The organism is Arthrobacter sp. M2012083, assembly GCF_000281065.1.
GTDB lineage: Bacteria > Actinomycetota > Actinomycetes > Actinomycetales > Micrococcaceae > Arthrobacter.
Genome location: NZ_AKKK01000029.1, coordinates 1 through 57,671, shown reverse-complemented (window position 1 = coordinate 57,671; position 57,671 = coordinate 1). Strand labels below are relative to the sequence as shown.

General features: G+C 62.2%; 46 protein-coding genes and 5 tRNA genes (1 of these 51 running past the window's edge). 19 read left to right on the top strand and 32 right to left on the bottom strand.

Annotated features, from left to right (window positions below):
- The 3 genes in view from A477_RS0114150 to thiL are tightly spaced (at most 22 nt apart) and all read right to left on the bottom strand, a layout consistent with a single transcriptional unit that may run on beyond the window.
- Positions 1-1,263, bottom strand: the 5' portion of a protein-coding gene (locus A477_RS0114150; protein ID WP_017199623.1) for an ATP-dependent DNA helicase RecG. It extends 993 nt beyond the left edge of the window; 1,263 of the gene's 2,256 nt are visible here — the first part of the coding sequence; it begins with the start codon at positions 1,261-1,263; the stop codon falls past the left edge of the window.
- A complete protein-coding gene (locus A477_RS0114145; RefSeq protein ID WP_017199622.1) occupies positions 1,253-2,332 on the bottom strand; it encodes a DAK2 domain-containing protein in 1,080 nt (359 codons plus the stop codon). The genes A477_RS0114150 and A477_RS0114145 overlap by 11 nt, the downstream gene beginning before the upstream one ends.
- Before the next feature lie 22 nt (positions 2,333-2,354).
- Complete coding sequence (gene thiL, locus A477_RS0114140) at positions 2,355-3,368, bottom strand: thiamine-phosphate kinase (RefSeq protein WP_026005624.1); 1,014 nt, start codon at positions 3,366-3,368, stop codon at positions 2,355-2,357.
- Between the two features lie 169 nt (positions 3,369-3,537).
- On the opposite strand from thiL, the gene A477_RS0114135 reads away from it, so the two are divergent.
- Positions 3,538-4,047: a DUF3515 domain-containing protein gene (locus tag A477_RS0114135; protein ID WP_017199620.1), complete on the top strand. Its 510-nt coding sequence runs from the start codon at positions 3,538-3,540 to the stop codon at positions 4,045-4,047.
- Between the two features lie 4 nt (positions 4,048-4,051).
- On the opposite strand, the gene A477_RS0114130 is transcribed toward A477_RS0114135, so the two are convergent.
- The 6 genes from A477_RS0114130 to leuC form a co-directional block, all read right to left on the bottom strand.
- The gene (locus A477_RS0114130) at positions 4,052-5,188 is read right to left on the bottom strand and encodes a D-alanine--D-alanine ligase family protein (RefSeq protein ID WP_017199619.1); all 1,137 of its coding nucleotides are present in this window, start codon (positions 5,186-5,188) and stop codon (positions 4,052-4,054) included.
- The gene (locus A477_RS0114125; RefSeq protein ID WP_017199618.1) at positions 5,188-6,240 is read right to left on the bottom strand and encodes an NAD(P)H-dependent glycerol-3-phosphate dehydrogenase; all 1,053 of its coding nucleotides are present in this window, start codon (positions 6,238-6,240) and stop codon (positions 5,188-5,190) included. Before A477_RS0114125 ends, A477_RS0114130 begins: the two co-directional genes overlap by 1 nt.
- Entirely contained in the window at positions 6,237-7,010 is a 774-nt protein-coding gene (locus A477_RS0114120) for a lysophospholipid acyltransferase family protein (RefSeq protein WP_017199617.1), read from the bottom strand. The genes A477_RS0114125 and A477_RS0114120 overlap by 4 nt, the downstream gene beginning before the upstream one ends.
- A gap of 11 nt (positions 7,011-7,021) precedes the next feature.
- Positions 7,022-8,347, bottom strand: coding sequence for a UDP-N-acetylglucosamine 1-carboxyvinyltransferase (gene murA, locus A477_RS0114115; RefSeq protein WP_017199616.1), 1,326 nt, complete (start codon positions 8,345-8,347; stop codon positions 7,022-7,024).
- 211 nt (positions 8,348-8,558) lie between these two features.
- Complete coding sequence (gene leuD / locus A477_RS0114110) at positions 8,559-9,164, bottom strand: 3-isopropylmalate dehydratase small subunit (RefSeq protein WP_017199615.1); 606 nt, start codon at positions 9,162-9,164, stop codon at positions 8,559-8,561.
- Positions 9,165-9,173: 9 nt separating this feature from the next.
- Positions 9,174-10,625 (bottom strand): 3-isopropylmalate dehydratase large subunit, encoded by a 1,452-nt coding sequence (gene leuC / locus A477_RS0114105; RefSeq protein ID WP_017199614.1) that lies wholly within the window; start codon positions 10,623-10,625, stop codon positions 9,174-9,176.
- A 123-nt stretch (positions 10,626-10,748) separates the two neighbouring features.
- Here leuC and A477_RS0114095 point away from each other — a divergent pair, with 123 nt between their 5' ends.
- Together A477_RS0114095 and A477_RS0114090 are read left to right on the top strand one after the other, a co-directional pair.
- Complete coding sequence (locus A477_RS0114095) at positions 10,749-11,468, top strand: IclR family transcriptional regulator (RefSeq protein ID WP_014922101.1); 720 nt, start codon at positions 10,749-10,751, stop codon at positions 11,466-11,468.
- Position 11,469: 1 nt separating this feature from the next.
- Positions 11,470-12,006 (top strand): DUF1697 domain-containing protein, encoded by a 537-nt coding sequence (locus A477_RS0114090; RefSeq protein WP_026005623.1) that lies wholly within the window; start codon positions 11,470-11,472, stop codon positions 12,004-12,006.
- A 27-nt stretch (positions 12,007-12,033) separates the two neighbouring features.
- Here A477_RS0114090 and A477_RS0114085 read toward each other — a convergent pair whose 3' ends face one another.
- The 10 genes from A477_RS0114085 to A477_RS0114040 form a co-directional block, all read right to left on the bottom strand.
- A complete protein-coding gene (locus A477_RS0114085) occupies positions 12,034-13,653 on the bottom strand; it encodes a GTPase (protein WP_017199612.1) in 1,620 nt (539 codons plus the stop codon).
- Complete coding sequence (locus tag A477_RS0114080; RefSeq protein WP_017199611.1) at positions 13,650-15,431, bottom strand: dynamin family protein; 1,782 nt, start codon at positions 15,429-15,431, stop codon at positions 13,650-13,652. Before A477_RS0114080 ends, A477_RS0114085 begins: the two co-directional genes overlap by 4 nt.
- A gap of 108 nt (positions 15,432-15,539) precedes the next feature.
- A tRNA-Glu gene (locus A477_RS0114075) sits at positions 15,540-15,612 on the bottom strand.
- Positions 15,613-15,739: 127 nt separating this feature from the next.
- Positions 15,740-15,811, bottom strand: a tRNA-Gln gene (locus A477_RS0114070).
- 137 nt (positions 15,812-15,948) lie between these two features.
- Positions 15,949-16,677, bottom strand: a complete 729-nt coding sequence (locus A477_RS0114065; protein WP_017199610.1) for an HAD family hydrolase — start codon at positions 16,675-16,677, stop codon at positions 15,949-15,951.
- Positions 16,678-16,691: 14 nt separating this feature from the next.
- Positions 16,692-18,212 (bottom strand): glutamate--tRNA ligase, encoded by a 1,521-nt coding sequence (gene gltX, locus A477_RS0114060; protein ID WP_017199609.1) that lies wholly within the window; start codon positions 18,210-18,212, stop codon positions 16,692-16,694.
- Between the two features lie 122 nt (positions 18,213-18,334).
- Positions 18,335-19,111: a fumarylacetoacetate hydrolase family protein gene (locus A477_RS0114055; RefSeq protein ID WP_017199608.1), complete on the bottom strand. Its 777-nt coding sequence runs from the start codon at positions 19,109-19,111 to the stop codon at positions 18,335-18,337.
- Between the two features lie 23 nt (positions 19,112-19,134).
- Positions 19,135-19,917 (bottom strand): MBL fold metallo-hydrolase, encoded by a 783-nt coding sequence (locus A477_RS0114050; RefSeq protein ID WP_017199607.1) that lies wholly within the window; start codon positions 19,915-19,917, stop codon positions 19,135-19,137.
- Positions 19,918-20,141: 224 nt separating this feature from the next.
- A complete protein-coding gene (locus A477_RS0114045) occupies positions 20,142-21,254 on the bottom strand; it encodes a branched-chain amino acid aminotransferase (RefSeq protein ID WP_017199606.1) in 1,113 nt (370 codons plus the stop codon).
- Positions 21,255-21,374: 120 nt separating this feature from the next.
- Positions 21,375-22,427 carry a 3-isopropylmalate dehydrogenase gene (locus A477_RS0114040; protein ID WP_026005622.1) on the bottom strand — a complete coding sequence of 351 codons (1,053 nt, stop codon included), beginning with the start codon at positions 22,425-22,427 and terminating at the stop codon, positions 21,375-21,377.
- A gap of 134 nt (positions 22,428-22,561) precedes the next feature.
- On the opposite strand from A477_RS0114040, the gene A477_RS0114035 reads away from it, so the two are divergent.
- The 4 genes from A477_RS0114035 (at position 22,562) to A477_RS0114020 (ending at position 27,815) form a co-directional block, all read left to right on the top strand.
- Positions 22,562-23,746 (top strand): sensor histidine kinase, encoded by a 1,185-nt coding sequence (locus A477_RS0114035; RefSeq protein WP_026005621.1) that lies wholly within the window; start codon positions 22,562-22,564, stop codon positions 23,744-23,746.
- Positions 23,747-23,749: 3 nt separating this feature from the next.
- On the top strand, positions 23,750-24,463 hold the full coding sequence (locus A477_RS0114030; RefSeq protein ID WP_017199603.1) for a response regulator: 714 nt from the start codon (positions 23,750-23,752) through the stop codon (positions 24,461-24,463).
- An 88-nt stretch (positions 24,464-24,551) separates the two neighbouring features.
- Positions 24,552-25,346 (top strand): ABC transporter ATP-binding protein, encoded by a 795-nt coding sequence (locus A477_RS0114025; RefSeq protein WP_017199602.1) that lies wholly within the window; start codon positions 24,552-24,554, stop codon positions 25,344-25,346.
- 27 nt (positions 25,347-25,373) lie between these two features.
- On the top strand, positions 25,374-27,815 hold the full coding sequence (locus A477_RS0114020; protein ID WP_237715802.1) for an ABC transporter permease: 2,442 nt from the start codon (positions 25,374-25,376) through the stop codon (positions 27,813-27,815).
- A 112-nt stretch (positions 27,816-27,927) separates the two neighbouring features.
- On the opposite strand, the gene metG is transcribed toward A477_RS0114020, so the two are convergent.
- From metG to A477_RS0113975, 9 genes are all read right to left on the bottom strand, one after another.
- Positions 27,928-29,487: a methionine--tRNA ligase gene (gene metG / locus A477_RS0114015; protein WP_017199600.1), complete on the bottom strand. Its 1,560-nt coding sequence runs from the start codon at positions 29,485-29,487 to the stop codon at positions 27,928-27,930.
- A gap of 34 nt (positions 29,488-29,521) precedes the next feature.
- Positions 29,522-30,277, bottom strand: coding sequence for an ABC transporter ATP-binding protein (locus A477_RS0114010; protein WP_017199599.1), 756 nt, complete (start codon positions 30,275-30,277; stop codon positions 29,522-29,524).
- Positions 30,274-33,084, bottom strand: coding sequence for an FtsX-like permease family protein (locus A477_RS0114005; protein WP_017199598.1), 2,811 nt, complete (start codon positions 33,082-33,084; stop codon positions 30,274-30,276). Before A477_RS0114005 ends, A477_RS0114010 begins: the two co-directional genes overlap by 4 nt.
- 209 nt (positions 33,085-33,293) lie before the next feature.
- Positions 33,294-34,889 carry a phosphoglycerate dehydrogenase gene (gene serA / locus A477_RS0114000; RefSeq protein ID WP_017199597.1) on the bottom strand — a complete coding sequence of 532 codons (1,596 nt, stop codon included), beginning with the start codon at positions 34,887-34,889 and terminating at the stop codon, positions 33,294-33,296.
- Positions 34,890-35,179: 290 nt separating this feature from the next.
- Positions 35,180-36,205: a ketol-acid reductoisomerase gene (ilvC, locus tag A477_RS0113995; RefSeq protein ID WP_017199596.1), complete on the bottom strand. Its 1,026-nt coding sequence runs from the start codon at positions 36,203-36,205 to the stop codon at positions 35,180-35,182.
- Between the two features lie 67 nt (positions 36,206-36,272).
- Positions 36,273-36,785 carry an acetolactate synthase small subunit gene (gene ilvN / locus A477_RS0113990; protein ID WP_011775174.1) on the bottom strand — a complete coding sequence of 171 codons (513 nt, stop codon included), beginning with the start codon at positions 36,783-36,785 and terminating at the stop codon, positions 36,273-36,275.
- 2 nt (positions 36,786-36,787) lie between these two features.
- Positions 36,788-38,692 (bottom strand): acetolactate synthase large subunit, encoded by a 1,905-nt coding sequence (locus A477_RS0113985; protein WP_017199595.1) that lies wholly within the window; start codon positions 38,690-38,692, stop codon positions 36,788-36,790.
- Positions 38,693-38,985: 293 nt separating this feature from the next.
- Positions 38,986-40,707, bottom strand: a complete 1,722-nt coding sequence (ilvD, locus tag A477_RS0113980; protein WP_017199594.1) for a dihydroxy-acid dehydratase — start codon at positions 40,705-40,707, stop codon at positions 38,986-38,988.
- Between the two features lie 131 nt (positions 40,708-40,838).
- Positions 40,839-41,771: a LysR family transcriptional regulator gene (locus tag A477_RS0113975; protein WP_017199593.1), complete on the bottom strand. Its 933-nt coding sequence runs from the start codon at positions 41,769-41,771 to the stop codon at positions 40,839-40,841.
- Between the two features lie 177 nt (positions 41,772-41,948).
- On the opposite strand from A477_RS0113975, the gene A477_RS0113965 reads away from it, so the two are divergent.
- From A477_RS0113965 to A477_RS0113950, 4 genes are all read left to right on the top strand, one after another.
- Complete coding sequence (locus A477_RS0113965) at positions 41,949-42,905, top strand: sunset domain-containing protein (protein WP_157367097.1); 957 nt, start codon at positions 41,949-41,951, stop codon at positions 42,903-42,905.
- Between the two features lie 38 nt (positions 42,906-42,943).
- Positions 42,944-44,107 carry a PQQ-dependent sugar dehydrogenase gene (locus A477_RS0113960; RefSeq protein ID WP_017199590.1) on the top strand — a complete coding sequence of 388 codons (1,164 nt, stop codon included), beginning with the start codon at positions 42,944-42,946 and terminating at the stop codon, positions 44,105-44,107.
- A 117-nt stretch (positions 44,108-44,224) separates the two neighbouring features.
- Positions 44,225-44,300, top strand: a tRNA-Lys gene (locus A477_RS0113955).
- 193 nt (positions 44,301-44,493) lie between these two features.
- Positions 44,494-44,569: transfer RNA gene (locus A477_RS0113950), tRNA-Lys, on the top strand.
- Positions 44,570-44,660: 91 nt separating this feature from the next.
- On the opposite strand, the gene A477_RS0113945 is transcribed toward A477_RS0113950, so the two are convergent.
- Positions 44,661-45,128, bottom strand: coding sequence for a MarR family winged helix-turn-helix transcriptional regulator (locus A477_RS0113945; protein WP_026005620.1), 468 nt, complete (start codon positions 45,126-45,128; stop codon positions 44,661-44,663).
- Positions 45,129-45,225: 97 nt separating this feature from the next.
- Between A477_RS0113945 and bcp the strand changes: the two genes are divergently transcribed.
- The 7 genes from bcp to A477_RS0113910 all read left to right on the top strand — a co-directional run bounded on the left by bcp (position 45,226) and on the right by A477_RS0113910 (position 54,308).
- On the top strand, positions 45,226-45,696 hold the full coding sequence (bcp, locus tag A477_RS0113940; RefSeq protein WP_017199588.1) for a thioredoxin-dependent thiol peroxidase: 471 nt from the start codon (positions 45,226-45,228) through the stop codon (positions 45,694-45,696).
- A gap of 66 nt (positions 45,697-45,762) precedes the next feature.
- Positions 45,763-45,844: transfer RNA gene (locus tag A477_RS0113935), tRNA-Leu, on the top strand.
- 167 nt (positions 45,845-46,011) lie between these two features.
- Positions 46,012-47,679: an ABC transporter substrate-binding protein gene (locus A477_RS0113930; protein WP_017199587.1), complete on the top strand. Its 1,668-nt coding sequence runs from the start codon at positions 46,012-46,014 to the stop codon at positions 47,677-47,679.
- A gap of 79 nt (positions 47,680-47,758) precedes the next feature.
- Positions 47,759-49,264: a malate:quinone oxidoreductase gene (locus tag A477_RS0113925; RefSeq protein ID WP_026005619.1), complete on the top strand. Its 1,506-nt coding sequence runs from the start codon at positions 47,759-47,761 to the stop codon at positions 49,262-49,264.
- Positions 49,265-49,331: 67 nt separating this feature from the next.
- A complete protein-coding gene (locus A477_RS0113920) occupies positions 49,332-52,571 on the top strand; it encodes an efflux RND transporter permease subunit (RefSeq protein WP_017199585.1) in 3,240 nt (1,079 codons plus the stop codon).
- Positions 52,572-52,722: 151 nt separating this feature from the next.
- Entirely contained in the window at positions 52,723-53,847 is a 1,125-nt protein-coding gene (locus A477_RS0113915) for an LLM class flavin-dependent oxidoreductase (RefSeq protein ID WP_017199584.1), read from the top strand.
- Positions 53,847-54,308 carry a MarR family winged helix-turn-helix transcriptional regulator gene (locus tag A477_RS0113910; RefSeq protein ID WP_011775186.1) on the top strand — a complete coding sequence of 154 codons (462 nt, stop codon included), beginning with the start codon at positions 53,847-53,849 and terminating at the stop codon, positions 54,306-54,308. The genes A477_RS0113915 and A477_RS0113910 overlap by 1 nt, the downstream gene beginning before the upstream one ends.
- Before the next feature lie 16 nt (positions 54,309-54,324).
- Here A477_RS0113910 and A477_RS0113905 read toward each other — a convergent pair whose 3' ends face one another.
- On the bottom strand, positions 54,325-55,131 hold the full coding sequence (locus A477_RS0113905; protein WP_017199583.1) for a transglutaminase-like domain-containing protein: 807 nt from the start codon (positions 55,129-55,131) through the stop codon (positions 54,325-54,327).
- Between the two features lie 69 nt (positions 55,132-55,200).
- On the bottom strand, positions 55,201-56,055 hold the full coding sequence (locus A477_RS0113900) for a hypothetical protein (protein WP_017199582.1): 855 nt from the start codon (positions 56,053-56,055) through the stop codon (positions 55,201-55,203).
- Between the two features lie 54 nt (positions 56,056-56,109).
- Between A477_RS0113900 and A477_RS0113895 the strand changes: the two genes are divergently transcribed.
- Positions 56,110-56,778: a DUF1684 domain-containing protein gene (locus A477_RS0113895; protein WP_017199581.1), complete on the top strand. Its 669-nt coding sequence runs from the start codon at positions 56,110-56,112 to the stop codon at positions 56,776-56,778.
- On the opposite strand, the gene A477_RS22350 is transcribed toward A477_RS0113895, so the two are convergent.
- On the bottom strand, positions 56,775-57,671 hold an 897-nt coding region (locus tag A477_RS22350; protein WP_017199580.1), incomplete at its 5' end, for an SLC13 family permease. The two genes, A477_RS0113895 and A477_RS22350, sit on opposite strands and share 4 nt — an antisense overlap.

The following is a 57,671-nucleotide window of genomic DNA, read 5'->3' as shown; positions in this document are numbered from 1 at the left end:
GATCAGCCCGAGGTCTTGGAAGCTGGTTTTATCGCTTAGCAAAGCGTGCGTGCCAATGACAATCCCCGCATTTCCGGAGGCCGCGTCCAGCATTGCTTGTTTCCGCGCAGCAGTGGGCATGGAACCGGTCAGGAGCGTCACTTGAACGGCTTCCTGGGTGGAATCGCCGCCCAGCATGCCGGCCCCGCCAAAGATATGGTCGCGAGCGAGCGCCCCCAACGTCTTCCGGATGGAGTGGAAATGCTGGGCCGCCAGGACCTCCGTGGGCGCCAGGAGTGCTGCCTGGCCACCTGCGTCCACTACCTGCAACATGGCCCGCAGTGCGACGATCGTCTTTCCCGAGCCCACTTCACCCTGCAGCAGCCGGTTCATGGGAGTGTCGCGCCCGAGCTCTTCAGCGAGCGTCTTTCCGACGGCGGATTGGCCGGCAGTCAGGGTAAAAGGCAGGTTTTGATCAAACTTAGTGAGCAAACCTCCCGCGCGCGGACGGCGCGCAGTGGCTTCTTCCGCAGCCAGCTGGGCACGCCGGCGCGCCAGGGCCGTTTGCAGCACCAGCGCTTCCTGGTATCGGAAGCGTTCCTGAGCGCGTTGCCAATCCTTGGCAATCCCGGGTGAATGGATCAAACGGTAGGCCTCAGCAACACTGAGCAGCCCGTCCCTTCGGACGATGCTTGCCGGCAGGGGGTCTTCCAAGGAATCAAGGTCCATGGTTTGGATCAGGGCAGTGATCACTTTATGGATGGACCAACTGGTCAGCTTGGCCGTTGCCGGATAAATGGGAATGGGCATGGCGGCAAGTTTTTCGGGATCCACCGAACCCTCGGCGTCAGGGTCCTCGTCCAGCAGAAGGAAGTCCGGATTGGTCAAGCCGAGGGCTCCGCCGTAGCGGGTCACCTTGCCTGAAAACATGGCCCGACGGCCGGCCAGGAGTTCCGCCTTTGCCCTAAACCCGTTGAAGAAGCTGACCTTCAACGTACCTGGAACACCGCTACCACCAGCCTCATCCGTCACCACCACGTCCGTGATCGAACCACGGCGGGCCCTCATCTGGCGGGTGCTGTTCGACAACACCCGGGCAATCAGCGTGACCTCCTCATCCAGCGGGAGCTTGCTGATGGGCGTTAACTCACCGCGGTTCAAGTATCTGCGAGGAAAGTAGTTCAGCAAGGCTCCGGCCGTTTTGAGGCCCAAGTGCTTGTCTATGACGGCCGCGGACCGCTTGCCAATCCTGCGTTCGAGGGGCAGGTCCAGCTCAGTATTCATGCCGTGACTGGCCTGAGACATTAAAAGCGTCATTGATGCTGGTGGACTCGCTGCCGGCCGGCTCCTGTGTGGGAGCCGGGTGCTGAACGTCATCACGGGGTATTGCCAACTGGCTTACCGCTATATCGGTCGGTTCTCCCAGCGAACGAATGAATGCCACGGCCGGCTCCGGGTCGGCGACGTGGACATGAACGCGCCAACGGTAGCTGATTTCCACACTGGATTCGTCGTCGTCATCATCAGTGCCTTGGGCACCGCCTACTTGGCTCATGATGACGGAATCACCCATCTCGTCCAGGCGTTGCCGGAGGATGGCCGCATTCAGGGGCGAGAGGTTGATGGTGCACATGACTTCCACGCCGTCATCGGCCGGCATGTGCTCATGGATGTGGGGATCCTGCAATTTGTAGCCGTGGAGGCCGTCTAGTAACTCCTCTTGGAGTTCCTCGCCCAGGACGGCGGCTCGGAGGCAATCCAGCACCAGCAGCATCCCCACGCCCCCTGCGTCCACAACGTGTGCTTCATGGAGTTGCGCGAGCTCATCCTCTGTCCGGACGACGGCCTGGTAGGCTGCCTCCACCACAGCGTCGAGCGAGAGTCCCAATGCATGGTTGCTGTCGTCGCCACTTTGGGATGCATCCACAGCTTGAGCGGCATGAGCGGCCGCTTCCAAAACCGAAAGCATGGTGCCTGCCACAGGTTCACTCAAGGCGGACCAGGCGCGGATCTGTGCCCTGTTCAGCGCAGTAGCCAGCAGGGGTGCGCTGAGTCGGGTTTTCCCGGCCAGGGGCTCGGCAGCGGCGCATAGGAATACCGCAAAGAGTGTGCCCGAATTGCCTCGGGCTTGCTCCATGGCTGCCTGCCCGGCACGGGACAGTACGGCGCCGACGTCGTTGCCGGTTTCAGTGGAGTCCGGCGCAGTTCCGCCAAGGGCAGCGACAGCTGCCCGAACAGTGAGATAAAGGTTGGTTCCGGTATCACCGTCCGCGACAGGGAAGATGTTGATCGCATTGAGACGGTCGCTGTGGTTGCCGAGGACCACCTCCGCCTTGCCGAGCCAACGTTTCATGGCGTGTGCATTCGCGGCGATCTTAGTCTGCAAAGTGATCCCATCCAACGGTGTCAGCAGTTTGCCCGGCAATCCGGACGCCACTGCCTGGCGGCTCGACAACGGCTTGCACCGAGCCTATCGCAGTGAAGCCCTGCGGCAGCTGAATTCCTGCCGGGAACGTAGCAAGCAAACCGTGGTCTTCTCCCCCGCCAAGCACCCACCGCATGGCTTCCCATCCCAGAAGGGCAGCTGCCGGCTCCAATGAGACTGCGTGAGTCTTCAAAGCAACGGGATCGAAATCGAGGACCACGTTGCTCGCTCCGGCCAAGCGGTTGCCATCCCTCAGCAAGCCATCGGAAATGTCCATCATGGCTGTAGCACCCGTACGCGCAGCCAGTGGTCCGGCGGCCAGTGGTGGTATTGGCCGGCATTGGTTGTCCACCAGGCTCCGCAACTCAGGAGCCAGGTTGTCAAACGGAATGTCGCTTTCCAGCAGCGCCCAGCCCGCCGCTGCCCTTCCCAGCGTCCCTGCAACCGCCACGACGTCCCCTGGTTTGGCACCGGACCTCAGCACTGGCGCCACGCCGGCAAGCGTTCCGACGACGGCGACGGTCACCGCCAGCTCGCGGCCCCTTCCAAGGTCCCCGCCGGCCACCGAGCAATCCGAAGCGCCCAAGCCAACAATTGCAGCAGTGAGCCCGTCAGCAAACGCTTCAACCCATTCGACGGGCGTTTCCGGCGGCATGGTGAGGCTTACCACGAGACTGGTGGCACTGCCGCCCATGGCGTTGATGTCACTGAGGTTCTGCGCTGCAGCCTTCCAGCCGACGTCGAATCCTGTGGTGCGGTAGCCGTTACGCCACTCAAGCCTGAAGTCCTGGTCCTGAGTTTGGGTGTCGATGGAGATGAGTGCCCTGCCATCCGGCGCTGCTATCAGGGCGGCGTCGTCACCGGGTCCCAGCAGGACTCCGGGGCTACGGTGAAGGCGCGGAAAAATCCGCGCGAGGAGCTCGGACTCCGACAGATGTTGGACGGTCAACGGTTCTTCTGGCACTGCTGTCAACTCTTCTCTTGGCACGGCGCCAGTGTCTACTCATGGCACCGCTCTACGCTATCGCGATCCACCGACAGAATAATGCGGCTCTCTGAACGGCAGTTCCAGCGGGATTGTGACCCGGGCAACGCGAATCTGCCTGCCAGCGCTTGCGGGATAGGCTGGATAAATGCACCGAAAGACCCTTCCCCGGACCGCCCTGGCTATCGCCGTGGCCTCCGCATCCGTGACGGCTTTGGCGGCCTGCGCACCAGCCGTGGACGTCACTGCAGCCTCCGACGCAGCCAATCCTGCCTGCGCGCCAATGATGGTGGCGCTGCCGGACCAGATCGGAGATGCTGCCCTCCGCAAAACCAACAGCCAGGCGACAGCTGCCTGGGGAGATCCCTCGCAGGTCATTCTCCGATGCGGAGTGAATGTTCCCGGACCTACGACGGACCGTTGTGTGAGCGTCAACGACATCGACTGGGTCATCAAGGAAGGCGATCCCGTTTACACCCTGACCACGTTCGGCCGCGAACCAGCCACGGAGATCCTGATAGATCCCGTCAAGCTGGAGGCGGCCAACATCAGTTCAGCAACTGTCCTGACTGAGTTGGCAGCCGCGGTTGGCAAGATCAAGGCAACCGGAAAGTGCGTGGGCCAGGAAGATCTGCAGAACCTGCCGTCCTCGCAGTAGTGCTTTAGCGCAGCCCCGTCTTCCGGGTCAGCGCCAGATGGATCAGTTCGTCGATCAAGTCCCCGTAAGCCAGCCCTGATGCCGCCCACATCTGCGGGTACATGCTCTTGGGCGTGAAGCCTGGCATGGTGTTGATCTCATTGATGATCAATTCACCGGCCGGGGTGTAGAAGAAATCCACACGACTGAGGCCTTCCGCTCCCACGGCATCGAAAGCGACGGCGGCGAGTTCACGCACGCGTGCGATTGCCTCGTCGGGCATGTCAGCCGGGCAACTCAGGGCTGCGGCACCGTCCTCAACGTACTTGGCAGCAAAGTCATAGAACTGGTGCTCACCGGCTGCCACCGCAATCTCACCCGGCATGGAAGTACGGGGCGCGGCCGTGCCGCGGCCCTGAAGGACAGCACACTCGATCTCCCGGCCCACGATGCCGGCTTCAATGACCAGCTTCAGGTCATGGCGGCGGGCTTCCTCGATGGCAGCGTCCAGTCCTTCGATCGAGTCGACCTTGGAGATACCCATGGACGAACCCGCGCGGGCAGGCTTGACGAACACAGGGTATCCGAGCTTGTCCACCCGCTTACGGACAGCCTCGGCGTCCGTGGTCCATTCGCGGTCTGTGACGGCTACGTACGGTCCGACGCTCAGTCCGGCGGATTCAAACACCACCTTCATGTAATGCTTGTCCATCCCCACGGCCGAGGCCAGCACCCCTGCGCCGACATAGCGCGTGTCTGACAGCTCCAAGAGGCCTTGGATGGTGCCGTCTTCGCCCCATGGCCCATGAAGCAGGGGGAAGACGACGTCCACGGAACCCAGTTCCTGGGGAACGGCGTTGGGTTCGGTCACGATGAGTTGATGCTCACCACCCACTTCAGCCAAGGTCACGGTCCTGCCCGACGGCGCCACCTCGGGAAGCGCTGCCGAGCTCAAGGACCAGTCGCTGGTGTCGCCCGAGGCGAGTACCCACTGCCCTGATTTGGCGATGCCAATCGGTATGACCTCGTATTTGTTCTTGTCGATCGCCCCCATGACGCCAGCTGCTGTGACACAGCTGACGGCATGCTCGCTGGAGCGCCCCCCGAAGAGGATCGCTACACGGGGGCGGCCCGTCAAAGGGGTGGATTGGTCAGTCACCATCAGTAGTCGCCTTCGGACTTCAGTGCCCGGGCCAACAGTCGTGGCCCCAGGTCATCAACGGACATTCTGCCTTCAAGCACCGCCACGACGGCAGCCGTAATGGGCATTTCAACATTCAACTTGCCGGCCAGCTCGTGCACAGCGGGGCCGGATTTGATGCCCTCTGCAGTTTGCGTCATCTGTTCGGCCACTTGCTCAAGGCTGAGGCCTTCACCAAGCAACCTGCCAGCGGTGTGGTTACGCGAGAGGGCTGAAGAGCAGGTGGCCACGAGATCGCCGAGTCCGGCAAGACCAGCCATGGTGTGGGCTTCTCCACCCAGGGCAAGCGCAAGCCGGGACGTCTCAGCGAGTCCGCGCGTGATCACCGAAGCTTTTGTGTTGTCGCCCATCTGCCGGCCTTCGCAAATGCCCACAGCAAGCGCAATCACATTCTTCACGATCCCGCCGATTTCCACCCCCACAACATCAGTGCTGGTGTACGGCCGGAAGTAGGGCGCCGTGCAGCACAGCGCTATGGCAGCAGCAGTTTCTGCGTCACTGCAGGCAACAACTGACGCTGTTGGTTGCTCCCTGGCGATTTCCATGGCCAGGTTGGGACCCGATACTACTGCCACCCGGGGAGCGGGGAGACCCAACTCCTGGGCAATGACTTCGCTCATCCGGGCGTCCGTGCCCAGTTCCAGGCCCTTCATCAGGGATACGACCACGGCGTCGGGCGCAAGGAAGGCCTTCCACTCCCCGAGCTGCGGCCGAAGCGACTGGGCAGGCACGGCGAGGACCACCAGGGTGGCATCCTTGAGCACCTCCTCCACATCCGTGGACGCTGTTACCGATGGTGGAAGCTCAATGTCTTTGAGGTACTGCTCATTGCGGTGGGAAGAGTTGATCTGCTCCACGACTTCCGCCCGGCGACCCCAGATCCGGATACTACGTTCAGATCCGGTCGCCGTCGCGGCATCGGCCAGCACCTTCGCAAACGTGGTTCCCCATGAACCCGCACCCAAAACGGCAACGATGTCCGGTGTGGAGACGTTCATTTCCACTGGAGTCATTTCCCGTCCTCCCCTTCGCTGGCATCAGGAGAACCGCCCTGAATGAAGCGGCCGTGCTTGGACTGTTTGTGGACAGCCGGATCCCAGCGCTCAGCAGGGGCAGGTTCACCTCGAAGGGTTTCAAGGAGCTCCGTGATGGCAGCCATGATGACTTCAGTGGCCGCAGTCAGCGTTGCGCGGTCCAGCGGCCGTTCACTGAAGGCACTGAGATCAACGGGCTTGCCAACAAGTACGCGGACAGTCTTGCGAGGGAAGATGTGGAACCGTTTGGCATACCGCGGGAAAACTTCCTGGGCACCCCAATGGGCCATGGGCACCACAGGGGCTCCGGTCTGCAGGGCAAGTCTGGCGGCCCCGGTGTGGCCCTTCATCGGCCAAAGATCGGGGTCGCGGGTGAGAGTGCCTTCAGGGTAGATGATGATGGCACCACCGGCGTCCACCACCTCTTTGGCGACTTGAAGCGAGCGGTTCGCACCCGCCGTCGAGCGTTCAACCGGAATCTGCCTGGTGGCGTGCAGTAGTGCACCCAGCACGGGGACCTTGAAAAGGCCCGTCTTCGCCAGGAAGTGCGGCGGCCGCTTCTGGTTGTAGACCATGTGTCCGATGACGATGGGGTCGATCTCCGTGCAGTGGTTTGGTACTGCGATGAAGCCGCCGGGCGGAAGGTTCTCCACACCTTCCCACTTTTTGGCCATCAGGATGTTCATCAATGGACGAGCCAGGCCAGCCAGCAGCATGAACGTTGCACGGCTCTTGGCCGATTCCTTCAAAGGAGCCCCCGCTACTTGGTGGTGGTGATATCGAAATCGGCGCCCAGCCCGGCCAGCTTCTCGGTAAAGCGCTCGTAACCGCGGTTGATGATGTCGATGCCCGTAACGCGTGATGTGCCCGTAGCAGCCAGCGCTGCGATGAGGTGGCTGAAACCACCCCGGAGGTCGGGGATGTCAATATCGGTGCCCCTGAGCGGAGTGGGGCCCGAAATCACTGCCGAGTGCAGGAAGTTCCGCTGCCCGAACCGGCAGGGAACACTACCCAGGCACTCTCGGTGTACTTGGATGTTCGCACCCATCCGGGCAAGGGCTTCCGTGAATCCGAAGCGGTTCTCGTAGACAGTCTCGTGGACGATGGAAACGCCCTCGGCCTGTGTCAGGGCAACCACCAGCGGCTGCTGCCAGTCCGTCATGAAGCCCGGGTGGACATCCGTCTCCAGGACGAGCGGGGAGAGCTTACCGCCCTGGTGGTAGAAGCGGATACCGTCGTCGCCGATGTCCATGCCGCCACCAACTTTGCGGTAGGTATTCAGGAACGTCATCATGTCGCGTTGCGAAGCACCCTCAACAAAAATATCGCCACGGGTAACCAATGCAGCAGAGGCCCAGGAAGCGGATTCGTTGCGGTCCGGGAGTGCCCGGTGGTTGTAGCCCCGAAGGTCCTTGACGCCCTCAATCCGGATGGTCCGGTCAGTCTGGACGCTGATGATGGCGCCCATCTTCTGCAGGACCGCAATGAGGTCGATGATCTCAGGTTCCGTAGCCGCGCCGATGAGTTCGGTGATGCCCTCGGCACGCGTTGCGCTCAGGAGCACCTGCTCGGTGGCCCCAACCGATGGATACGGCAGCGAGATTTTGGCTCCATGCAGACCGTTCGGGGCAGAAATGTGGATGCCGCCGGGGCGCTTTTCCACCACGGCACCGAATTGCCGCAGGACATTCAGGTGATAGTCGATGGGCCTGTCGCCGATCTTGCAGCCACCCAGATCCGGGATGAAGGCCTCGCCGATCGCATGAATCAGCGGTCCGCACAGAAGGATGGGAATCCGCGAATCGCCTGCGTGCGCATCAATGGCCGTACTGGAGGCAGTCTTTGCATCTTTGGGATCCAAGGTGAGGTCGCCCGAAACCGGATCCTTCACAACGGTCACGCCGTGCAGCTGCAACAGGCTGGTAACAACCTCGACGTCCTTGATTTCCGGCACGTTCCTCAGCACTGATGGTTCGCTGCCCAGCAACGCCGCCACCATGGCCTTGGGCACCAGGTTCTTGGCACCGCGAACGGTCACTCGCCCGGTCAACGGGACGCCACCGCGGATTGTCAGAACACTACTCATCTATACCGGTTTCCTCACGACTACTCGCCCCCCAAACTTACAAAGGCTCCAGCTAAGCATAGAAGCTCGCTTTACCGATCCGAAATGGAACCGCCCGACACCCCACGTATCCGGCTTCCGTTGCCCGCGAACGAAAAAGGACCGGCAGGCGCTCCCGAGGGAGGCCTCCCGGTCCTTTATCCGCTGGGTTGCGGCCTGGTATGGGGGGCTATCAGGCATCAACTTTCGCCGGAAGCGTCTTCGGCTTGAAGGAGGGGCGCGTGGCCTCGTAGGCCGTGATGTCCGACTCATGCTGAAGGGTCAGGCCGATGTCATCGAGGCCTTCCAGGAGGCGCCAACGGGTGTAGTCGTCAATCTCGAACGGCGCCACCACGTTACCGCACTCAACCGTCTTGGAGACCAGGTCCACCTTGACCTCGGTGCCTGGATGGTTTTCCAGCACTTTCCAGATCAGTTCAATGTCATCCTGAGCCACCTGGGCCGCCAACAGTCCCTGCTTACCGGAGTTGCCGCGGAAAATATCGGCGAACCGGGAGGACAGAACGGCTTTGAAACCATAGTCCTTCAACGCCCATACAGCGTGCTCCCGGGATGACCCGGTACCGAAATCAGGGCCGGCCACCAGCACGGAGCCGGCATTGAACGGTGCCTGGTTCAGGATGAAGGACTCGTCCTTCCGCCATGCAGCGAACAAGGCGTCTTCGAAGCCAGTGCGCGTGATGCGCTTGAGGTACACAGCTGGGATGATCTGATCGGTGTCCACGTTGCTCTGGCGCAGTGGAACGCCGATGCCGGTGTGGGTAGTGAATGCTTCCATGGGATCCTCCTAGACTGCGATTCCGGTCAGTGTGCCTGCGGCTGCGGACTCGAGGTCCGACGGCGAACTCAGCGTGCCCCGGACAGCTGTAGCCGCCGCCACGACAGGCGAGACCAGGTGCGTGCGGCCGCCCTTGCCCTGGCGACCCTCAAAGTTGCGGTTGGATGTTGAGGCACACCGCTCGCCCGGTTCCAACTGGTCCGGATTCATGCCCAAGCACATGGAGCAACCGGCGAAACGCCATTCTGCGCCGAATTCCTTGAAGACCTTGTCCAGGCCTTCCGCTTCTGCCTCCAGGCGGACACGGGCTGAACCCGGTACCACCAACATGCGGACTTTGGGGTCCTTTTCGCGGCCCCGAATGATGTCGGCAGCAGCGCGCAGATCCTCGATGCGTGAATTGGTGCAGGATCCCAGGAAGACGGTATCCACGCGGATGTCCTTCATGGGGGTGCCGGCTTCCAAGCCCATGTACTGCAAGGCGCGCTCGGCGGCTGCCTTGGCATTCTCGTCGCCGAAATCCTCCGGTGACGGTACCTTGGCGGACAGCGACACACCCTGGCCCGGGTTGGTTCCCCAGGTCACGAACGGCTCCAGGGTATCGGCGTCAAGGTCAACTTCGACGTCGAAGCTCGCGTCGGCGTCCGTGTTGAGCGTGTTCCAGTACTCGACGGCGGCGTCCCAGTCGGCGCCTTCCGGCGCGTGGGGGCGGCCCTGCATGTAGTCGTACGTGGTCTGGTCCGGAGCCACCATGCCGGCGCGGGCACCAGCTTCGATGGACATGTTGCAAATGGTCATACGGGCGTCCATCGACAGTGCGCGGATAGCAGAACCACGGTATTCGAGAACATATCCCTGACCGCCGCCTGTCCCGATCTTGGCGATGACGGCAAGAATGATGTCTTTGGCGGTGACGCCTGGACGCAGGGTGCCTTCAACATTGATGGCCATGGTCTTGAACGGCTTCAAAGACAGGGTTTGGGTGGCCATGACGTGCTCCACCTCGGACGTGCCGATACCCATGGCCAACGCACCAAAGGCGCCGTGCGTTGAGGTGTGCGAGTCGCCGCAGACTACTGTCATGCCCGGCTGGGTCAGTCCCAGCTGCGGCCCCACGACGTGCACGATCCCCTGTTCCTTGTCACCGAGGGAGTGCAGCCGGACGCCGAATTCCTTGCAGTTGGCGCGCAGGGTCTCAATCTGCGTGCGGCTGGTCAGGTCCGCGATTGGCTTGTCGATGTCCAGCGTGGGAGTGTTGTGGTCCTCCGTAGCGATGGTCAGGTCGACGCGTCGCAGCTGCCGGCCGGCCAGGCGCAGGCCCTCGAACGCCTGGGGGGACGTCACTTCATGGACGAGGTGCAGGTCGATGAAGAGAAGGTCTGGCTGGGCATTGGCTCCTTCGCCCTCACCCTTGCGCACTACATGCGCGTCCCAGACTTTCTCGGCCAGTGTCTTTCCCACGGCCTTGCTCCCTTCACTGCGGTTGGTTTGTTGCGTTGTTCTTGTTCCACTGAAGCAGCACCGCCGCAAAATAGGCCAGCGAAACAACTTGCATCTCAGATATTGAGACGGCAATATCATTACATGGACAATTCTAGTGGAGTCGGTGTCATTGATAAAGCGGCCCAAGTACTCGATGCCCTTGAGGCAGGGCCCACGACTCTCGCGCAACTTGTAGCGGCCACGGGGCTTGCCCGGCCCACAGTTCACCGGCTCGCGCTGGCCCTGGTTCACCATCGTCTGGTGAGCCGGGACATCCAAGGACGCTTCGTCCTTGGCAGCCGGTTAGTGGAGCTCGCATCCGCCGCCGGTGAAGACCGACTGATTGCCTCCGCGGGCCCCGTGCTCATTCAACTCCGGGACGCCACAGGCGAAAGTGCGCAAATCTTCCGCCGCCAAGGCGACTGGCGTGTCTGCGTGGCGTCCGCCGAACGTCCCATCGGCTTGCGGGACACCATCCCGGTGGGCACCCAACTCTCCATGAAGGCAGGCTCCGCCGCTCAGGTCTTGCTGGCATGGGAAGACCACGACCGCCTCCTCGAAGGGCTGCAAAACGCCCGCTTTACCCCCACCGTCCTTGCAGGCGTACGACGCCGGGGCTGGGGCCAGAGTCTCGGCGAACGGGAGCCTGGGGTCGCCTCGGTTTCAGCGCCTGTGCGGGGACCGTCCGGTCGGGTCATCGCCGCAGTGTCGATTTCGGGCCCGATTGAACGCCTCACCCGGCAACCGGGCCGCCTTCACGCCGAGGTAGTTTGTAACGCCGCCCGGGTTTTGACCGAAGCGCTGCGCAAGAACAATGACTAGCCTGAGTACCTACGCTGTATTCCTCCGCGGCGTCAATGTGGGCGGCATCAACATCAGGATGGCCGATCTCGCATCAGCCCTCAAGGACTACCCGTTTACCAAGGTCAAGACGCTGCTAGCCAGCGGAAATGTGGTGCTGCAGAGTGAACTCAGCGCCAAGGACGTCAAGGCGCAGTTCGAGAAGTGCCTACGGGAGACCTTTGGCTACGATGCCTGGGTGGTTGTCCTTACTGCCGCACGGGTAGCGGAATTGGTGGACGCGTGCCCGTACCCGGCGGACGACAAAACCACGCACAGCTACATCACCCTCACCTCCGATACGGCCATGCTCGATGAACTCTTTCAGGCAGGCGAAGCGCTGGACGGCGTGGAACAAGTGCGGCTGGGCGCGGAAGCCTCCGCGTGGCTGGCTCCCGCCGGCGGGACGCTGGACAGCCCCTTCAGCAAGCTCTCGGCCAAGGCACGCTACAAAGCCAGCACGACTACAAGGAACCTGCGCACACTCATCAAAGTCAGGGACGCTGCTGCAGCCCTCTAAGTTGCACGGCCTGCAAGCTCCACGGCCCTAGCTGGAGCGGGCGGCCTTCAACGCCGCGTTGAACGCTTTCAAGCGCGTGATTTCCACTTCGACAGGCTCCACTATCCGTTGCTCGGCAACTGCTGCCACGGCGGTCTTCAAACGCTTCGCTGCCCCCGATGCCCTGACCCGGGCAGCCCAGCCTCCAAGAATCCTTCCAGTGATGGCAAGGACGATTCCCAGCACCACTCCCCCGGCAACCATCAGCGTAGGCCAGGGCCACCCCTCCGTTCGCGGGACCTCGGGCACTGGCATTTGGAAGTAGCCGAGCACGGCCAACACACCCAGCCACCCAAGGCCGCCTACTGCGAGCAGAAGCGCAATCCATTGAAGGGTATTGAATAGGATCCACCACAGGGGGCGCTTGCCCGCCTTCAAGTCGGTGCCTGCAATAGCTTGATCCAGCGCGTCAGGCAGCTGTTCCCGACCGTCCCTTGCCACGCTGCGAATGGCTGCACGCCAAGGACCAGGGGCGCCGCCGGAAGCCTCATCAACAAAGTCCCTGACGGCGGCGTCCGTCCGCGCCCGCTCCGGCGCACCCGCGGGAGGCAGCGATGTGCGGCTCAATTCAGGCGTGGTATCAGCCCTACCCAGGTTAAGCCTCCGCAATGGGTCGGGTCGGAAACGCAACAGCCACCGGGTGACCGGCCACCCTGTCCTCTTGGCCGACTCCCTCATGAAAGATCGCTGCACGGCATCCACCACCACCGGCACGTTTGCCGCCGTCGAGAGTTCAGACGCCAGGCGGGCCTTCGCACTTCCCTTGATTCCACGGGCTTCGCCCTCGCCGGAGGCCCGGGCAAGTTCCGCCGCGGCCTTGGAGACGTCTGCTGATAGGCGCTGTGTTGTTGCCTGCCGTTGGACCACGACGTTCCGAATGGCCCCGCGGAGAGTCTGCACGCCGTCGCCCGTTAGCGCTGATGCGCTCAGCACCTGGACCTTGCCCAGTCCATCCCGCGCCAGGATCCCTTCCAAGGACTCCATGACCGCGGACGCGTCGGCCGCACTGAGTTTGTCCACCTGGTTCAGGACAACCAGCGTGACGGCACCGTGGGAGGCCATGGGGCGAAGGAAGTCGTTGTGCACCGCAGCGTCGGCGTACTTTTGCGGGTCCAGGACCCACACCAAGACATCCACCATGCCCACCATGCGCTGAACAATCTCCCGGTTTTCCACCCTGGTGGAATCGAAGTCCGGCAAGTCCAGCAGCACCAGGCCGCTGTTCTCGTCGGCGAGCCCGGGAACCGACGGAAGGGCATGCCGCTCCTTGACGTCCAGCCAATCAAGCAAAGGGCCGCTGCCTTCTTCGCCCCAGATGCCCGCCAAAGGTGCAGACGTTGTGGGACGCCGCGCAGTGGCAGTCGCGAGCTCGCTGCCTGATACTGCATTGAACAACGACGATTTTCCGCTACCCGTCGCCCCGAAGAACCCCACCACGGTGTGCCCTGCAGACAATGACCGCCGCGAGGTTGCCCGCTCCAAAACGTCATACACAGACTGCAGATCCGGGTCCGGCAGGACGCCCTCAGCCAGTTCCCTGGCAGTGTTGAGCGATTCAAGCCTGCGCTGCAGTTGGGACGACTCGCGGACCTGGCCGTGGCGGCTCATGCGGCCCCTGCCAGGCGGCGCAAGGCTTGGGCATGCCGGGCGAGGTCGTCTCCGGAGTTCGGATGGGCCGCTTCAAGGCGGTCCAGGAACCGTTGCCTCTCGTCGTCCAGGAGCCGTTGGCACTGTGTGTGCAGATCGTCCCTGGCCTGCTGGGCCAAGCGACGTACTGCGTCCTCGCCGAACACGGCTTCCAGCAACTTCTGTCCAACGACGGCCGTTCCGCCTGCAATACCGATCTCCAAGCCACTCAAGCCGGCGGTCATGGAGAACACCACCACCATAAGCGCAGCTCCGAGCCCGTTGACGCCGAAGGACAACCACCGGGCCTGGGTGCGTTTCCCCTGGCCCTGTGTGCGGATCATCTCCATCAGTCCTTCCTGCCAGGAACGAATAGCTGCTGCGGCCTTCGCATCGAAACCCTCACTGGTGCCCGAAAGATCTTCGGAGCCAAGAAGTTCCCGACCAGCAGGGTCCGAACGCCAGCGCCTGTCCACGTTTTCGGCCGCGTTAGCGGCTTCGTCCAGGATCACCGCCTGCAACCCGGTCTCGATCGCGGTTTCAACCTTCACAGCGGGAGCGGGCTCGCCTCGGAAGAAGGCCCCTACACGGTCCCGCATCCGGCCGATGTTCTGCTCAAGTGCCCGGAAGAACTCCCCTGTTCCCACGAAGTCCTGCCACCGGGCCAACACTTCACCGCGGAGCAACGCCCCGTCCTTGGTGGCCTCCAGAATGCGTGAGAGAGCTTGCTCATACTCTGCAACGCACGTTCCCTGGAGGTTGTGGGCAGCTGCATCCTGGGCCGCAGCGGCACCCGCGATTCCCTCCATCCGGATGCCGACGGCTTTCACCGCGCCGTTCAGTGTCCGCCTGGCCACCTCCGCACGTCCGGCTGCATCGGCTGCCAAAGCACCCAGCCACTGACGCAAGCCAATGATGGACGCCTCAGGAAGCATGCCCAGTTCATCCAACGCACTCTCCGGAACGACGAAGAGCTTCGCATCCGCCAGCCCCTGCCGGTCAAGCATTGCCTGGAGATCAGTGCTGACTTCATCCTCCGCAGCCGCGGGCACACGGTCCAGGACCACCGCTACGGTGATGTCCCGCGAAGCTGCGTCCAAGAGCAGGCGCCACGGTACGGCGTCGGCATAGCGGTTTGCCGTGGTGACAAACACCCAGAGGTCAGCGGCAGCAAGCAGCTGACCGGCGAGCCGGCGGTTGTCATCGGAGATGGAGTCGACGTCAGGTGCGTCCAGCAGGGCGATGCCTTGGGGCACTGACTCGTGTCCCACCAGTACCAAAGACGTGATGGCCTGCGCGTCCGGAGCGGCCCCTGCCTGATGCGCCGGCAGTGGGCTCGCAGATACGGTGCCACGGATACGGTCCAGGTTGGGAAGTATCCGGTGGCCTTCAAACCACCCGGCGTCCACAGGATGATGCAGGAGGATGGGCTGGCGGGTGGTGGGCCTGATAGCACCGGCACGGGTCACCGGGTAGCCGATCAACGCGTTGACCAACGTGGATTTGCCTGCGCCGGTGGAGCCGCCTACGACGGCCAGCAGCGGAGCGTCGAGGCTGCGGTAGCGGGGAATGACGTAGTCGTCGAGCTGCGCCAGGGACTCACGGATCCACTGGCGGGCTTCCCGGACCTCCGGCACCGCGAGCGGAAGGGTTGTGGCCGCGAGTTCCGCGCGGGCAGCTTCCAAGGCCTCGACGGCGGTTGCCGCACCTTGGGCAACTTGGGTAGCCCGGGGCGTTGTCTCATCATCATTTGCGGTCACAGCATCATCATGCCAGCCCGATCCCCCTCACAGGTGCGGCGCAGGCACAGACGGCGGAAATGGGGAAAAAGAAATCCCCCGGAACCGTGGTTCCGGGGGATTTGTTTGTGACCCCAGCGGGATTCGAACCCGCGTTACCGCCGTGAGAGGGCGGCGTACTAGGCCGCTATACGATGGGGCCTTGCACTTTTTGTCACCGTTTCCGGCGATCAAGCTGAATGAGTATTTCATACTTTCAGCTACGCTCCAAATCGACTCAGCGACCTGAAACTTCTGAATTTCCAGCGTCTTTACGCGGATTTTCAGAGCTGGGATACCAGGACTCGAACCTAGAATGACGGTACCAGAAACCGTAGTGTTGCCAATTACACCATATCCCAAAGTGGCTTTCGGACCGGAGTTCAGCGCTTTGGTTTCCCTCAGCTTTTCCCTCCGTGCCCCTCAGCACGAGTAATGACTCTACCGGAGTCTTGCCACCTGCACAAATCGGAAAGCCGTTACCTGCATCACACGGTTCTTACGCAGGGGTAGCCGCCCTGACCAGCAACCGCGACAGTGAGTCCACCTGGCGGCCGGTGAACTCCTCCACCACCTCTGCCGTCCTGTTGAGCCACACACCAATCAGTCCCGCTGCCGTTGCGCCGTCGGCATCAAGCAACCTGTTATCACCCACATAGAGGGTCTCGCCTGGAAGGGTGCCCAGCAGGCGCACGCCCTCGAGGTAGATCGCCGGATCCGGCTTGGGCACACCTACCGTGTCCGTGCCCACGAGGACCTTGATCCTTGAGAGGCCTGCGCCATCCAGCTTGGCCCGCTGGTAATCATGCACATTGTTGCTGACCGCACCGTAGGGAATGCCAGCGGCATCAAGTGCGTCCAGTACGCCTTCTACATCGTCAAAAGCCCGGACGTACGCCGTTTGGCGTTGATGATACTCGGCTACCCACGCCTGCGACTCCTCGCCGTCCTGAAGCTCCACACCAAAGTGGCCCAAAGCGGCCCTGCCACGCAGCAGCCTCTGCTCGTTGAACGTCAACTCTCCGGCCAGGTATCGGTCGTAGAAGTGCGTGGTTTCGTGGGTAAAGATGCGCCCGAACTTCACCCACCCGGCCTGGTCCAGGCCGGGCAGGAGATGCTCACTGACATCGCGGAGCGCTGTTGTCATGGCGTACTCAAGGTCCACCAAGGTGTCATCAATGTCGAAGAGGACACCGCGGATGGTGCCGAAAGTACTTGAGATAGCCATGACTGCTTCCGTTGCTAGCCGCGGAAGGCGCGGACGCGGGCCAGCGAGGAATCCTTGCCGAGAATCACCATCGACTCGAAAAGCGGCGGTGAAATGCGGCGTCCTGAGATGGCAGTGCGCACAGGACCGAACGCCGCACGCGGCTTGATACCCAGGTCCTCAACCAAAGCCTGCTTGAGCGCGGTCTGGATGTTCTCTGCCGTCCACTCCCCGATGGGCTCCAGCGCTGCCAGGGCAGCATCCAGTACTTCTTCCAGGTTCTGCGGGAGACCCTTGCGGGCATCCTCCGCAACATCGATGGCATCATCGGCCTTGAAGAGGAAAGCCAGCATCTCGGGAGCTTCTCCCAGCAGGGTGATACGTTCCTGGACCAGAGGAGCTGCTTCAGCGAGGATTTCCTCCTGCCGCGGAGTCAGGATTTCCCCCACGAAGCCGGCAGCACGGAGGTAGGGAACCAGACGTTCTTTGAAATCTTCAGGCGCGAGCATCCGCACATGCGTTCCGTTGATGGCCTCGGCCTTCTTGATATCGAAACGGGCGGGGTTGCCCAGGACATCATGGATGTCGAAGTTAGCCACGAGCTGCTCCACGGTGAAGATGTCCTCGTCCGCGCTCAGCGACCAGCCAAGCAGGGACAGGTAGTTGAGCAGGCCTTCGGGGATGAACCCTCGCTCACGGTGAAGGAAGAGGCTCGACTCCGGGTCGCGCTTGGAAAGCTTCTTGTTGCCCTGGCCCATGACATAGGGAAGATGGCCGAATTCCGGCATGTACTCGGCCACGCCAATGGCGTAGAGCGCACGGTATAACGCAATCTGACGCGGAGTGGAGCTCAGGAGGTCCTCGCCACGCAGGACATGGGTGATTCCCATGAGGGCATCATCCACCGGGTTGACCAGCGTGTAGAGCGGGGCACCATTGGCGCGGACGACGGCAAAGTCGGGAACCGAGCCTGCCTTGAAGGTAATCTCGCCCCTGACGAGGTCGTTGAATGTCAGGTCCTCGTCCGGCATACGGAGACGCAGGACAGCTTCGCGGCCCTCGGCCTTGAACTGCGCCAGCTGTTCATCCGTCAGGTGCCGGTCGAAGCCGTCATAGCCCAGCTTCGGGTCGCGGCCGGCTGCCTTGTGGCGGGCCTCGATCTCCTCCGGGGTCGAGTAGGACTCGTAGACGTGTCCCCCGGCCTTGAGCTTGGCGATGACGTCCTGGTAGATATCGCCACGCTGCGACTGCCGGTATGGCTCGTGCGGTCCGCCAACCTCTACGCCCTCATCCCAATTGATGCCCAGCCACTTGAGCGCATCCAACAGCTGGTGGTAGCTCTCTTCGCTGTCGCGGGCGGAGTCCGTGTCCTCGATGCGGAAAATCAGCTTGCCGCCGGTATGGCGTGCATAGGCCCAGTTGAACAGGGCGGTGCGGATCAGGCCAACGTGCGGTGTTCCCGTCGGTGACGGGCAAAAACGGACGCGGACCGGAGTCTCGGCGTTGACGGCAGGAATGGCGCTGGAGGCAGCGTTCGACGCAGAAGCAGTAGTCATAGTGGTTCCAACTTTACCGCTTGGCGTTGCCTTGGGTTCCCGTATGGAAACGCTCGACGGCGGCACGCACCTTTCGTGCGAAAGGTGCGTGCCGCCGTCGAGGTTTAGGCCAGGCTGGGCGCCTAGCGGCGAACCACCGGGTTGGAAAGCCTGCCGATGCCTTCGATTTCCACCTCAAAGCGGTCGCCCTCGCTGACCAGGCCGACGCCGGCCGGGGTGCCGGTCATGATGACGTCGCCCGGGAGCAGGGTAAAGGCGTGCGAAACGATCGAGACGAGCTCGCGGACGCCCCGGATCATCTGGCTGGTGCTGCCGTCCTGGCGGAGCTCACCGTTAAGGCGTCCTTGGATGGACAGGTCTTCGTGGTCGAGCTCGGTTTCGATCCACGGGCCGAGCGGAGCCGAGGTATCGAAGCCCTTGGCGCGGGCCCACTGGAGGTCGGTCCTTTGGACGTCGCGGGCAGTGAGGTCGTTGCCGCAGGTGTAGCCGAAGATAACATCATCCGCGCGGTCCTCGGGAACGTCCTTGCAAATGCGGCCGATGACTACGCAGAGCTCAGCTTCGAAGGAAACTTCCTCCGAGAACTCAGGAAGGATGATGGGATCGTTCGGACCGATGACTGAGGTGTTGGGCTTGAGGAAGAGCAGCGGTTGCTGCGGAACCTCGTTGCCGAGCTCGGCGGCGTGCTCGGCGAAGTTCCGGCCAACGCCAATAACCTTGCTGCGGGGAATGATCGGGGCGAGGAGCCGCACGTCCTCCAGCTTGTGCTTCACATGGGTACGTTCGACGCCGTTGAAGAAGGGGTCGCCGTTGATGACAGTGATTTCCTCACTGCCGGGCTCGCCTTCAACAACGCCGTATAGGGGATCAGAATCAACTACAAACCGGGCGATACGCATGGGCTCAAGCCTACAGTCCGGGTTTAGCTTCGGAGGTAATCCAACTGGGCTGCAACGGAAGTCTCCGCTGCCCACCTGACGGATGGGTCGACGTCGGGATAAACGGCATCCGTGACCGCAGCGATGGATGCATCCGTACCGAGGTGTTTCAAAGCCGTCCGGATTTGGTCGAGCCGTTGCTCACGGTGAGCGCGGTACTCACGGCATTTTTCGTCCAGGGCCGGGAGCACGGGCCCATGCGCGGGCAGCAGAGTTGCGGGTCCCATCGCTTCCAGCCTGTCCAAGCTTGCAAGGTAGTCGCCCAACCGACCATCCGGGTAATCCAACACAGTGGTTCCGCGGCCCAGAATCGTATCGCCGGTAAGAACGGATCCGCTGGGGCCGTCATCCGGGAGATGGAAGCAGACGGAGTCCGAGGTGTGACCCGGGGTGGCCACCACGCGGATCTCCACGCCGCCCGCCGTCAAGACCTCGCCGTCCATCAGCGGTTCGCCGCCATGGCAATGCTCCGGCAATGCGGCACGGACAGGCGCCCCGGTGATCTGGTGAAAACGCGCTGACGCCTCAGTGTGGTCCGCGTGCCGGTGCGTAATGAGAACTACGTCCACAACACCTGCCGATGCCAACGCAGCCAAATGTTGTTCGTCTTCAGGGCCCGGGTCCACCACCGCTACATAAGGGGATCCAAGGGCGCCGATGACGTACGAGTTAGTGCCGTCCAGGCTCATTGGGCCCGGGTTGGGGGCCAACCGGAAGCGGGTGAGTTCGCTGCTGCGTTGCAAGGAGCTGTCATTGGACGTCGCCATTGATTCTGAAGTCACTGTCCCATCTTGGCACTGAACCAACCCTCACTCATATCCCCTCACCGAGGCACCGCCGTCGCCGATCGAGTTCCACCCACCGCGACGTGAGAGAGCGTCCGGCTCAAACCCCAAGGAGGTGAGAGAGCGTCCGGGGAAGCAGAACGGCGGCCCTTCCGCTTGTTTCCACGTGGAAGGGCCGCCGTCGTGCGTTCTGTTGAGCCGAAGACTTAGACCAGGCGGGTCAGCCAGCCGTGGGTGTCCTCGACGGTTCCGGTCTGGATGCCCAGGAGCTGCTGGCGGATGGCCATGGTGGTTTCCCCGGCTGTCGCGTCCTCGGAGCCGATGAATTCGGTGGCGTCCTTGAGCACACCGATCGGCGTGATCACGGCTGCGGTGCCGCAAGCGAAGACTTCGGTGATCTCGCCGGAAGCCACGCCGTCGCGCCATTCGTCCAGGGTGATCTTGCGCTCGGTGACTTCACGGCCCATGTCCTTGGCCACCTGAATAACGGACATGCGGGTGACACCTTCAAGGATGGTGCCGCTGAGGGCCGGGGTCACCAAGGAGCCATCCTTCATCACGAAGAACACATTCATGCCACCGAGTTCTTCCACGGCGTCGTCGTTGAAGTGGTCCAGGAACAATACCTGCTTGCATCCGTTGGCTTCGGCTTCCTGCTGTGCGATCAGTGAAGCTGCGTAGTTTCCGCCGCATTTGGCTGCACCGGTTCCGCCACGGCCTGCGCGGGCGTATTCGCGGGAGATCCAGATGGAAACGGGCTTGAGCTCGCCGCCGAAGTAGTTGCCGGCAGGGGAAGCGATGACGCGGAAGGACACTTCGCGGGCGGCGCGAACACCCAGGAAGGCCTCCGTGGCGATCATGAACGGTCGCAGGTAGAGGGCTTCGCCGTCTCCGGAAGGAACCCATTCCTTGTCGGCCTGCACGAGTTCGCGGATGGCACCCAGGAAGTATTCCTCGGGCAGTTCCGGGAGGGCGAGGCGACGCGCGGACTTGTTCAACCGTGCTGCGTTGGCTTCGGGCCGGAAGGTCCAGACGGAACCGTCAGCGTGACGGTAGGCCTTGAGGCCCTCGAAGATTTCCTGGCCGTAGTGCAGGACAGCCGCCGACGGGTCCAGGGAGATGGGTCCGTAGGGCTCGATCCGGGCATTCTGCCAACCGCCATTGCCATCGGCGTCAACTTTGTAGTCGACGACGGCGGTGTGGTCGGTGAAGTAGTCGCCGAAGCCTGGGTTCGCCAGGACGGCTGCACGCTCCTCAGCAGACTTCGGGGTTTCCGAAAGCTGCTGGCTGAATTCGACGCCATGGGCAGTCTGAGTCATGTTTCCTCCACAGTCAGCTACCTGGCAGGGCGAACCGGGCCCCAAAAAAGGGTGTGGTTCAGCGATGGACCAGGGAAGCAGGTAAATAATTCAACACAAGCTTACGCCTGAGAAATGGGCCTAAAGTGCGGCCGCAATGGCATCGCCAATAGCAGCCGTGCTGCGTGGCTCACCGGTGCGGCTTTCGACGTCGGCGACTACTGCCGCTTCGATCTTTCGGGCCGCCGTGGTGTAGCCAAGGTGGTCCAGGAGGAGCACTGCGGAGAGGATGGCCGCGGTGGGATCGGCTTTCTGCTGTCCGGCGATGTCCGGGGCTGAGCCGTGGACGGGCTCGAACATGGACGGTGCGGTGCGGTCCATGTTGATGTTGCCCGATGCCGCCAGGCCGATGCCGCCGGTGATGGCAGCGGCGAGGTCGGTGAGGATGTCGCCGAACAGGTTGTCGGTGACGATGACATCAAAGCGGGAGGGGTCGGTCACCATGAAGATGGTGGCGGCGTCAATGTGGAGGTAGTCGTGGGTTACCTCGGGGAATTCCCGGGCCACGGCCTCGACCGTGCGCTTCCACAAGTGCCCGGCGAAGACCAGCACATTGTGCTTGTGAACGAGCGTGACGTGCTTGCGCGGACGCTCGTTGGCGCGGCGGAAGGCATCGCGGACGACGCGCTCCACACCGTGAGCTGTGTTGAGGGAGACTTCCGTGGCCACTTCGTGGGGCGTTCCACCGCGCAGGGTGCCACCGTTGCCCACATAGGGACCTTCGGTACCTTCGCGGACCACAATGAAATCGATGGTTCCGGGGTTTGCCAAGGGGCTGCCGACGGTGCCGTACAAGCGGGACGGGCGCAGGTTCACGTAGTGGTCCAGGCTGAAGCGGAGCTTGAGCAGCATCTCGCGTTCGATAATTCCGGAAGGGATGCGGGTATCACCCGGGGCTGCGCCCACTGCTCCGAAGAGGATGGCATCACGCGTTCGGAGGTCGTCCAGGACCTCGTCCGGGAGGGTCTCGCCCGTCTCAAGCCAGTGCTGGGCGCCAAGCTTGTAGTTGGTCAACTCGAGGGCAACGCCTTCGGCGGCGACAGCCTTTTCGAGGACCTTGACGGCTTCGGCGATGACCTCAGGGCCAATGCCGTCGCCAGGGATGACAGCGAGATTGATGGACGTTGCACTCATAGCTCTATCTAGCCAAGCAATCCACATGCTGGTCAAAATCGTCTCACTCTTCGAACACTGGCTGCCTGCGACCTGGGCCGGACTCAGACCACGGCATGATGCCCGCGCGGGGAGCGAGCACATAGAGTCATAGCGTGGATAGAAGGCACGAGATATACGAATGGTTCCGGATCAACCGCTTTAAAGTTGATATGACGGCCACGTGCCTCCTCATCCTCCTCTTTGGTCCCGTATATCTGGTCGCGGACCGGCCTTGGCTATTCCTCTTGTCCTGCAGCCTCCTGCTTCCCCTCGCATGGCGACGCACCCGCCCGGCCGTTGCGGCCGGCGTCGTGATCCTGGTGTGCCTCATCCAGTGGGCGGTGGGTGCCGAACCTGTAGCCGGACAAATAGCCGTCCCGCTTGTCATCTACGCGACGGCTGCTTATGGCCCCGCGTGGGCGAGCCGGACGGTTCTTCTGGCCGGACTGTTGGGCGGAGTCATGCTCACCACCCGGCTCTTCTCAACTACAGCTGAGTCCGGCATCCTGGGCCTCACCATCGGCGCGCTCTATACCGTGCTGATATGGATGCTGGTGCTGGTGAGCTGGACGCTGGGCGACCTCACCCGAGTACGGCGGTTACAGCTTCAGGCCCTTGAGGATCGCACGCGGAGGCTTGAAGTGGAGCAGATGCAGGAGCGGAAACTGGCCGCCGCCGATGAGCGTTCCCACATTGCCCGGGAAATGCACGACATCGTGGCGCATTCGCTGTCCGTCATCATCACCCAGGCCGACGGGGCCCGTTATGCGGCGGCCGCCAAACCCGAACTCGCAACCGAGGCGTTGGCCACCATTGCGGCCACGGGCCGGGACTCGCTGGGCGAGATGCGAAGACTGCTGGGCGTCCTCCGCTCCGACGACGATTCCCCCACACGTCCTCAACCCCGGCTTTCCGACCTGGACGAACTCCTGCTCGGCTTCCGCGCCGCCACACTGCAGGTGGCTTTCGAACAGACCGGTGTGCCTCGCAGGGCCCTGCCAGCAGGCGCGGAACTCACGGCATATCGAATCATCCAGGAAGCCCTGACCAACGTCATGAAGCACGCAGGACCGAAGGCGACGGCGAGTGTCACCCTGACGTGGCTGGCCCGCGGCCTGCAACTGGACATCGTCGACGACGGCCGGGGCGCCGCTGCTGATCCCCCCACGGCAGGGGGCGGTAATGGACTCGTGGGAATGGGTGAGCGCGTCTCCCTCTACGATGGTTCCTTGACCGCGGGACCTGAACAAGGCGGCGGTTTCCGTGTGTCCGCATTTATCCCGTATTCGGAGGCCTGATCCATGCCTGAAGTTCGCGCACCCATCCGGGTGGCTCTCGTTGACGACCAGCAGTTGGTCCGATCGGGTTTTGGCATGCTCATCAATTCGCAGCCGGACCTTGAAGTAGTTGCTGAGGCCGGCAACGGGATCGAGGCCGTCCAAGCCCTCAGCGCCACCGCTGCCGACGTGGTCCTAATGGATGTCCGCATGCCAGGGATGGACGGAATCGAAGCGACCCGCCGCATCCTGGAACAGGCGGCGGCCCAGCCCGCAGGTTCGCAGCGGGCCGATGTCAAAATCGTGGTCCTCACCACCTTTGACCTTGACGAGTACGCTCTTGCTGCCATCCAGGCCGGCGCCAGTGGATTCCTGCTGAAGGATGCACCGCCGGAGGAATTGCTCGAGGCCATCCGCACTGTTTACCGCGGGGACGCCGTGATTGCACCTTCAACCACGCGGCGCTTGCTTGACCACGTGGCGCCACTCCTGAGGACGCAGACACCGCAGCAGACTGAACATGCTGCCGCCGTCGAGCGCCTCACAGCCCGCGAGCGCGAAGTGTTCCAGCTGATCGCGCAGGGACAATCAAACCCGGAAATCGCGGCGGGGCTGTTTCTCTCCGAGGCCACGGTCAAGACCCACGTGGGGCATATCCTGGCCAAGCTCGGCGCACGGGACCGCGTCCAGGTGGTGGTCATCGCCTATGAGACCGGCGTTGTAGCCCCGGGTACCTAGCAACTCAGACCACGGTATGAGCAAGCCTCCGGGATAATGGGCCCGCGGCCCGATCCGGCTGGGCTGGCCGGAAACATAGCGTGGAACCATGACAACATTCACGCCTCTCCCCCACCCGCCAGGAACCGATCGACCCGCAGGCTCGGAGGATGCCCGGGCTCGTCCCGCCGTGGAGGCTCATGAGCTGACCAAGAGCTACGGCCGTGCCGATACCACCGTCACTGCCTTGAACAAAGTGTCAGTGAGCTTCGATGCCGGTAAATTCACTGCCATCATGGGGCCATCGGGCTCCGGCAAGTCCACATTGATGCACTGCCTTGCCGGCTTGGACACGGCCGATTCCGGACGGATTCTGCTGGGCGGCACCGAATTGACGGGGCTCAATGACCGTCAACTCACCGCTCTGCGCCGGGAGCGCATCGGCTTCGTTTTCCAGGCGTTCAACCTGGTGCCCACATTGACCGCCGAGCAGAACATCACACTTCCGCTCGCTTTGGCAGGAACCACCGCCGACGCCGGGTGGCTGGATACGGTTGTCACGACGTTGGGGCTCAAAGACCGTTTGAAGCACCGGCCCCATGAGCTCTCGGGCGGCCAACAGCAGCGCGTGGCTGTAGCCCGGGCATTGCTGACGCGTCCCGACGTCGTCTTCGGCGACGAACCCACCGGAAACCTGGACTCACGGGCGGGCGGGGAAGTGCTGGCGTTGCTGCGCAGGAGCAGCCAGGAGATGGGACAAACCATGATCATGGTCACCCATGATCCCGTGGCAGCGAGCTACGCGGACCGTGTGGTGCTGATGAGTGATGGAGGCCTGGTGGGTGAGATCCACGATCCCACTGCCGATTCTGTGCTGGCTGCCCTCGGCAAGCTGGGGGCCTAGAGCATGTTGCGTGTTGCCCTTTCCCAATTGACCACCCATTTCCGGCGTTTCGTGGCCATCGGGCTTGCAGTCATGTTGTCTGTCATGTTCCTCTCCGCCACGCTGATGGTAGGCGCGAGCACCAATGCATCACTGGGCGCGAGCATCGGCGAGGCGTACCGCAACGCCGATGTTGTGGCTACGTCCAAGAACGGGGAGCCGTTCACCCAGGCAGCGGTGGACGCAGCGGTTTCCGCGCCCGCAGTGCAGGACAGCTATCCCGAGCGTTCCACCTACGTGACATTCGAGGCTGGTGGCGGTGAACAATACGGCCGGTTGCGCAATGCGGCACCGGCTTCCCTGGAGGGCGCAGTGCTGTCCTCCGGGTCCATGCCATCGGGCGCCTCGGAAGCCGTCATTGACGTCAAGACGGCGGATCATCTGGGCCTCACAATCGGCAGCACTTTGGAGCTGCGGGGTGCAGGACCCGTCAAGACTGCAAAGGTGACCATTACGGGCCTGACCAAGGCCACCAACGATCCTTTCTCGTCGTCGGCTGCCCAGCTGGTGGGTTCTGAGTCAGTGCTGAACGCGGTCCAGGACGCGGGCGCCGGATACTCGGGGCTACAGTTTGCACTCAAGCCCGGGGAAGACGTCACCGCAGCCAAGGACTACATCGCGCACCGCATGGAAGCAGCAGGTGCCGTTGAGCCCGTGCTGGAAACGGCGCAGGAGAAAGTCACCTCTACCGTGGCCATGCTCAGTGCAGGCCAGGACCAGCTGACCGTTGTCCTTCTAGCCTTCGCAGGGGTGGCCATTCTCGTTTCCACGTTGGTGGTGGCCAATACGTTCTCAGTGCTGGTAGCTCAACGGACCAGGGAGTTGGCGTTGCTCCGATGCTTGGGCGCCGGCCGGGCACAGATCCGCGGGTCGGTCATGCTGGAGGCCGTCGTGGTTGGTTTCATCTCTTCAGTGTTGGGGGTCCTCGCTGCCACGGGACTGATGACCGGCTTGATAGCCTGGGCCAAATCCCAGCCCGATCAGGCGTTCGCTACGTTGGCGGTGCCGCCGTCGGCCATCATTGCCGGCTTGGTGGCCGGAACGCTTCTGACCGTAGTTGCCGCGCTGGTGCCCGCGAAGGCGGCCACCGCCGTCGCGCCACTCGCCGCCCTCCGCCCGGCCGACGACGCCTCCGTGAGCAACCGCCGTGGGAAGATTCGCCTTGTCCTGGGCCTGGTGGCCCTGCTGGGCGGAACAGCCCTGCTGGTGTACGGCAGCTTGACTGTGTCCTTGTTGGTGGCGTTGCTCGGTGGAGGTGTCTCGTTTGTGGGCATCCTGCTGTGCTCCACCCTGTTCATTCCCTCAGTGGTGGCGCTGGCCGGCCGCTTGGCCGCACCTGCCGGTGTGCCTGGCAAGCTTGCAGCGGTCAATGCGATGCGAAACCCTGCCCGTACCTCCGCTACGGCCGCCGCGCTGCTGATCGGCGTCACCTTGGTTTCCCTCATGATGACAGGGGCGGCTACCTCCAGGCACGCCTTCAACGACACTTTGGCGGAAAACTACCCGGTGGACCTGTCCGCGCTGACCGCGGTGGACGCCGGCGATCCCGCCCAGGCCGTATCCCGGATCAAAGCGCTCGACGGCGTCAGCGCTGCAGTGCTGCTGCAACCGGTGGGAACGCTGAAGGACGATGCGACGTCCGACGCCGGCATGACCATCTACAGTCTCTCCGCAGCCGACGCCGCATTAGTGGTGCGTGATAACCAGCTGAAGCCGTCCGCGGGCACCGTTTACCTGCCTGAGGACTCCCCCGAAGGCCCGGCAAGCATCACGACGGCGGCCGGCACCGTTTCACTCGATGCGAAAGTCCTGCGTACCCGCCACGTGCCTGCCTTCGTGGAAAGCTCCAGCGTCTCAGCCGGTACGTTGCCGGAAACACCAGGGATGGTGTGGGTGAAACTGGACGATTCCGTATCCGCGGACCGGGTTCAGGCCATCCAGAAGGAGATCGCCGCAGAGTTGGGCGTGCATGAGCGAACTGTCAGCGGTGCCGCGATTGAGCGGGTGACCTTCAACAGCATCATCGATGTCCTGTTGCTGGTAGTCACAGGGCTCCTCGGTGTCGCGGTGGTGATCGCGTTGATCGGTGTGGCCAACACGTTGTCGCTTTCGGTCCTTGAACGGACGCGCGAGAACTCGCTGCTCCGTGCCTTGGGGCTGACCAGGGGCCAACTCCGCGGCATGCTGGCCATCGAGGCCGTGCTCGTCGCGGGTGTGGCGGCGATCATGGGGGCGGGTCTGGGCATCGTCTACGGCTGGCTCGGCGCGCAGGCAAGCCTGGGAGGCGTAGCCACTGTTGTTCCGTCCGTGCCGTGGCTCCAGCTGGCGGTTGTCTTTGGGGTAGCCGTGGTGGCCGGACTCTTGGCTTCGGTGGTTCCCGCCCGGCGCGCGGCTCGCTTGTCACCGGTTGAGGGACTGGCCACAGCCTAGACCCTCTCCCACCTCAACACCCTGTAACAGGAAACGCTCTCTCACCACCCCGGACGGACCGGAAGGAAGTGAGAGAGCGTTTCGTGTTTATGGCTGTTATGTGGGAAAGGGACTACGCCTCGGCGGGTTCTTCGTAGCGCGGGAAGACCGGCGTCGGCGCGGGCAATTCCGTGCCGGCGACAATCGGGGTTGCGACGGCGGCGAACTGACGCGACTCGCCCTCAGGCTGCCCGAGCACCTCAAGGAGCTTCGCGGACGACGACGGCATGACCGGCTGGGCGAGGATCGCCACGATGCGGACAACCTCCAAGGTGACGTACAGGACCGTGTTCATGCGTTCAGGATCGGTTTTGCGAAGCACCCACGGAGCCTGCTCCGCGAAATAGGCGTTGGTGTCGCCGAGGACAGTCCAGATCGCCTCGAGGGCCCTGCTGAATTCCTGTTTGTCGAAGGCGGCACGTGCAGTGCCCAACAGTTCGCCCGCCTGGGCCAGCAAGGCGCTGTCCTCAGCTGTCAGCGCTCCTGGAACAGGAACCTTGCCTTCGCAGTTCTTCGCGACCATGGACAGGGAACGCTGGGCGAGGTTGCCGAAGTTGTTGGCCAGGTCCGAGTTCATGCGGCCCACGATGGCTTCGTGGTTGTAGTTGCCATCCGCCCCGAAAGGAACTTCACGGAGGAAGAAGTAGCGGCACTGGTCCAGGCCGTACTGCGCCACGAAATCCTGCGGTGCCACAACGTTCCCCAACGACTTGGACATCTTCACGCCGTTGTTGGTGAGGAAGCCATGAATCATGACGCGCTTGGGCAGTTCCAGCCCTGCGCTCATGAGGAACGCGGGCCAGTAGATGGCGTGGAAGCGTGAGATGTCCTTGCCGATGACGTGGACGTCGGCAGGCCAGAACTTCTTGAAGGATTCCGACTCGATGTCCGGGTAGCCGACGCCGGTCAGGTAGTTGGTGAGCGCGTCAACCCAGACGTACATGACGTGCTTCTCGTCGCCCGGGACCGGGACGCCCCAGTCAAAGGTCGTGCGGCTAATGGACAGGTCCTCCAGACCACGTCGAACAAAGCTGATGACCTCATTGAAGCGGGACTGCGGCGCGCCGAATTCAGGCTGTTCCTCATACAGGGCAAGGAGTTTGTCCTGGTAGTTGGAAAGCCGGAAGAAGTAGCTTTCCTCGGCTGTCCAAGTGACAAGGGTGTCCGTCTCCTTGGAGTAGCGGAGCCCGTCATCCTTCACAATGGTGTCATCCTCGACGTAGTACGCCTCGTCGCGGACGGAGTACCAGCCCTCGTACTTGGAGAGGTAGATATCACCGTTGGCTTCCATCTTCTTCCAGATGGCCTGGGAAGCCGTGTAGTGGTCCTTATCCGTGGTGCGGATGAAGCGGTCGTGGGAGATCCCCAAGTCCTGGCTCATCTGTTGGAAAGCTGCCGAGTTCCGGTCAGCGAGCTGCTTGGCAGTGATCCCTTCCTTCTCGGCCGACTGCTGCATCTTGAGTCCGTGCTCGTCCGTTCCGGTCATGAAGAACACCTCATGGCCGTCAAGGCGCTTGAATCGCGCCATGGCATCAGTCGCGATGACCTCATAGGCGTGGCCGATGTGCGGCACGCCATTGGGGTAGCTGATTGCGGTGGTGATGTAGAACGGGGATTTCTCTGGAGACGTCACTCTAAGAAGTTACCTTTTTTTGGGATGAAATAGCTTAGTTAAGTTCGGTCAGCGTATCGCTGAGCCGGACCAGCTCATGGTCGTGGGAAGCAACCAGGACGGCAATGCCATCGCTGGTGGTGTCCTTGAGAATGCCGATGATGCGGTTGGCTGCTGCACGGTCGAGGCTGGCCGTGGGCTCGTCCACCACCAGTACCCGGGTGCCCAGAATCAGGGCACGGGCAATGGCGACACGCTGGCGTTCACCACCGGAGAGCTGCGCGGGACGGTGGCGCATGCGGCGTCCGAGGCCCACCAGGTCCAAGAGGTCCTTTGCCATCTCCGTACGCTGTTCCACTTCGCCATCGGGTACGGCCGGGAGCAGGACGTTCTCCAAGGCGCTCATGCCATCGATCAAGGCGCCGCCCTGGTCCACGTAACCAATCAGGGCCCGTCGGCGGTCCGCGATCTCGTCGTCGCCCATGGTGTCCAGCGGCTGGCCTTCCCACAAGACCTTGCCCGACGTCGGAAGCGTCAGTCCTGCACTCACCGTCAGGATGCTGGTCTTACCGGAACCGCTTCGTCCGGCGATGCAGTGCATCTCACCGGCGTGAAGCGTGAGGTTGAAGTCGTCAACGACGTCCACTTCCTCGGCACCGCCCTTGTCGCCGCCGTAGTGAATGGTGACCCGGCTCAGTTCCAAAGGAGTTGCATGGTCCGTTGCCCTCACGATGGTGTTGGCACGGGTCTGCAGCGACTCGTCCGCGGATTCCGGGGTGGCCTTCAGCTCGGGGTTGAGGTTGTCAGTCATTTGACTACTTTCGTTGCAATCGGAATCCAGCAAATTACGGCCAGCAAACCGGCCAGACCGGCCCAAAGAGCCGCGTAGGGAGCCAGGAGCAGTCCCAGCCCCAGGGCACCAAGGACACCCAAGGGAAGTGCCACTGTGCCCACAAGTGCGTTTTCGAAGAAGCGGACTTGGCCAAGCATGTCCGGGTTCCAGCCCATGGCACGCAAAGTACCGAGGTATTCCCGTTTGGCGTGCAGCTCGAAGCGACCGGTGACCAGGGTCAGGAGGAGGCCAACAACCACACCGAACACAGCGAGGATGACGCTCGGCAAGGCGATGCTGGCAGCGGCCAGACCACTCAAAGCGCTGGCGCCTGCTGCTCGGGGAATGTCGATCAGAAGTGCGATCAGAGCACCCACTGCGGCCCCGAACACACCCACAGCCACAGCCAGGGAGATCGAGTTGAAGCGGTTGGTGGTGAGCTGCCTGTTGGCGAACGTCAGGGGCGAGTCAACGGTCACCAGGCGTTCATCGTGCTGCGGTTCCTGATCAATTACCACGCGGTGGCGCAACTGCTGGGCGGCGAGCAATGCAGCAGCGCTGTAGATGACCAGCATCGTGACCGAGACGATCACCGTGGCAATGTTCCAGCTCAGCAGGCTGAGGATGACCCCCGCTGCTGCCAGGGCAGCAGCTCCCACAGCGAATTCTTCCAGGACCCAGGAGCGGATACGTTTCTGGGTCCAGCCCATGGCTCGGAGGATTCCGGCTTCGCTTCGGCGTTGCCGGATGTAGCTGACTGTGGAAGCGCCCGTCAGGAGCGTTGCACCGAGCAGCGTGAGGAAAAGAAGGGTGATGTTGGTTCCGGTGAGGGAGCCCGAGACGGCATCGGCCGCATCCTGGCGCACCCACGACTGCTGGACGGTGCCCAGGGGTGATTCCTTGCCGGCGTCGTCCTTGCTGTAGCCGGGGACAAAGATATTGGCGTCTTCACGGGCGGAACCCGCCACGACGGTAGCCTCAAGGCCGAGCTCGCGGATCTGGGTGGCCAACTTCTCCACCTCGGGCTGTGCCGTCTTCCAGTTTCCGGTTGCTGACGCCTTGACACGGATAGCGTCAATGACGTCCGCATTGCTGTCGTAGCCACGGGCGGCTGCCAAACCGTAGTAGTCGGTGATTGCGCCGGCGGACTGGCTGACCAAACCTGTGGCACTCAGCGATGGCTTCAGTTCCGTGCCCTCAACCTCTTTGCCCTCAGCGTCCTTGGTAAGAGTCATCGGCGTGGGATCGTAGCCGCCCAAGGGCAGCTTGTTGACATCCCCGGCAGCCGACTTCACGGCGGCAGGGTCGAAGGTGCCGTACACCATGGGCAACGGCGTGGCCGGCTTCTTGCCTGTTTCCAGGTCTTCCCGGTAAGAGCGCTCCTCAACCGGTTTACGCTGCGTCTGGTCCACGGGCGCCCCGAAGGAGGACTTCTCCGGCAGACGGTTCACCGTTACCCAGTCCCCCGGTGTGGCGCTCTTATCCGATGCGCCATTGGAGGCTTCGTCGCCGTCCTTGTACTGAGGTGCCGCGGCAAATGCCGTGCTCCATGTGGCCGGGTTGTACAGGCCTTGGCTGAAGGAGGCCGTGCTGCCCAGCAACTTGCTGTGATCGGTTGATCCGGGCCATTCGAGGGCGAACGGGGACTTGGACACGAACGGAAGGTAGTCCTTGTCCAGGGAGCGCGTTACGGTGCCCACCTCATTGACCACCTTGCCGCTTGCGTCAAGTTCCTCGATCTTCACCGAGTACTTCAGGTCAAGGGATGTGCCCGAACGGACAATCAGCGGAATCGCTTGGGAGTCATCGGTCAGCAGGCCCTCGCGCTTGGCCTGCTGGTACTGGGTCATCAACGGCGCCCAGTGCTTGAGCTTGACGCCCAGGAAATCAGGCCCTTCTTCCAATTGGTCCATGCTCAGGCCGGTGGTGAAGAGACTCTCGAAGTGGCGCCCTATGGCGCCCGCGTCACGGGCATCCGCCGGAGGAGCCTTCTCCAAGGGTGCCAGGAAATCTCCCGCCGAGCCCAGCAGCGCCCGCTCAGCGGCAGGGTCGACGGCGACGACGGACTCTGTCACCTCAGGCGCCAGGGGAAGCGCCACGGAGAGATTGAAAAGATTGTGCTCCGAGCCCAGGGCCGGCGCGGGGAATTTAACGCCTGTTTCGCCTTCAGGGCCGGCGATCCGAACGCTGGTGCCGCCCGAAGTCTGTTCCTGGATCAGTCGGCCCTTGCCCAAGGTGCCTTCAGCACTGGTCTTGAAAAGGGTCTTCTCATGAGCTCCGTCCGAGCTCGTGGCCGAGGCGGTCAAGCGGTATTTCTTGGGGGAATCAGGAAGTACGGACTCCGCGGCAGGCCACTTGCTGGAATCCATGGCGGATGGATCCCCGGCAGTCACTGCGCCGGCAAGGCCCGCGTTGTAGCCCAGGTAGTCCATGGCGTTGAGGCGCGGAGCTTCAAGGTTCTGCGATACACGCGAGACCAGGCTGATGGGTGCGGCCACGGCCGTTTGGCCCATGGTCCGGATCTTCTCCAGCTGCTCAAAGCTGATGCCGCCTTGGCCATTGGCGATTTCCGGCTGAATCAATGCACCGCCGTCGCCATTTTGTGATTGGTCAGGCTTTGCCTGGACCAGGATGTCGTAGAGTCCCCGCGAGTTCTCGTCCACTGTCCTGTTCAGAGCCGCCTGCGACTGGCTCTGGACGAGGACGGACAAGCACATGGCGACGATCAAAATGGCCGCGGTCAGCAGCAGCACACGGCTTCTGATGAACCTTTGGACGGCGTTCATTGGGCTCCCTGAGACCTTGATTGCGGGCGCGCACACACGCACCGTGATTCCTCAAAAGACACAGAGGAAGACCGGGCTGTATGTGCAAAAAGTTGTGGCCGGCCTGCTGCCGGGTCCGAATCCCGGACCCAGCCATTGTAAGCAGACCGGCCACTCCTGCGTGCCATGGTGTGTCGCCGGCACGCGAACCTGGCTGATGAAGATCAGCGCTAGTCCTCCAGGTCCACTTCGCGAACCATCTCTGCGCCGATACCGGCCTTGATGGCCTCCAACACCTGCTGGGGAACAGAGCTGTCGATGGTCAGGAGCGCGAGAACCTGGCCGCCTTCGGTCTGGCGGGCAACCTGCATCCCGCCGATGTTGATGTTGTTCATGCCCAGAATGTGTCCGATGGTGCCAATCACGCCCGGACGGTCCGCGTAGGCCACAACAACCAGGTGCTCACTGATGGGAATTTCGACGTCGTATCCGTTGACGCCCACGAGCTTCTCCACCTGCTTGGGACCCGTGAGGGTACCGGCAACGGAGATCTGCGAACCATCACTGAGGGCACCACGGATGGTCAGGACATTGCGGTAGTCCTCGGCGTCGGGAGTGGTGATCAGCCGGGTGTTGATGCCACGCTGTTCCGCGATTACCGGAGCATTCACGTAGGAGACCTGCTCGGTGACCACATCAGCGAAGACACCCTTCAGCGCTGCGAGTTCGAGTACCTTGACGTCCAGCGCAGCGATTTCGCCGGCCACCTCTACGTCGATCTGGGTCAGGGACGCGTGGGTAAGCGCCGTGAAGATCCGGCCCAGCTTTTCGATCAGCGGGATACCTGGGCGAACATCCGGAGCGATGACGCCTCCGGCAACGTTCACGGCATCGGGCACCAGTTCGCCTGCAAGGGCAAGGCGAACCGACTTGGCCACTGACACGCCGGCCTTCTCCTGGGCCTCATCCGTGGAGGCACCCAGGTGCGGGGTCACAACTACGTTGTCGAGCTCGAAGAACGGCAGGTCGGTGCTGGGTTCCTTGACGAAAACGTCCACGCCGGCACCGGCGATCTGGCCTTCCTTCAGAGCGGTGTACAGCGCTTCTTCATCCACCAGGCCACCACGTGCCACGTTGATGACATACGCCGATTCCTTCATCTTGCGGAAGGCGTCAGCACCCAGCATGCCTACCGTCTCCGGCGTCTTGGGCATGTGGATGGTGATGAAGTCGGCGTTTTCCAAAAGTTCATCCAGAGTGACAAGCTTGACGCCCAACTGGGCTGCGCGTGCAGCCGTGATGTAGGGGTCATAGGCGAGGATTTCGGTTTCGAATCCCTGCAGTCGCGCCGCCACCAGCGCGCCGATGCGGCCAAGGCCGATGATTCCGATCTTCTTCTCGAAAAGTTCAATGCCGGTGTACTTTGAGCGCTTCCACTCGCCGTTCTTCAGCGCGGAGCTGGCCTGCGGAATGTGGCGGGCGAGGCTCAGGATGTGGCCCACAGTGAGCTCTGCGGCAGAAACGATGTTGGACGTCGGGGCGTTGACCACCATGACGCCTGCCTGCGTTGCGGACTTGATGTCAACGTTGTCCAGCCCCACGCCGGCGCGGGCGATGACCTTGAGGTTCTTGGCCGCAGCGATGGCTTCGGCATCCACCTGGGTGGCCGAGCGCACCAGGATGGCGTCAACGTCGGCAATGGCGGACAGCAGCTGGGAACGGTCGGCACCGTCGGTCTGTCGGATTTCAAAGTCCGGGCCCAATGCCTCGACTGTGGCGGGCGAAAGTTCCTCGGCGAGGAGGACGACGGGTTTGCTGACTGACACGGGGTGGCACCTTACTTTGGACAACTTTGGACAGAACTGGACAAGGAGCGGATGCGTGGCCCGGGGCACGGCGCCGGGACCAGCCCAGAATATCGAATCCGGGCAGGGTTTCCGTTGCCGGGGAGGCATGTTACGGCCGGGCCGGTAGCTGTTGTGAAGAAGTTCACAGCCCCATGAGGCTGGGCAATTCGCTGGAGAAATGGTGTCGGCGGAGAAACGACGACGCCCGCCCGGCAGTGTTCTCCGGACGGGCGTCGCTGTGCGCCGGCTATTGGGCCGGCACCGAAGGATCAGCGGGCTGCGGAACCTTCAACGTAGTCAGCGTCCTGCTGCTGCCAGGAGAACAGGGAACGCAGTTCGCGGCCGACCTCTTCGATCGGGTGCTGCTCTGCCTTGGCACGCAGTTCCTTGAACTCGGTGCCACCGTTGTCCTGATCGTCGATGAAGCGCTTGGCGAAAGCACCGCTCTGGATGTCGGCGAGGACAGCCTTCATGTTTTCCTTCACCTCGGGGGTGATGACGCGCGGGCCGGAGACGTAGTCGCCGTACTCTGCAGTGTCGGAAACGCTCCAGCGCTGCTTGGCGATGCCGCCTTCCCACATGAGGTCAACGATGAGCTTGAGCTCGTGGAGAACCTCGAAGTAGGCGATCTGCGGCTGGTAGCCGGCTTCGGTCAGGGTTTCGAAGCCGTACTGGACGAGCTGGGAAACGCCGCCGCAGAGAACGGCCTGCTCGCCGAAGAGGTCGGTCTCAGTCTCTTCGGTGAAGGTGGTCTTGATGACGCCCGCGCGGGTTCCGCCGATTGCCTTGGCGTAGGACTTAGCCAGGTCCCAAGCGGAACCGGTTGCGTCCTGCTCAACGGCGATGATGTCCGGGATACCGCGACCGGCTTCGAATTCGCGGCGCACTGTGTGGCCCGGAGCCTTCGGGGCGATCAGGATGACGTCAACGCCTGCCGGAGCTTCGATGTAGCCGAAACGGATGTTGAAGCCGTGGGCGAACGCAAGTGCCTTGCCCTCGGTCAGCTTGTCCTTGATGGAGTCGTTGTAGATGGCGCGCTGGTGCTGGTCCGGCGCCAGGATCATGATGACGTCTGCCCATTCGGCGGCGTCCGCAACGTTCTTGACAGTGAAGCCTGCGTCCTGTGCCTTGGCGGCCGACTTGGAGCCGTCCTTCAGCGCGATGACAACCTCGACGCCGGAATCGCGGAGGTTCAGTGCGTGGGCGTGGCCCTGGGAGCCGTAGCCAACGATGGCTACCTTGCGGCCCTGGATGATCGACAGGTCTGCGTCGTCGTCGTAGAACATTTCAGTCACTTGCGTAACTCCTCTTGAGTGGTTTTCGTAGATATTGATAGTGGTGCTGCGGTACTGGACGCAACGCTCACGCGGAGCGGAGCGCCCTGTCACTCATGGAGCGGGATCCCCGTCCAACGGCCAAGGTGCCGGACTGCACGATTTCACGGATGCCGAACGGCTCGAGCACTGACAGCAGCGCAGCGAGCTTCTCGGGGGTACCGGTTGCCTCAATCACCAACGAGTCTGTGGACACGTCGACGACGGCGGCACGGAACAGGTCTGCAGCCTGGGTAACCTGCAGACGTGTCGCGGCATCCGCACGTACTTTGACCAGGATGTGGTCACGTTGTACGGAAGATTCAGAAGTCAGCTCAACAATCTTGATGACGTTGACCAACTTGTTGAGCTGCTTGGTGACCTGCTCGATGAGGTCGCCGTCGGCGTCGACGACAACCGTCATGCGGGACATGCCAGGAACCTCGGTGGGTCCCACAGCCAGGGAATTGATGTTGAACGCGCGCCGGGCGAAGAGGCTGGCCACGCGGGTCAGCACGCCGGGCTTGTCTTCTACCAGAACGGACAGTGTGTGACGGCTCATGCCTAGTCCTCCTCTTCCCATTCCGGGGTCATGTTGCGGGCAACCTGGATCTGGTCGTTACTCACGCCCGAAGGCACCATCGGCCACACCATCGAGTTGGGGCTGACCACAAAGTCGATGACCACGGGACGGTCATTGATTTCGAGTGCCTTCTGGATGGTGGCATCGATGTCTTCGTCGCGCTCACAACGCAGTGCAGCGCAACCGTAGGCATCGGCCAGTTTCACGAAGTCCGGAATCCGGATGGTGTCGTGACCCGTGTTCAGATCCGTGTTGGAATAGCGACCCTCGTAGAACAGCGTCTGCCACTGGCGGACCATGCCCAGCGAGGAGTTGTTGATGATGGCGACCTTGATCGGGATGTTGTTGATGGCGCAGGTGGCCAGCTCCTGATTGGTCATTTGGAAGCAACCGTCACCGTCGATGGCCCAGACCACGCGATCCGGTTCACCGACCTTGGCGCCCATGGCTGCCGGAACCGAGTATCCCATGGTTCCTGCGCCACCTGAGTTCAGCCAGGCGTGAGGCCGTTCGTACTTGATGAACTGGGCGGCCCACATCTGGTGCTGGCCGACTCCGGCCACGTAGATACCTTCGGGACCGGTGAGCTCGCCGATGCGCTTGATCACGCGCTGCGGGGCGGTGAGCCCGTCCTCGGGTTCGGTCCATCCCAGCGGGTACGTGTCCCGAAGGTTGCCCAGGAATGCCCACCACGAGTCCAGGTCCGGCGTGCCGCTCAATTCGAATTGCGTCTTCACTGCCTCGGTGAGTTCCGGAATGATTTCCTTGACCGAGCCAACGATCGGGACATCTGCCGTGCGGTTCTTGGAAATTTCCGCGGGGTCGATGTCAGCGTGGATGACCTTGGCAAACGGGGCAAAGGTCTTCAGTACGCCGGTGACACGGTCATCAAACCTGGCACCGAGGGTGATCAGGAGGTCGGCCTGCTGAAGTGCAGTCACCGCGGAGACAGAGCCATGCATGCCGGGCATGCCTACGTGCTGCGGATGCGAATCAGGGAACGCGCCGCGTGCCATCAAGGTGGTGACCACGGGAGCGCCGGTAGCCAGCGCGAGTTCCATGAGCTCCGCGGAGGCATGGCCCTTGACCACGCCGCCTCCCACATAGAGGACCGGCTTGCTGGCGGCAGCGATGAGCTTTGCAGCTTCGCGGACCTGCTTATTGTGGCCGCGCACTACAGGGCGGTAGCCCGGCAAATCCACCTTCGGCGGCCAGGAGAAGGTCATCTGGCCAACCTGGGCGTCCTTGGCGATGTCCACCAGGACGGGGCCCGGGCGGCCAGTGGACGCGAGGTGGAAAGCCTCTGCCATGACATGGGGGATGTCGTTGGGGTCAGTCACCAGGAACGAGTGCTTGGTAATGGGCATCGTGATACCCACGATGTCCGCTTCCTGGAAGGCATCGGTGCCGATGACTCCGCTGGAAACCTGGCCGGTGATTGCAACCATCGGCACGGAGTCCATGTGGGCATCCATAATGGCGGTTACGAGGTTGGTGGCACCGGGTCCCGAGGTGGCGATGCAAACGCCAACCCGTCCGGTAACCATGGCGTAGCCTTGCGCGGCATGGCCGGCTCCCTGTTCGTGACGGACCAGGATGTGATTCATGCTGGAGGCCATCAAGGGGTCGTAGGTGGGCAGGATCGCGCCACCGGGCAAACCGAAAATATCGTCCACGCCGAGTTCTTCGAGCGAACGGACAATTGCTTGCGAGCCGGACATCACCGTTGGGGGTACAACGGTGTTCGGCCCAAGTACAGGAGAGAGAGGTGCAGCAGCGTCGACGACGACGGCCTCAGCCGTACGGTCGACCTTTTCCGGAGCTTTGTGGGCTCCAGCGGACTTTGCAGCCATCAGCGAGGGGCTGATCGGCGATCCTTTGCTCATCGGACTCTTCCTTAGTGGATCTTCAATAGGTGGGTCTTGCTTCGGGGAATAAAAAAACCCCTCAGCCTTCCGGCTCTTCGAGGGGTTTGCGCGTGACGGTTCGTTACCAGTCGGGCTAAGCCACGCGCTTGGTAAGGACGACGATGCCGACGGTAACGAATGTGATCATGCGTTCAGTGTTCCCTCAAAGTGAGATACGTGTCAATTGAGCACTATCGTATCTCACTATTTGGACAGCAATGTCCGCCTGCCGGACTCCGGCCGCCTCAGGCAGCCGGGGTCCACGACAGGAACTACCCGCAGTACGCTCCCGTGGAGGCACTGTGGACAAGCTTGGCGTACTTGGCAAGCACACCCTTGGTGAATTTGGCTGGCAGCGGCTCCCAGCCCTCTTTGCGGGCCTCCAGCTCAGCTTCGTCCACCAGGAGGTCGAAGGACCGCGCAGCGATATCCACACGGATGCGGTCGCCGTCCTTCACGAACGCGATGGGGCCGCCGTCGACGGCTTCCGGCGCAACGTGGCCGATACACAGGCCCGTGGTGCCTCCGGAGAAGCGGCCATCGGTAAGCAGCAGGACATCCTTGCCAAGGCCTGCACCCTTGATGGCTCCGGTAATGGCCAACATCTCGCGCATGCCGGGACCGCCCTTGGGGCCCTCATAGCGGATGACCACGACGTCACCCTTGCTGATTTCGCCGTTGTCCAACGCGCTGAGGGCGCCCTGCTCGCGTTCGAAGACACGTGCAGTTCCTTCGAAGACGTCAGCATCGAAGCCGGCACTCTTCACTACGGCGCCTTCGGGGGCCATGGAACCGTGAAGGATGGTGATGCCACCGGTCTTGTGGATGGGGTTGTCCAAGGCCCGGAGGATCTTGCCATCAAGGTCCGGCGGGTTGATCGAGGCGAGGTTTTCGGCAAGCGTCTTGCCGGTAACGGTGAGGCAGTCACCATGCAGCAGTCCGGCGTCGAGCAGGGCCTTCATGATGACCGGCACGCCGCCAATCTTGTCCACGTCGGTCATAACGTAGCGTCCAAAGGGCTTGAGGTCCCCCAGGTGCGGGATTTTGTCGCCGATGCGGTTGAAATCGTCCAGCGTCAACTCGACTTCGGCTTCGCGGGCAATCGCGAGCAAGTGCAGTACCGCGTTGGTGGAACCGCCAAAGGCCATGGTGACGGCGATGGCATTTTCGAACGCCTTTTTGGTCATGATGTCCCGGGCTGTGATGCCCAGCCGCAACAGGTTTACTACCGCTTCGCCGGACTTGCGGGCGAAATCATCACGACGGCGGTCTGCCGACGGCGGGGCGGCTGAACCAGGAAGGGACATACCCAAGGCCTCGCCGATGCAGGCCATGGTGTTGGCCGTGTACATACCGCCACAGGCGCCTTCGCCGGGACAGATGGCTTTTTCGATGCGGGTGAGGTCCTCCATGCTCATTTTGCCGGCGGCACAGGCACCTACGGCCTCGAAGGCATCGATAAGCGTGACTTCCTTCTCCGAGCCGTCCTCCAGCTTGACCCAGCCCGGCATGATGGAGCCTGCGTATAGGAAGACCGAGGCGAGGTCCAGGCGTGCAGCAGCCATGAGCATGCCCGGAAGGGATTTGTCACAGCCGGCCAGGAGCACCGAGCCATCAATGCGCTCGGCCTGCATTACGGTTTCCACGGAGTCGGCGATGACCTCGCGGGAAACCAAGGAAAAGTGCATACCTTCGTGGCCCATGGAAATACCGTCCGAGACCGAGATGGTGCCGAACTGCATCGGGAAGCCGCCACCGGCATGGACGCCTTCCTTGGCACCCTGTGCAAGGCGGTTCAAGGACAGGTTGCAGGGCGTAATTTCGTTCCACGAACTGGCAACACCAATTTGGGGTTTGGCGAAGTCGTCGTCGCCCATGCCCACCGCTCGGAACATGCCACGGGCAGGCGCAGCGTGGATGCCGTCGGTCACCACCCGGCTGCGGGGTTTGATGTCCGGCGTATTGTCTGTCGCAATTCGGGTGGTGTCACTCATGGTCCAAAGTCTATGTGCACCGGGCGGCTGCGTACGTTGCTGCACGCCGGGTTAAGCCCAAACTGCCGAATGTTGCGATTTTGCGGCCATCCTGCCCGCAAGCGATGGTCCGCGCCCACGTGGTCCGCAGCTCAGAAGGTAGGACGTGACTCATTGAGTTCCTTGGCAATGGATTCAGCTTCACTCTTGAGCATGTCCAAAACGCTGGCAATGGTGGCCCGCGCTGCAACTTCCTGCCGCGACAACGCCACGATGCTTCTGCTCGCCTTGACCCCTGTGAGTGGCCGAAGAACGAGTCCCCGCCGAGCACTTGCCCGGGCAGTATAGCGAGGCAGAAGGCAGATTCCATGCCCCGCGCATACCAAAGCCTCAAGCACCCTCAGATCCGGATATCGCTGACCCCTCAGGGCCTGCCTGCCGGCATGGAGTTCGATCTGGCGGAGGACGGTGTCGAACGGGAAGCCCTCCGGGACGCCGATCCACGGGTAATCAACAACATCCTGCGGGCTTAGCCGGGCTTTTGCCGCCAGAGGATGGCCGGCCGGCATGGCAACGTCCAGAGCTTCCTCCAGAAGCGGCACTACAGTCAGGCCCCGCCGGGCAAAAACTTCCGGCCCGTCCACGCTGTGCGCCAGCACGATGTCGTAGTCCGCCACCAAAGGAGCGAAGTGGGCGGTTCCCGGATCCTCGAAATGTGCATCGAAAGTCAGCCCGTCCACGGAGGAAACGCGGTGCAGGACGCCTGGAAGGAGCATTTCCGCCGCACTGGGAAAGAACGCAGCGGTAACGCGCGTTTGCCAACCCTTCCGGTAGGTGTCAATGGTGGACTCCGCCCGGGCCATGGCTGTGGCTATATCCGATGCTGCTGCCGCCATGGCCATCCCGGCTTCAGTCAACTGAACGCCACGGCCCACCTTCTCCACAAGGACAACACCGATCTCCGCCTGTAGCGTTTTCAGCTGCTGTGATACTGCCGAGGCTGTGACATTCATGGCCTCGGCGGTGGCGCCAACACTTTGCCGGTCCGCTAATTCGCGCAGAATCTGCAGCCTTTTGAAGTCCATGGAGCCAGACTAGGCGACTCACGGAGAAATGCCTGTCCACGAATTTTGGGTCGTAAATTAGTAAGGGGACTGTCAGATTAGGCGAAGCAGCAGGTCAAACGCTGGACAGCCCATAAGCAGGCACGTAACGTCGGCTTTACCACGAGCTTCACCCCAGTGAGCAGAAGGGCATCCACCATGGACTGGTTAATTTGGGTCATTGTCATTGTTTTGGTCGTCGCAATTGTTTGGTGGCTAATGAACCGCAACAAGGCGCGGAATAGCACCCCAAGCCAAGCTCCCGCCGATGATCGCCTTTCCGGGCCAACCAGCACCACTGCTCCGGCAGCGATGGAGCCGAGCAACACAGCTTCCATGCCGGACCCCGCTGCAACGGCAGCAGGGGTGGCCGGCCTGGCAGGTGTGACCAACCTGGGCAAGACCGCCGCCGAAGGCAGCGGCCCGACTGTCGAGGACCCAAGGGTTGCCGAACCCGACCTCGCCGAACCCCGCGCCGCCGAACCCGACCTCGCCGAACCCCGCGCCGCCGAACCCCGCGCCGCCGTCGACGATTCACCAGCTGTTGTAGCCTCCGATGCTCAGCCGGCCACCACGCCCGGATTGACCGTGGCGGAACCAGTCATCGCAACCCCCGCGGTGGCCGAACCCGTGATTGACGAACCAGTGGTGGACGAACCCGTGGTGGACACGGAGACGAAGATCCATGCTGCCGACGCAGATGCCGGTGAGGCAGGCGCCGGTGACGTGGACGACTGGGACGCAGGTTCTCCCCCTGCCGCCTCCAACGAGGCAGCAGATAAGGCCGAATGGGAGTCTTCCTGGACGGACCAGAGCGGTACCCCTGTCCATCATCACGAGTACACTGATGCCCACTCCCCTACCCTCCCGGGAGCAGAGTCAGCAGCAGCCGAAGATTCGACGGGCTCCGGCCACCTGGCCGTCGAGCATCCCTACGGCACCGGATCATCCAGCGCCCCAGGGGAGGCGTATCCCGTCAAGGCCAACGCCTCGGACATGACGTACCACGACGAAGACACCGCAGGGTATGACGACGCCGCTGCCGATGTGTGGTTCGAATCATCCGCACACGCGGAGGCTGCCGGTTTCCGCCCACCTCGCCGCAGCAGGCACTGAGAAAACCCGCGCGGCCAGGAATACAGGCAGGCAGGAACATGGGCAGGCACTCTCCGGAACGGCGTGGACGATGGGTGCCTGCCTCGGCGCTTGCGCTGCTCTTGTCGCTACCGGGATGCACTGGGAGTCCCTCGTCGCCGGGCACCGCGGCAACACCCAACTCGTCAGCGGCCCCACAGGAAACATCCTCTTCAGCGACGCCCACCCCCGGAACCGGCCACATGACGCCGGCGTCGCCACTGATCCCGGAAGTGGCTCAAAAGCTCGACGTCGGATTGGAGCTGCCGTGGTCGGTCGCCTTCCTGCCAAACGGCACTGCCGTGGTCTCCGAGCGGGACTCCGCCCAGGTCAAGAGCATCCGAAACGGCCAGGCCACCACGATTGGCGAGGTGTCCGGCGTCGACCCGGGCGGAGAAGGTGGATTACTCGGCCTGGCCCTCTCGCCTGACTTCGCAACGGACCGGTGGCTGTACGCGTACTTCACGTCGCCAAGCGACAACCGGATTGCACGGATAAAGCTGAGCGAGGACTCAGGTGGTCAATTGGCTCTGGGCGAGGCTGAAGTGATCTTCTCCGGAATGTCCAAGGCGTCCACCCATAACGGTGGTCGAATCCGCTTTGGCCCCGATGGGTTCCTCTACGTAGGCACCGGGGACTCACAGCGCCGGGAGCAACCCCAGGATATAAACGCCCTGGGGGGAAAAATCCTTCGGCTCACCCCGGAGGGACGCCCGGCGCCGGGCAATCCCTTCGGCGACAACCCTGTCTACAGCTATGGGCACCGGAACGTGCAGGGCCTGGCATGGGACAGCGACGGACGCCTCTGGGCCAGCGAGTTCGGGCCGGACGTGGATGACGAACTGAACCTGATCACCCCCGGCGGAAACTATGGTTGGCCTACAGTGACCGGCGCGCCGGGCAGAAGCGGGCTGATCGACGCGAAGGTCGTCTGGCCATCAACCTCTGACGCCTCACCAAGCGGACTTGAAATCGTGGATGGCATTGCCTATACGGGGGCGCTTCGTGGTCAAAGACTGTGGGCAGTACCGCTCGAGGGCGAGAACGCGGGCACTCCTGTGGCATATTTCACAGGACAATACGGGCGGCTCAGGGACGTAACCCGAGCTCCAGACGGCACCCTCTGGGTCATCAGCAACAACAGAAACCCTGATTTTGCGGTGATTCTGAAGGTTGGGCGGTGAGACCGCCGGCGACAAGGCGCGGATTTCCCTCTTGGGCGGAAGTCGTGTAGAGTTACATGTCGTTGCGGAGATCGCCGGAGAAAGAAAAGCTTCCGGGTTTGATCAAAATCAACAGCTGCACCTCTAGCTCAACTGGCAGAGCAATTGACTCTTAATCAATGGGTTCCGGGTTCGAGTCCCGGGGGGTGCACCAAGCAAAAGGCCTTGGAGTGAATATCACTCCAAGGCCTTTTTCGTTGTTCAAGACTCTTTTCAGGTCAAACAAATGGCGTGCATCACGCAATGGCCCTTTTGGTCTCCAGCAGTCAAATAGTGGTGTAGAGTTATTTGTCGTTGCAGAGGTCAACGGGGAATATAAATTGCCCGGATGAGCCGAAACAATAGTTGCACCTCTAGCTCAACTGGCAGAGCAATTGACTCTTAATCAATGGGTTCCGGGTTCGAGTCCCGGGGGGTGCACCATAGAGAAAGGCTCCGGATCGTAGATACGATCCGGAGCCTTTCTGTTTCCTTGCCGGGGCTTCGCAATGGAAACCCCGGCCACAGGCTTCGGTCAGACTTGAGGCAGGTCGGTGTCAGCCTGGTGCGATTCCTGCTCCGGCGCCGACAGCCCGGCAAGACCCCGGACAACGATCCGAAGTTCCTCGCGGAGGCGAGCGGTGTCCACGGCGACAGGCGACAAGACATCCTGCTCAAGCTTTACTGCTTCAGCAAGAGCGGCGATGCCGGCATCAGTAAGGGTCACCACGTGACTTCTGCGGTCGGAATCACTGCGTTGCCGGGTGACATGCCCGTGCAGCTCAAGCCTCGCAAGCGTGGTTCCCATTGTTTGGGCCTTGACCCGCGCAACTTCGGCCAAAGCCGCTTGCGTAATGGCACCCTTGGCAGCCAATACCTGCATGGCAATGACACCGGCGTGGGTAAGGCCGATGGACTTCAATTTTTCGTTCCACGAGATTTCCACCAGGCGTGCAGCTGTCGAAAGCAATCGTGTGGTGGGCCATCTCTCCATATCTGGCATGCCGATAGTATATGCGCGGAAGCGGTGAGGACGCGGCTTCTCCCACTAAACTGGGAAATCGCGATCACTGGTCGCGATCACTGGTAAGGAGCACATTTTGGCTGAACGACTTATCCCGGGTGACATCGCCCCGGACTTCACGCTTCGGGACGAAACCGGCAAAAGCATGAGTTTGAGGGACCTCCGGGGACGGAAAACCATCCTCTATTTCTACCCCGCGGCCTCCACTCCCGGATGCACCAAGGAAGCCTGCGATTTCCGCGACACGCTCGGGTCCCTCCAAGCTGCGGGGTACGAAGTTGTTGGCGTCTCCCCGGACCCCGTCCAAGCACTCGCCAAGTTCAGCGCGGAAGAACAACTGACTTTCCGCCTGCTCTCGGACGAGGACCACGCCGTAGCCGAGGCGTATGGCGCCTGGGGTGAGAAGAAGAACTATGGACGCAGCTATATGGGGCTGATCAGATCCACCTTTGTGGTTGATCCCGACGGAAAGCTCTCACTTGCGCAATACAACGTTCGCGCCACCGGGCACGTGGCCAAGCTCCGGCGGGATCTCAAGCTGGACTAGTAGCAGGTACACTGGAGGCCGGTATGTGGCATCGACCGTCCGGCCAGGCGGTCCGGTTGCCAGCCAGCGCGAGTGGTGAAATTGGCAGACACGCAGGATTTAGGTTCCTGTGCCTTCGGGCGTGGGGGTTCAAGTCCCCCCTTGCGCACAGATACACGAATACCCCCGGTTTCAGCACCGGGGGTATTTTTCTCCTCAAGCAGCCGGGGCATTCTGATGGTGCGCTGGGAAGTGCACTCAGGACGTTCAACTAGACTGGAATGCGGTCTGGCCGAAGCCGGCCACAGCACTTCCAACCGGCTTGAGGGGACAAGAGTGGCAAGCAGCAAAATGCGGCGCCTAAGCATTCAGTTCGGAGCTGCCGTAGTGGCTTTGGGACTGGCAGGGTGCACAGGAACACCCGGCCCCGCACTGTCTACATCCGCCAGCAACTCCCCCGCTGTCGAACCCTCGGCAACTTTCAATTTCGGCACGGCTTCCATGCCCTTGGGCCTCGATCCTGCGGTCACCGCTGATTCCGAGTCATACCGGGTCACACGTCAAGTCCTCGAAGGACTCGTGGGGGTGGACGGCGAGACCGGGCAGACCACTCCCCTTCTCGCCACCGAGTGGAAAGACAGCAACAACGGGCTGAGCTACGATTTCACGCTCCGCTCCGACGTGACATTTCACGACGGCACACCACTGGACGCAACCGCGGTATGCGCCAACTTCAACCGCTGGTTCACCTTCCCCGAGGACCTCCGAAAGCAAGCGCCCGGGATTTCTTTCCAAAGCGTATTCAAGGCCTACTCCGACCAGCCGGTGTTCTCCATCTTCAAAGACTGCAAAGTGGTCTCGACCAGCGATGTACGGATTAATCTGACGCGTCCCTTCACGGGATTCCTCCAGGCGTTGACACTGCCGGCCTTCGCCATATCCTCCCCGGCCGCCCTGGAGGCACAGAAAGCCAACGTCCTTGACCAGGTCCGGAATGGCCAAGCCATGTCCAGCTACGCCGGCCATCCAGTGGGTACGGGCCCCTACGAGTTCACTGGATGGGACGAGAAAAAGCTCACCCTGACCAGTTACAAGGGCTATTGGGGCAACCGGGGACAGATAGCAACCATCAATTTCATTCCCTACGATCGCGCGGAAACGCGTCAACAGGCCCTGCTGGACGGAAAAATCGACGCCTACGATCTTGTGACCTCCGGGACCTTTGACCAATTGGTCAAGAAGGGAGTCCAGATCATCCAGCGCGACCCGTTCTCGGTGATGTACCTCGGCATCAACCAGGCTGTAGCACCTCTGGAAAAGCCTGAGGTCCGGCAGGCGATAGAAATGGCGATCGACAAGGAAGCGTTGATCCGAAAGTTCTTCATCGACAACACTGCGCAGGCATCACAGTTCGTGCCGCCCAAACTTAGTGGCTTCAACAACAATGCTCCCTCCTTGGGGTACAACCCGGAGAAGGCAAAAGAGCTCTTGAAGAAAGCCGGATACAAGGGCGAAGAGCTGAAGTTCTACTACCCGCTCAACGCCACACGGGCCTACATGCCCACCCCGGAGAAGATCTACGCCGAGCTCAGCCGCCAACTCGTGGCTGTCGGCTTCAACATCAAGCCGGTTCCCATCGACTGGGAAGACGGCTACCTCCAACGGGTCCAGTCCGCCGGTGACCGCGGCCTGCACCTGCTCGGTTGGAATGGGTCCTACGCGGACGCGGACAACTTCCTGGGACCCTTGTTCGGCGAATCACGCGCCGAGTTCGGCTACGCGGACTCGGAAGTCTTCCACAAGATAGAACGCGCGCGGGCAATGCCCGAAGGCGACGACCGCAACACCCAATATCAAGCCATCAACGCAGAGATCGCGGCGTCAGTACCCGCTGTGCCCATCGCCTTCCCCATCTCGGCCCTGGCGCTGTCCAACAAGGTGGAAAGCTACCCGGCTTCCCCCGTCCTCAACGAAGTTTTCACAAACGTCCGCCTAAAGCCTTGACGATTCCCCGCAATTTCAGTATTGAGTCTGCGCGGGGATATTCTGTGACAGCCAGTGCCGCCGCTAACGGAGATTGATCGTGACCTTCATTTCCAAGACTCAACATGCCGACGTCGTCCTTATTGGCGGTGGAATCATGAGTGCCACCCTTGGTGCGTTCATCAAGCAACTTGAACCCACCTGGACCATCTCCCTCTTCGAAAGACTCGACGAAGCAGGGCTCGAGAGTTCCGGACCATGGAACAACGCCGGCACCGGCCATGCTGCGCTGTGTGAGCTTAACTACTCTCCCGCCGCTAAAGACGGTTCGGTGGACCCCTCCAAGGCCCTCCACATCAATGAGCAGTTCCAGCTGTCCCGCCAGTTCTGGTCCCACTTGGTGGACAGCAACGTGATCGGGTCCCCGAAGGGTTTCATCAACACCGTCCCGCACATGAGCTTCGTCATTGGCGATGACCACGCGAACTTCCTGAAGACCCGCTACGAGGCCCTGAAGCCCAACACGCTCTTCCGCAGCATGGAATACACAGAGGACCAGGACCACATCGCCAAGTGGGCCCCCTTGATCGTCAAGGGCCGCGACCGCAAGCAGCGCGTTGCCGCAACCCGCGCCGCGGAGGGCACCGACGTCGACTTCGGCGCCTTGACCCGCGAGCTGACGGGCTACCTGCAAAGCAGCGGAGCCGAAGTCAACTACGGACACGACGTCACCAACATCCACCGCGCAGCAGGTGGTGGATGGGACCTCTCCCTCAAGCACCCCAAGTCCGGCGAGCACGGCCGCATCCACGCAAAGTTCGTTTTCGTTGGAGCCGGCGGCGGTGCCCTCCACCTGCTTCAGGCGTCAGGTATTCCTGAAAGCAAGGGATACGGCGGGTTCCCCGTCTCAGGCCAGTTCTTCCGCTGCACGGATGACGCAATCACCTCGCAGCACAGTGCCAAGGTCTACGGCCAGGCATCCGTCGGCGCGCCGCCCATGTCCGTCCCGCACCTGGACACCCGCTACGTGGACGGCAAGCGTTCCCTCCTCTTCGGCCCGTATGCAGGTTTCTCCACGAACTTCCTGAAGAGCTCCAGCTACCTGGATCTTCCACTGTCCATCCGGCCGGGAAACATCATTCCCATGTTGGCCGTAGCCAAGGACAACATGGACCTCACCGCCTACCTCATCAAGGAGGTTGCCAAGCGGCACGAGGCCAAGGTGGAGGCCCTGCGCGAGTACTACCCCGAGGCAGCAGGAGACAATTGGGAACTGATCACCGCCGGCCAGCGTGTACAAATCATCAAGAAGCATCCTCAGAAGGGTGGCGTCCTGCAGTTCGGCACTGAAGTCATCGCTTCCCGCGATGGTTCCATCGGTGCCCTGCTGGGCGCTTCTCCGGGTGCTTCAACCGCCGTGCCCATCATGATCGAACTGTTGCAAAAGTCGTTCCCCAAGAACTTCAAGGGATGGCAGTCCAAGCTCAAGGACATGATGCCGGGCTACGGCGTCAAGCTCAACGAGAATCCGGACTTGGCCGCGGAACTGGAAGCAAGCACCGCCAGGTCGCTGCAATTGGAAGTGGCCAACGCTATCCCAAGCTAGGCCACACCCGGGGCTGCGGCCGGTTCCCGTCAGTCGAATCGTCACGTAGACCGCAGGAGTCAATGCAATGTTCCGCTTGGCCAAACTGTCCCTGGGAAACCGGGCCCTGATCGCGCTGATCACCGTCTTTGCGGCGGTGTTCGGCGTGATCACCATGGGGTCGCTCAAGCAGGAACTTATTCCTTCCATCGAGTTCCCGCAGATCACTGTGGTGACCTCCATGCCCGGAGCCTCCCCGGAGGTTGTGGACAAGCAGTTGAGCCAGCCGTTGGAAACCGCCTTGAACAGCGTCGAGGGTCTCGAGTCCACCACATCGACGTCCCGCAATGGTGTTTCGCAGATCACCATGGTGTTCACCTACGGATCCAACTTGGACCGAGCGCGCAACCAGATTGACCGGGCGATCTCCAACGCCAAGCGGGTACTGCCCGCCGACGTCGAACCCCAATCCATTGCCGGCAACATCAGCGACTTCCCGATCGTCTACTTGGCGGTGTCCTCGGACAAACCCCTGAGCGAGCTCAACGCCGACCTCCTGCGGCTCAGCGTTCCCCGGTTGCAGAAGATCGACGGCGTCCGGGGCGCCGAGGTGACCGGCGGTTCCAGCCAACACATCCTGATTCAGCCCCGCCCCGCTGACCTGGCAACTACAGGGGCTTCGGTCCAATCCATCAGCAATGCGTTGAAAAACAACGGCACCCTGGTTCCTGTCGGCACCATCGAGGATCAAGGCAAGACCCTGTCCCTCCAGCTCGGCAGCCCCGTGGATTCCCTGGATGTCATCAAGGGACTTCCTTTGGCCGGCACCAAGAGTGCTGCAACCATCGGAGCCGTGGCCGACGTCAGCATCGAGGACGACGCCGCTACGTCCATCACCCGCACCAACGGCAAGCCAACCCTGGCGCTGTCCGTCACCAAGAAGCCCGAAGGCGATACGGTGGCGATTTCGCATGCGGTGCGGGACGCCGTCGGCCCCATGGAAGACGAGCTCGGCAATAACGCGACCTTCACGCCGGTCTTCGACCAAGCACCTTTCATTGAGAAGTCCATCAAGGACCTCACGACAGAGGGGCTCCTCGGCCTGGGCTTCGCTGTCGCCGTCATCCTGGTTTTCCTGATGTCCGTGCGCTCCACCTTGGTCACGGCTGTCTCCATTCCGTTGTCCCTGTTGATCACCTTCATCGGCATCTCCGCCACAGGCTATTCGCTGAATATCCTTACCTTGGGTGCCCTCACCATTGCCATCGGGCGCGTGGTGGACGATTCCATCGTGGTCATCGAGAACATCAAACGGCACCTCAGTTACGGCGAACACAAGCTGACAGCCATCCTGACGTCCATCCGGGAGGTGGCCGGAGCCATCACGGCTTCCACCCTCACCACCGTGGCCGTTTTCCTCCCCATCGCTTTCGTGGGCGACCTCGCCGGTGAGCTGTTCCGTCCCTTCGCTTTGACCGTGACCATTGCGCTGTTGTCGTCGCTGTTGGTTTCCCTGACGATCGTTCCGGTCCTGGCCTACTGGTTCCTGTCCACCCCCGGTAACGGCGCTGCGGCACAGGTCTCTGCCAAGGAAGCCGCCGGGAAGGCCCGTGAAGCCGAACAGCGGAGTCGCCTCCAGCGCGGCTACCTTCCTATTCTTGCGAAGACTCAAAAGCATCCGGTCATCACTCTGTCCGCGGCAGCGCTGGTGTTGGTGGCGACCATCGCTGTCTCGCCACTTCTGGCCACCGACCTGCTGGGCCGTTCCGGAGAGAACAGCATGACGGTGCGCCAAGTCCTGCCGCCGGGTACCAGCCTGCAGGCCACCAGCGATGAAGCGGCCAAAATTGAGGAATCCCTCAAGGGCATTGCGGGTATCAAGGACGTTCAGGTCACGTCCGGGAATGCCCAAACGGGGTTCGCCGCCCTTACGTCAACCGGGTCCTCCAACTCAACGTTCACCATCGTCACCGACGAGAAAGTAAATCAAGGCAAACTCCAGGACGAGGTCCGCGCCAAGCTGGAAGGGGCCGCTGGAAAAGTCACTGTGGGATCCCAGCAGGGCGGATTCGGTACTTCCTCTACCGTGGACATCACCATCAGGGCAGCGAACTCCGCAGACCTGCAGACAGCAAGCGATGCCATGGTGAAGGCCATGGAAGGCGTCCCAGGCAGCTCCGAAGTCGCCACGAACCTCGCTTCAACGCAGTCGGTGGTCCAGGTTCGCGTTGACCGGGCAAAGGCAGTGGCAGCAGGACTGACGGAGGAGCAGGTAGGCGCCTTCCTGGCATCCACCGTAAGCCCCATTCCGGCCGGTACGGTGCGGATCGAAACAAACGACTATCCGGTTCAAATCGGCGAGGGCACGCGCTTCACCAGCATTGCCGCAGTCCGTGCGCTCCAGCTCCCCACAGCCCGCGGTGGGGTGGCGCTGGAGACGATTGCCGCCGTCGAGCAGGTTGATACTCCCGTATCCATCACCAGTAGCAATGGGCAGAGGACCGCGAGGGTTACGGTGACGCCTTCCGGCTCCAACCTTGGCAGCGTCAGCGCCGCAGTGCAGGAAAGGCTGGCAGCTGTGGAACTGCCTGCAGGGGTCACGGCAACTATCGGCGGCGCCACCACACAGCAGGCCGAGTCCTTCCGGCAGCTGGGCCTGGCCCTTCTGGCAGCCATCGCGATCGTCTACGTGATTATGGTGGCCGCGTTCAAATCACTCGTGCAACCGCTCATCCTGTTGGTCTCCGTACCCTTCGCTGCTACCGGCGCAGTAGGCCTGCTGTTGGTGACAGGCGTTCCCTTGGGTCTGCCGTCACTGATCGGCATGCTGATGCTGGTTGGCATCGTGGTCACCAACGCCATCGTGTTGATCGACCTCATCAACCAATACCGCAAACCACATGACGGCAGTCCAGGCATGAACGTTGCCGATGCCATTACGCACGGTGCACGGCAGCGCCTCCGTCCCATCCTCATGACGGCATTGGCCACCGTTTTCGCCCTGACTCCCATGGCGCTGGGCCTCACGGGCGGCGGCGGGTTCATTTCGCAACCACTGGCCATCGTGGTGATCGGTGGACTGGTTTCATCCACTGCCTTGACACTGGTCCTGGTCCCGGTCCTTTACAAACTTGTGGAGGGTCGCCGGGAGAAGAAGGAGTTGCTGAAGGCCCTGCAGGACAAGCCGACTACGAAACGTGACGACGGACCCGGCGGCAGTGGGAGCAACGGCAGCTCCAGCAACGGATCTGGCGAGTTCCAGGACTGGACTACTGGAATGATTCCGCGCGTTACAGGCCGCCGCGCAGCGCATAATCCCGGAGAATAACGGGCTCCCCAACGCACTGACCCCTCTCTAGGCAGGGCCGGGAACAATTCCAGGCCCTGCCCTGTTACAGGTATCGATACATGCAAATGCATCTAGTTTGAGGTACACTGTTTACAGAGCCCGGGACCTCGGGCAGGGAGAAAGGCACATCATGCAGATCGGCGTATTCAGCGTCAGCGACATCACCACTGACCCCACCACGGGCCGCACGCCCACGGAGAACGAACGCATCAAGGCCTCCGTTGCCATCGCCAAAAAGGTGGAAGAAATCGGCATGGATGTCTATGCCCTGGGTGAGCACCACAACCGGCCCTTCTTCTCCTCCTCCCCCACCACCACCCTGGCTTACATCGCAGCACAGACCGAGCGCATCACGCTGTCAACGGCCACCACCCTGATCACCACCAATGACCCGGTCAAGATCGCCGAAGACTTTGCCATGCTCCAGCATCTCTCCGACGGCCGCGTGGATCTGGTCCTCGGTCGTGGCAACACAGCACCGGTATACCCCTGGTTCGGCAAGAACATCCAGGACGGCATTGAACTCGCCATCGAGAACTACAGCCTGCTCCGCAAACTCTGGGATGAGGACACGGTCAACTGGTCCGGCAAGTTCCGCACACCACTGCAGAACTTCACCTCAACACCGCGGCCGCTCGACGGCGTGGCCCCCTTCGTGTGGCACGGCTCCATCCGAACGCCGCAGATCGCGGAAGTTGCCGCTTACTACGGCGACGGGTTCTTCGCCAACAACATTTTCTGGCCCAAGGAGCACTACCAGCAGCTGATCGGCCTGTACCGCGAGCGTTACGAGCACTACGGACACGGCAAGGCAGACCAGGCCATTGTTGGCCTTGGTGGTCAGTTCTTCATGAGGAAGAACTCGCAGGACGCCGTCAAGGAGTTCCGCCCGTACTTCGACAACGCGCCGGTCTACGGACACGGACCGTCCTTGGAGGACTTCACCTCGCAGACTCCGCTGACCGTGGGCAGCCCGCAGGAAGTCATCGAGAAGACGCTGACGTTCCGCGAGGCCTTCGGTGACTACCAGCGGCAGCTGTTCCTGATCGACCACGCCGGCCTGCCCCTGAAGACTGTCCTGGAGCAGCTGGACCTCTTCGGCGAAGAAGTCCTGCCGGTACTCCGTAAGGAATACGCCGCCATGAAGCCAGCGCACGTGCCGGATGCACCGACCCACGCCTCACGCGTCGCCGCCGCGCTGGAAGCCACGGTCAGCGAATCCGCTACCGCTGGTGCTGCGGGGCAGGACGCCTGATGTCCAGCCCTTCGGCGTCCTCCGCCGTTCGCCTCGCCGCCGAAACCTGGGAGTCGTTGTTCCGCTCCCAGGTTGCGGTGATGCGGAAGCTGCAGTCGGGACCGGCATTCAAGACCCTGCCCGTCAAGGAATACGATGTGCTCTTCACGTTGTCCACATGCCCTTCGGGCCAGCTTCGGCTAAATGAAATCAACGACAAAGTCCTGCTGAGCCAGTCCAGCTTGAGCCGCTTGGTGGACCGTTTGGAGAAGCGCGGTTTGGTGGAAAGAACAACAGCGCCCGACGACGGCCGCGGAGTCCTGCTCTCACTCACCGAAGCGGGCAGTGAGCTTCAAAAAACCATCGGTCGGGAACATGTGCGGGACATCGCGCACTTGGTGGCGCCTGCGCTCACGGCCGAGGAGCAGCGGGAGCTTCTACGACTGACTGAGAAACTCCGCGCCTCGGTTGCGGGACACTAAAGCAATCCGCCCGGCACTAACGCAAGCTGACGAGCTCCCGGGGGTCCTCCACCGGGAGCTCTCCGTTTACCGACGCACTGACCTTGAGCGTTTTCAAGGACAGGCTGCCGCCCACGGTGGACAGGAACGCGGTATCCGATGAATCGCGTCCGGCAGTGATGCGGAGCATGGATTCGCGGGGAGCCAGTCCGGTGGGGTCGATGATGTGCCAGGCTCCGTTGATGTGTGCCTCGGCAACAGCATGGAAATCCATGGGACTCAGCCCTGGAGCATACACCGCAGCCAGACGCGCAGGAACGTCTTTGGACCTCAACAGGGCGATTGCCAGATGCGCGAAGTCCCGGCACACACCTTTGCGGTGAAGCAAGGTTTCCACGGCTCCGTCAGTTCCCCGCGACGATCCGCTGACATACCGCAATTCCCCGTACACCCAGTCGCGTACCGCTTGGAGCAGTTCGGGACCTTGCAGGCTGCCGAACTCGGCATAGGAAGTAGGCAGCAGCCTGTCTGACTCCGCGTACCGGCTGGGCCTGACGTACCTGATGAGCTCCATCGGGCTGGACGTATCAGGCTCTCCAAGGCCATGAACCGTTGCCCGGTAGTCCACTGTTACCTCGCTGGGCTCGGTGAACTCCAAGTAGTGGAAGCGGCCGCCATGGTGGTCGCTGAGTTCTGCAAAGGGAACCTCGGCACCATCCATGGTGATGGACAGGGTTTCCTCCACTGCGTCGTAGCCATGGTTGTTGGCCACAGCTATAGCCATGGCCACCTTGGTGTTGGCTGCAGTCTTGAAAACGAGCGAGGCAGCAACATTGCGTTCCATTGATCTCCGGGGTGGGTTGCGGCGGGTATCCCAATCGCCGCCGTATGTGTGAATCAGCCAATCGCAGGACTACAGATTGACCTTCAGAGACAGTAGCATCCGTTGGACATTGGCGAATTCAGGTCCGTGGACCACGTACTTCGCGGCCAGGTCCAGAGTATCGAAAGCCTTGGCCGGGGCCACCTTCTCGTCAGCGGCGAAGGCGTGGATCGCCAGGACATCGCCAAAGGAGATATCGCCCTTTCCGGCAGGGCCCTGAACCCGGTTCCGCAGTTCACAGGACTGCCCGTCAGCACCCGCCACCATGTTGGTGATGCCGTAGGAGCCAAAAAATTTGTAGCCCTGGACCACACGGAAAACCACTCGCGGATCAATGGTCTCCGGGCCATCCGAGTGCGGGACGTCCAAGGGCACGCTGCTGATCACGACGTATGGGCGGGCCTGCCCGGCGGGGCAGGCAACGGGCGCAGCTGAGGGCAGGCCTGTTTGGAGGGTGGCGATATAGCGTCCTTCAGCATCCTTGACCTCCACCTTCACGGCATGGGCCAGCGAGCCCGCCTCCGGCGTCACTGACTGCGCTATCCACTCCTGCGGTAGCTCAAAGCTAACGGTCTTGGCGGAGTCTGTGTACGTCTTCCACGACACCGCCGTTGCCGCCGGGCTGGGTCCCGCGCTGGCCGAAGGGCTCGCGTCTTCGGTGGAGGTTACGGACGGCGAGCCGGCCGCGGAGCCCGTTGCCGGCGTCGTGCTTTCCGCAGTGCCGGTCCCTGATTCCGAACTGTTGGGTTGGGACCCGGCCGTCGAGGTTACTTGCGGGCCTTTGTTCTCAGCGGAGCAGGATGCTGTAGCCGCGAGTACGGCACCAGCCAGTACCACGACAGCGAACCGCATCGGAATGCGGCGCAGGTTCAGGATGCCCTTCATGAGCTCAGCCTAGCTGCGGCGATCCCGCGACACGCACAGGACTAGGCTGAGGGTATGGCTCCCGATCAACAGGACTATTTCGAGGACGACATCCCCACTATGTCAGCGGTTGATATAGCCGACTGGCGCCTGCGGACGTTCGCTCTCTACGACAAGGTGCGCCAACTCGCAGCCACCAGCCCTTTCGACGCGCACGTGTTTTGGCGGCAGGAACGGGACCTGATGTTCGCCACGCATCCTGCTTCAGCGCTGACCGCCGGCATGAAAGCCTCATTTTCCGGGCTACGTACCGCTGATTACGATCCCTCTTTCCGCATGTACGCCGCCCTGTCGCCCGAAGGAGCCGGCCAGGAGATGAACGTCGAAACCGGGACTGACGGCGTGGTGCCCTTTACAAGGATCGGCACCCTTGAGCTACCCGGGCTGGGTTCCTTGGCCGCCTGGCGGCTTAGGAGCTATGGCGGCGGCATCTTCGTGCCCTTCCGTGACTCGACAGCCGGCAAAGACGGCGGAAGCTACGGAGCGGGAAGATACCTTCTGGACACGGTCAAAGGCTCGTTCCACGGGACTCGGGGAACCGGCGCTGAACAAGAGTTCGTGCTGGACTTCAACTTTGCGTACAACCCGTCGTGCGCCTACAACGAAGCTTGGGCGTGCCCGCTGGCCGGTCCGGCCAACCGCTTGGCGGCAGAAGTACCTGTGGGAGAACTTTACCTGGGCTAGCCGAGCAGCCCACCAGGGCCAAAGGCTGCGAGCGCCGCAACGGCGGCCAATATTGTCAGGGGCGCCACGATCAGGCCGAAGAGCGCGTATCCCTTCCACTTGATCAGCACGTTCATCCGCACCAACCGGTCGTGCCACAACAGGGTGGCCAGTGATGCCCAAGGCGTGATCAAGGGCCCTGCGTTCACTCCCACCAAAAGGGCGGCCATCCTCCGGGGGTTTCCTGCCAGTGGTTCGGCCAGCAGGTAGGCGGGAAGGTTGTTGACCACGTTGGAGCCCAAGGCTCCCGTCATGGCCAGTCTCAGTAGTTCAAAGAACCCATCCCCCTGCCCGGCCACATGGCCAAGAAACACTGATGCTCCGAGGTATTGGCTTGCCTCGACCACCAGGAAGAGACCGCAGGTAAACAGCAGCAGTGACCAGGGAATCAACGTCACCCTCAGCACTTTTGGCCTACGGACTGCGAACGCTGCCGCAAGGATGGCCGCAGCTGCCCCGGCAGGAATCCAGATGGCAACCCCGGATACCAGCGCCGGCAACAGCAACAACAGGACCACGGCACTGATGACTAGCAGGACGTTGTCGGCGGTTGCCTTGGACGAAATGCCTTGGGCTGGACGGGTGGAATCGCGCGCATAGGTCTTGCGTAGTTCGCGCCGAAAAACGATGGCTATGAACGCCAAGGGGACCAGGACGGCGGCCAAGGACGGCGCCCACAGCAGATGGGCGAACTCTGCGGGACTGATTCCGCCCAGGTTGTGTTGCGCCAAGAGGTTGGTCAGGTTGGAGATGGGAAGCAACATGCTGGCGGTGTTCGCGAGCCACACCGTGGTCAGGGCAAAGGGCAGGACAGGCAGGCCCGCTTGGCGGGCAACGGGGACCACCACCGGGGG

Bases quoted from the DNA above. Each gene is read 5' to 3' on its own strand.
- A477_RS0114145 (WP_017199622.1), bottom strand. From the start codon at position 2,332: ATGAAACGTTGGCTCGGCAAGGCGGAGGTGGTCCTCGGCAACCACAGC.
- leuD (WP_017199615.1), bottom strand. From the start codon at position 9,164: ATGGAAGCATTCACTACCCACACCGGCATCGGCGTTCCACTGCGCCAG.
- ilvN (WP_011775174.1), bottom strand. From the start codon at position 36,785: ATGAGCCGTCACACACTGTCCGTTCTGGTAGAAGACAAGCCCGGCGTG.
- A477_RS0113900 (WP_017199582.1), bottom strand. From the start codon at position 56,055: ATGAAGGGCATCCTGAACCTGCGCCGCATTCCGATGCGGTTCGCTGTC.
- A477_RS0114095 (WP_014922101.1), top strand. From the start codon at position 10,749: ATGGACAATTCTAGTGGAGTCGGTGTCATTGATAAAGCGGCCCAAGTA.
- A477_RS0113910 (WP_011775186.1), top strand. From the start codon at position 53,847: ATGTCCAGCCCTTCGGCGTCCTCCGCCGTTCGCCTCGCCGCCGAAACC.
- A477_RS0113975 (WP_017199593.1), bottom strand. From the start codon at position 41,771: ATGGACTTCAAAAGGCTGCAGATTCTGCGCGAATTAGCGGACCGGCAA.
- A477_RS0114085 (WP_017199612.1), bottom strand. From the start codon at position 13,653: ATGAGCCGCCACGGCCAGGTCCGCGAGTCGTCCCAACTGCAGCGCAGG.
- A477_RS0113920 (WP_017199585.1), top strand. From the start codon at position 49,332: ATGTTCCGCTTGGCCAAACTGTCCCTGGGAAACCGGGCCCTGATCGCG.
- A477_RS0114125 (WP_017199618.1), bottom strand. From the start codon at position 6,240: ATGACTCCAGTGGAAATGAACGTCTCCACACCGGACATCGTTGCCGTT.
- A477_RS0113915 (WP_017199584.1), top strand. From the start codon at position 52,723: ATGCAGATCGGCGTATTCAGCGTCAGCGACATCACCACTGACCCCACC.
- A477_RS0113895 (WP_017199581.1), top strand. From the start codon at position 56,110: ATGGCTCCCGATCAACAGGACTATTTCGAGGACGACATCCCCACTATG.
- A477_RS0114050 (WP_017199607.1), bottom strand. From the start codon at position 19,917: ATGGCGACGTCCAATGACAGCTCCTTGCAACGCAGCAGCGAACTCACC.
- A477_RS0114045 (WP_017199606.1), bottom strand. From the start codon at position 21,254: ATGACTCAGACTGCCCATGGCGTCGAATTCAGCCAGCAGCTTTCGGAA.
- A477_RS0113985 (WP_017199595.1), bottom strand. From the start codon at position 38,692: ATGAGCAAAGGATCGCCGATCAGCCCCTCGCTGATGGCTGCAAAGTCC.
- ilvD (WP_017199594.1), bottom strand. From the start codon at position 40,707: ATGAGTGACACCACCCGAATTGCGACAGACAATACGCCGGACATCAAA.
- A477_RS0114005 (WP_017199598.1), bottom strand. From the start codon at position 33,084: ATGAACGCCGTCCAAAGGTTCATCAGAAGCCGTGTGCTGCTGCTGACC.
- A477_RS0113905 (WP_017199583.1), bottom strand. From the start codon at position 55,131: ATGGAACGCAATGTTGCTGCCTCGCTCGTTTTCAAGACTGCAGCCAAC.
- A477_RS0114025 (WP_017199602.1), top strand. From the start codon at position 24,552: ATGACAACATTCACGCCTCTCCCCCACCCGCCAGGAACCGATCGACCC.
- A477_RS0114130 (WP_017199619.1), bottom strand. From the start codon at position 5,188: ATGGTGACTGACCAATCCACCCCTTTGACGGGCCGCCCCCGTGTAGCG.
- A477_RS0113960 (WP_017199590.1), top strand. From the start codon at position 42,944: ATGGGCAGGCACTCTCCGGAACGGCGTGGACGATGGGTGCCTGCCTCG.
- A477_RS0114010 (WP_017199599.1), bottom strand. From the start codon at position 30,277: ATGACTGACAACCTCAACCCCGAGCTGAAGGCCACCCCGGAATCCGCG.
- A477_RS0114030 (WP_017199603.1), top strand. From the start codon at position 23,750: ATGCCTGAAGTTCGCGCACCCATCCGGGTGGCTCTCGTTGACGACCAG.
- A477_RS0114065 (WP_017199610.1), bottom strand. From the start codon at position 16,677: ATGGCTATCTCAAGTACTTTCGGCACCATCCGCGGTGTCCTCTTCGAC.
- A477_RS0114055 (WP_017199608.1), bottom strand. From the start codon at position 19,111: ATGCGTATCGCCCGGTTTGTAGTTGATTCTGATCCCCTATACGGCGTT.
- gltX (WP_017199609.1), bottom strand. From the start codon at position 18,212: ATGACTACTGCTTCTGCGTCGAACGCTGCCTCCAGCGCCATTCCTGCC.
- A477_RS0113945 (WP_026005620.1), bottom strand. From the start codon at position 45,128: ATGCCAGATATGGAGAGATGGCCCACCACACGATTGCTTTCGACAGCT.
- A477_RS0114135 (WP_017199620.1), top strand. From the start codon at position 3,538: ATGCACCGAAAGACCCTTCCCCGGACCGCCCTGGCTATCGCCGTGGCC.
- A477_RS0113965 (WP_157367097.1), top strand. From the start codon at position 41,949: ATGGACTGGTTAATTTGGGTCATTGTCATTGTTTTGGTCGTCGCAATT.
- A477_RS0114040 (WP_026005622.1), bottom strand. From the start codon at position 22,427: ATGAGTGCAACGTCCATCAATCTCGCTGTCATCCCTGGCGACGGCATT.
- murA (WP_017199616.1), bottom strand. From the start codon at position 8,347: ATGAGTAGTGTTCTGACAATCCGCGGTGGCGTCCCGTTGACCGGGCGA.